General features: G+C 61.1%; 34 protein-coding genes. 21 read left to right on the top strand and 13 right to left on the bottom strand.

Annotated features, from left to right (window positions below):
- Positions 1–182: 182 nt before the first annotated feature.
- Positions 183–527 (top strand): cupin domain-containing protein, encoded by a 345-nt coding sequence (locus OXG98_07745; protein ID MCY3771895.1) that lies wholly within the window; start codon positions 183–185, stop codon positions 525–527.
- Between the two features lie 133 nt (positions 528–660).
- Here the strand turns inward: OXG98_07745 and OXG98_07740 are convergent, their stop codons facing one another.
- The 3 genes from OXG98_07740 to trpS form a co-directional block, all read right to left on the bottom strand.
- Positions 661–1,569, bottom strand: coding sequence for an ion transporter (locus tag OXG98_07740; protein MCY3771894.1), 909 nt, complete (start codon positions 1,567–1,569; stop codon positions 661–663).
- A 101-nt stretch (positions 1,570–1,670) separates the two neighbouring features.
- Entirely contained in the window at positions 1,671–2,810 is a 1,140-nt protein-coding gene (locus tag OXG98_07735) for a hypothetical protein (protein MCY3771893.1), read from the bottom strand.
- Positions 2,811–3,053: 243 nt separating this feature from the next.
- Entirely contained in the window at positions 3,054–4,202 is a 1,149-nt protein-coding gene (trpS, locus tag OXG98_07730; GenBank protein ID MCY3771892.1) for a tryptophan--tRNA ligase, read from the bottom strand.
- A 317-nt stretch (positions 4,203–4,519) separates the two neighbouring features.
- On the opposite strand from trpS, the gene larE reads away from it, so the two are divergent.
- Positions 4,520–5,368, top strand: coding sequence for an ATP-dependent sacrificial sulfur transferase LarE (larE, locus tag OXG98_07725; protein ID MCY3771891.1), 849 nt, complete (start codon positions 4,520–4,522; stop codon positions 5,366–5,368).
- Positions 5,369–5,501: 133 nt separating this feature from the next.
- Positions 5,502–6,077 carry a hypothetical protein gene (locus OXG98_07720; GenBank protein ID MCY3771890.1) on the top strand — a complete coding sequence of 192 codons (576 nt, stop codon included), beginning with the start codon at positions 5,502–5,504 and terminating at the stop codon, positions 6,075–6,077.
- A gap of 120 nt (positions 6,078–6,197) precedes the next feature.
- On the opposite strand, the gene OXG98_07715 is transcribed toward OXG98_07720, so the two are convergent.
- Positions 6,198–7,532, bottom strand: a complete 1,335-nt coding sequence (locus OXG98_07715; protein ID MCY3771889.1) for a replication-associated recombination protein A — start codon at positions 7,530–7,532, stop codon at positions 6,198–6,200.
- 296 nt (positions 7,533–7,828) lie between these two features.
- Here OXG98_07715 and OXG98_07710 point away from each other — a divergent pair, with 296 nt between their 5' ends.
- From OXG98_07710 to OXG98_07685, 6 genes are all read left to right on the top strand, one after another.
- Positions 7,829–10,273, top strand: a complete 2,445-nt coding sequence (locus OXG98_07710; GenBank protein MCY3771888.1) for an ABC transporter permease — start codon at positions 7,829–7,831, stop codon at positions 10,271–10,273.
- Positions 10,274–10,314: 41 nt separating this feature from the next.
- On the top strand, positions 10,315–12,762 hold the full coding sequence (locus tag OXG98_07705; protein MCY3771887.1) for an ABC transporter permease: 2,448 nt from the start codon (positions 10,315–10,317) through the stop codon (positions 12,760–12,762).
- Between the two features lie 143 nt (positions 12,763–12,905).
- Entirely contained in the window at positions 12,906–15,341 is a 2,436-nt protein-coding gene (locus tag OXG98_07700; GenBank protein ID MCY3771886.1) for an ABC transporter permease, read from the top strand.
- Positions 15,342–15,596: 255 nt separating this feature from the next.
- A complete protein-coding gene (locus OXG98_07695; protein MCY3771885.1) occupies positions 15,597–16,169 on the top strand; it encodes an outer membrane beta-barrel protein in 573 nt (190 codons plus the stop codon).
- Positions 16,170–16,428: 259 nt separating this feature from the next.
- Positions 16,429–16,944: a transcriptional regulator NrdR gene (gene nrdR, locus OXG98_07690; protein ID MCY3771884.1), complete on the top strand. Its 516-nt coding sequence runs from the start codon at positions 16,429–16,431 to the stop codon at positions 16,942–16,944.
- A gap of 136 nt (positions 16,945–17,080) precedes the next feature.
- Positions 17,081–19,897: a vitamin B12-dependent ribonucleotide reductase gene (locus OXG98_07685; GenBank protein MCY3771883.1), complete on the top strand. Its 2,817-nt coding sequence runs from the start codon at positions 17,081–17,083 to the stop codon at positions 19,895–19,897.
- A 194-nt stretch (positions 19,898–20,091) separates the two neighbouring features.
- Here OXG98_07685 and OXG98_07680 read toward each other — a convergent pair whose 3' ends face one another.
- A complete protein-coding gene (locus tag OXG98_07680) occupies positions 20,092–21,114 on the bottom strand; it encodes a lysylphosphatidylglycerol synthase transmembrane domain-containing protein (protein ID MCY3771882.1) in 1,023 nt (340 codons plus the stop codon).
- A gap of 372 nt (positions 21,115–21,486) precedes the next feature.
- Entirely contained in the window at positions 21,487–21,918 is a 432-nt protein-coding gene (locus OXG98_07675; protein MCY3771881.1) for an SRPBCC family protein, read from the bottom strand.
- Between the two features lie 357 nt (positions 21,919–22,275).
- On the opposite strand from OXG98_07675, the gene OXG98_07670 reads away from it, so the two are divergent.
- The 3 genes from OXG98_07670 (at position 22,276) to coaA (ending at position 25,697) form a co-directional block, all read left to right on the top strand.
- Entirely contained in the window at positions 22,276–23,487 is a 1,212-nt protein-coding gene (locus OXG98_07670; GenBank protein MCY3771880.1) for a Tm-1-like ATP-binding domain-containing protein, read from the top strand.
- A 7-nt stretch (positions 23,488–23,494) separates the two neighbouring features.
- Positions 23,495–24,613 (top strand): o-succinylbenzoate synthase, encoded by a 1,119-nt coding sequence (gene menC / locus OXG98_07665; protein MCY3771879.1) that lies wholly within the window; start codon positions 23,495–23,497, stop codon positions 24,611–24,613.
- Between the two features lie 133 nt (positions 24,614–24,746).
- Positions 24,747–25,697, top strand: coding sequence for a type I pantothenate kinase (coaA, locus tag OXG98_07660; GenBank protein ID MCY3771878.1), 951 nt, complete (start codon positions 24,747–24,749; stop codon positions 25,695–25,697).
- A 79-nt stretch (positions 25,698–25,776) separates the two neighbouring features.
- Here the strand turns inward: coaA and OXG98_07655 are convergent, their stop codons facing one another.
- The gene (locus OXG98_07655; protein MCY3771877.1) at positions 25,777–27,369 is read right to left on the bottom strand and encodes a carboxypeptidase regulatory-like domain-containing protein; all 1,593 of its coding nucleotides are present in this window, start codon (positions 27,367–27,369) and stop codon (positions 25,777–25,779) included.
- Positions 27,370–27,673: 304 nt separating this feature from the next.
- Between OXG98_07655 and OXG98_07650 the strand changes: the two genes are divergently transcribed.
- The 6 genes from OXG98_07650 to OXG98_07625 all read left to right on the top strand — a co-directional run bounded on the left by OXG98_07650 (position 27,674) and on the right by OXG98_07625 (position 36,100).
- Positions 27,674–30,382 (top strand): UxaA family hydrolase, encoded by a 2,709-nt coding sequence (locus OXG98_07650; protein MCY3771876.1) that lies wholly within the window; start codon positions 27,674–27,676, stop codon positions 30,380–30,382.
- A 90-nt stretch (positions 30,383–30,472) separates the two neighbouring features.
- Positions 30,473–31,507 (top strand): succinylglutamate desuccinylase/aspartoacylase family protein, encoded by a 1,035-nt coding sequence (locus tag OXG98_07645; GenBank protein MCY3771875.1) that lies wholly within the window; start codon positions 30,473–30,475, stop codon positions 31,505–31,507.
- 50 nt (positions 31,508–31,557) lie between these two features.
- Positions 31,558–32,190 carry a class I SAM-dependent methyltransferase gene (locus OXG98_07640; protein ID MCY3771874.1) on the top strand — a complete coding sequence of 211 codons (633 nt, stop codon included), beginning with the start codon at positions 31,558–31,560 and terminating at the stop codon, positions 32,188–32,190.
- A 20-nt stretch (positions 32,191–32,210) separates the two neighbouring features.
- Positions 32,211–33,113, top strand: coding sequence for a DUF1932 domain-containing protein (locus OXG98_07635; GenBank protein ID MCY3771873.1), 903 nt, complete (start codon positions 32,211–32,213; stop codon positions 33,111–33,113).
- On the top strand, positions 33,110–34,906 hold the full coding sequence (locus OXG98_07630; protein ID MCY3771872.1) for a hypothetical protein: 1,797 nt from the start codon (positions 33,110–33,112) through the stop codon (positions 34,904–34,906). The genes OXG98_07635 and OXG98_07630 overlap by 4 nt, the downstream gene beginning before the upstream one ends.
- A gap of 195 nt (positions 34,907–35,101) precedes the next feature.
- Entirely contained in the window at positions 35,102–36,100 is a 999-nt protein-coding gene (locus OXG98_07625) for a lytic murein transglycosylase (protein ID MCY3771871.1), read from the top strand.
- Between the two features lie 95 nt (positions 36,101–36,195).
- On the opposite strand, the gene OXG98_07620 is transcribed toward OXG98_07625, so the two are convergent.
- Positions 36,196–36,987, bottom strand: coding sequence for a sugar phosphate isomerase/epimerase (locus OXG98_07620; GenBank protein ID MCY3771870.1), 792 nt, complete (start codon positions 36,985–36,987; stop codon positions 36,196–36,198).
- 166 nt (positions 36,988–37,153) lie between these two features.
- Here OXG98_07620 and OXG98_07615 point away from each other — a divergent pair, with 166 nt between their 5' ends.
- Positions 37,154–37,375: a redoxin domain-containing protein gene (locus OXG98_07615; protein MCY3771869.1), complete on the top strand. Its 222-nt coding sequence runs from the start codon at positions 37,154–37,156 to the stop codon at positions 37,373–37,375.
- An 18-nt stretch (positions 37,376–37,393) separates the two neighbouring features.
- Entirely contained in the window at positions 37,394–37,729 is a 336-nt protein-coding gene (locus OXG98_07610) for a redoxin domain-containing protein (protein MCY3771868.1), read from the top strand.
- A 56-nt stretch (positions 37,730–37,785) separates the two neighbouring features.
- Here the strand turns inward: OXG98_07610 and OXG98_07605 are convergent, their stop codons facing one another.
- From OXG98_07605 to OXG98_07595, 3 genes are all read right to left on the bottom strand, one after another.
- Positions 37,786–38,064 carry a hypothetical protein gene (locus OXG98_07605; GenBank protein ID MCY3771867.1) on the bottom strand — a complete coding sequence of 93 codons (279 nt, stop codon included), beginning with the start codon at positions 38,062–38,064 and terminating at the stop codon, positions 37,786–37,788.
- 235 nt (positions 38,065–38,299) lie between these two features.
- Positions 38,300–39,226 (bottom strand): hypothetical protein, encoded by a 927-nt coding sequence (locus OXG98_07600; protein MCY3771866.1) that lies wholly within the window; start codon positions 39,224–39,226, stop codon positions 38,300–38,302.
- Between the two features lie 146 nt (positions 39,227–39,372).
- Positions 39,373–40,404 carry an aminoglycoside phosphotransferase family protein gene (locus tag OXG98_07595; GenBank protein ID MCY3771865.1) on the bottom strand — a complete coding sequence of 344 codons (1,032 nt, stop codon included), beginning with the start codon at positions 40,402–40,404 and terminating at the stop codon, positions 39,373–39,375.
- A gap of 228 nt (positions 40,405–40,632) precedes the next feature.
- Here OXG98_07595 and OXG98_07590 point away from each other — a divergent pair, with 228 nt between their 5' ends.
- Complete coding sequence (locus OXG98_07590; protein MCY3771864.1) at positions 40,633–41,793, top strand: PLP-dependent transferase; 1,161 nt, start codon at positions 40,633–40,635, stop codon at positions 41,791–41,793.
- A gap of 80 nt (positions 41,794–41,873) precedes the next feature.
- Here OXG98_07590 and OXG98_07585 read toward each other — a convergent pair whose 3' ends face one another.
- A complete protein-coding gene (locus tag OXG98_07585; protein ID MCY3771863.1) occupies positions 41,874–42,110 on the bottom strand; it encodes a hypothetical protein in 237 nt (78 codons plus the stop codon).
- Between the two features lie 71 nt (positions 42,111–42,181).
- A partial coding sequence (locus OXG98_07580; GenBank protein ID MCY3771862.1) for a Na+/H+ antiporter NhaA occupies positions 42,182–42,850 on the bottom strand: 669 nt, incomplete at its 5' end.

The raw sequence follows: 42,850 nt of genomic DNA, 5'->3' as shown, positions 1-42,850 counted from the left end.
GTGAGGGCTTCCGGAATGAGCTTGTGGATATCCAGAAGTATGTGCTCGGTCGGCAGGAGAGGCACGATCTTGAATACCTCGAGGACTTGCTCGAGAGAATCACGAACCTCGTCGTGAAGGAAGTAGCGTTGTAGGCTTTTGCCCGATCGATGCGGTATTTACGGACATGATTGGAAGGCTACATGATGAAAAGAACCGAATGCAGAAGAATCACCCCCGCGGAAATCGCCGCGAAGATCCCCGCGCCGAACGGAGACCGGTTCTTCGTTGCCCTGGAGCGCGGCGAGTTGCAGATCGAGCTGTACATCCCCCGGGGGGTGGACGACCAGACGCCTCACCGCCGCGACGAGTGCTACGTGATCGTTGAAGGGGAGGGAAAGTTCGAAATGAGGGGCGAGGTCGTGCCGTTTGAGGCCGGCGATTTCTTCTTCGTGCCCGCGGGGGTCGAGCACCGGTTCCTGGATTTCGGTGAGTCGATGAAGACGTGGGTCATCTTCTACGGACCGGACGGCGGCGAGCAGATCTGATTCCTGCGTGAATCGTCCCCTCTGCGCAATCACGTATCGGAAGCGGTTCAGTTGGTCTGTATCCACGCAGATTCCGCGTCGGCTGCGGTTCAGACGCTCCGTGTCCGCACGAATCAGGCGTCGCTGCGATTAATCAGGCATCGCCCCTATCTTCGTCCGCCCTTCCGCGCAGGGATTTCAGCCGCCTCGAGAGTTTCTGGATCTCTTCCTCTATCAACCCGATTTCATCCCCCACACTGATTCGGCCATCCCGTTCCAGGTGCCGGCGCCTTTCCTCCGACTCGCGGTCGGCCTGGGCCTCCGACATGGAGTTGATGATGACGCCGATGAAGAGGTTCAGCATGATCATGGTGCCCAGCATCACGAAGGTGACGAAGAAGGCGGCGCCAAGGACGGGCATGGCCCGCGAAGCTTCCCGCAAATGGGCCTGCGCGAAGTCCGCGTAGTTCGGGTAGGCGTCACTGCCGTACATCTGGATGTACATCACGTCGGTCCAGTCCTCCAGGGTCACCACCCGGAAGAGGGTCAGCAGGGCCGTCGACAGGTCCTGAAAGTGGACCGGGTCGTTGCCGCGAAAGAGGTAGACGCCCAGTACCGCGTAGACGTAGAACAGCACGCCCAGCAGCAGGCCGACATACCCCAGCGACGTGACCGACTTGAGCAGCGAATTGACCAGCAACTGCAGTTTCGGCACCGCGGTCACCAGCCGCAGCGCCCGGAGCACCCGGGCCAGGCGCAGCACCGCCGCGTATTGTCCTCCCGCGGGCAACAGGCAGGCCACCACGATGAGGAAATCGAACACGTTCCAGCGGTCGCCGAAATACCGGTACCACTGACGGCCGTGACGCGCCATCTTCAGCAGGGCTTCCACGACGAAGAACGACAGGACCACCTGGTCGAGCCGGTGCAGCCAGACGCCGTACCGGGCCACCAGATCCCGCGAGGTTTCCAGACCCACCAGTACGGCGGCCGCCGAGATCACCCCGAGTACGGTGTGCTGAAACCCCTTCGAGTCTACCAGCCGTCCGATTTGCGCTTTCAACGGTTACCTCGCACGATTTGCGCTTTCAACGGTTACCTCGTTTGCGCTCTCACAGGCCTACGCTCCGGAGAAGCGAGCACATTCGACAATCCCCACGCCCTTTACCTCGCACGGAGGATCTGGTAGTAGAAGGTGCCGGTGATTTCCAGATAGGGATGAAGGAAATCCGCGGGAAGCGGCGGGAAGGGGCTGGAGGATTCGATGGCGTTGCGGCTCGACGCGACGAGGGATTGGTAGGGGATATCATTGTCTCTGTAAGATAAGACCTCAAGGTCGCGCAGGGCGCCGTCGGGCATGATCTTGAAGCGTATGATGACCCGCCCGCTCACCAGGCCGAGATTGAATGCTTCCGGTGCGAACCAGCGCCGCCGGACCCGTTCGCGGAGGATGTACAGGTAGGGCGCGTAGTCCCAGGCATAGGTGCTGAGCGAGAAATCGCCGTAGTCCTTGACCGAGGTGTGGCGGTTGTTCGTCCGGGGTACCCTCGGCCCGGTGTTTCCGAAGCCGAATCCGAACCGCCTGTGTCGTTCGTACGCGGGTTCGCGGGCCATTTGCGCCAGTTCGTTCATGTCGTCCTGGGGGATGAAAACCGGGGCTTCCGGACCGGTAGGACGCGGCGCCGAGGCGACTTCGGATCCTTCCGTCCCACCTTCACCGCGGCCTTCCCGTCCGCCGCTGCCTCGGAACTCGGGCCGGATGATCAGGTCCGAGGTCCACAGCGGCGGGTCTTCCAACTCCTCGAAATTCTCGATGCCGCCCTCCCGGGGCGTGAGCGGGACGCCGCCGGCAAAGGGATCGTGCTGCTGTTCTTCCTCTTCGTCCGCATCCTCCATCGTCCTGATCTCCAGGTCGCCTTCGGAATAAGCCGGTCCTTCGGGCAACTCCGTGTCCTCCAGCAGGTCTCGCGCGATGGAATTCTTGTCCGCCACGTCGGCGTCTGGATCGTCCGGCGGCTCCTCCACGCGGGCTTCTTCCGGCACGTCGACCAGAGTCGGCGGATTCTGCATCTCCATGTAGGCCTGTTCGAGCTGTTCCAGGCGCTCGTAGGGCGCGAGGGTGAGCTCGATCATGTCCTTGTCTTCGAGCATGCCCGTGGACAGGAGGGCCAGCAGGGAGAGACCGTGGAGCAGTCCGGCGACTGCGAAGGCGATCAGCAGGTACTTGGCCGTGTTGCGGCGAAAGGATACGGTCCGTCCCAGGAGCCGGGAATGGTGGGTGTAGTCTTTCGAGTAAATATCCATGCATGATTCTTAGGATAGGATTACAAGCGGGCGTCCGATCCGCGTGCGGGTGCGCGGAACGAACCGGCGCGGAACGAACCGGCGCGGAACGAACCGGCGCGGGATTCCGTCAGAAGTACCGCGCTCCTGCGTGGTGTACCGGACGATTCCGTTGAGGAGATTGTAACACGTTGTTATAAACGCAGGGAATGCCCGGGGGTTCCATCCTGTGTAGAAACATGGTGTCTTCGCGTGTCTTCTCCGCTAACGCAAACCCAGGCTCTGACGGACCTCCGTCATGGTCTCCGACGTAAGCGTCCTTACCCTGTCGGCGCCCGCGGCAAGGGCGTCCCGCACATCGTCGGGCCGGCGGGTCAGATCTTCGTACTTGTCCTGGATCGGCGCCATCGCGGTCTCCATGTTGTCGCCCAGCTTCTTCTTGCAGTCGACGCAGCCGATGCCCGCGCTCCGGCATTCCGAATCGATGGCCGCCACCTCGTCGGGACTTGAGAAGGACTTGTGCAGCGTGAAGATGTTGCAGATATCCGGATTGCCGGGATCCGATCTTCGCAGCCGGTTCGGGTCGGTATAGGCGGTGCTGAGCTTCTTCCTGACCGTATCGCTGCGGTCCTTCATCGCGATGTAGTTTTCCTGGCTCTTGCTCATCTTGGACTGGCCGTCCAGGCCCATGATGCGCGGCGCGGGGCTGTACAGCGTCTTCGCCTCTGGGAACACGGGTCCGTAAAGATGGTTGAAGCGCCGGGCGATTTCGCGCGTCAACTCCAGGTGCTGGGACTGGTCGTCGCCCACGGGTACGCCGTCGGCCTTGACGCCCAGGATGTCCGCGGCCTGGAGCACGGGATAGGTGAACAGGCCCGCGTTGATGTTCTGCTTGTGCTGGGCGGCCTTGTCCTTGAACTGGGTCATCCGTTCCAGGGCCCCGATCGCGGTGCAGGTGCTGAAGATCCAGGCCAGTTCCAGGGTTTCGGTCACGTGGGACTGAACGAAGAGCGTACAACGGGCGGGGTCGAGGCCGCAGGCGATGCCCATCGTGGCGGTGTCCAGCACGGCTTCCCGCATGGTGTCCGGGTCGTACTCGATGGTGATGGCGTGGTAGTCCACGACGCAGTAGACGCAGTCGTACCGCGGAATCAGCTTGGCCCAGTTGGCCACGGCGCCCAGGTAGTTCCCGATGTGAATGTCGCCGGTGGGCTGGATGCCGCTGTACAGCCGGGTCGGTTCGCCCTCCGCACCCGCCTTGCTATCGCCCTCCGCACCCGCCTTGCTATCGCCGGCCGCACCCGCCTTACTGTCGCCGGCCGCGCTTCCTGTATCATCATCGCCTGCCGTGGGACCCGACCCCATCCCTTCTTCCGGCACGGGACTCGACACTTTCTGTTCGTCCACCTTCATGACGGATCTTGCTCCTTCGTGGACCTCGAGGGCCCATCAACGATCATGACGGATCTTGCTCCTTTACGAACTTTCAAGGACCTCCAGAACCCTTCATTCACGGCGATTCGCTGCAAAAAACCGTTGTCATGATACCGGGCGCAGCGTATCTTGTTTCAACCTGAAACAGACGTGTTAAAAAGCGGCGGAACGCCCGTTCTGTCAAGCGAAATCATGGCGGCGGGCCGCTTCCGAAGGTAAGCCGGAATGGCGAATCCGCCGATATCGACAGCGGTCTTTTGCCACCTGTGTAACGGGGTTCAATCAGGGAGCGGGACGTGAACAGGAACGAATCATCCACCCTGGACGAAAAGTACCAGTCGCTCCGAGAAGACCTGCGCGCCATGGGCAGCGTCCTGGTGGCCTTCTCCGCCGGTGTGGACAGCACGCTGCTGCTCAAGGTAGCCTCCGACGTGCTGGAAGACCGCGCACTGGGCGTAACCGGCGTGTCCGAATCGCTGCCGGAAGAGGAGAAGAACGAAGCCGCCGAACTGGCCGGGTGGATGGGCGCCCGCCACCGCTACGTGGACACGGAGGAAGTCCACAACGCGGAGTACATGCAGAACAACCCGCGCAGGTGCTATTTCTGTCGCGATGAACTCTACAGCCGCCTGAAGGAGATCGCCCGGGAAGAAGGCGCGGCCTTCATCTGCGAAGGCAGCATCGTGGACGACATCAGCGACTTCCGTCCGGGCATGCTGGCGATCCGGGAACACGGCGTGCGCAGTCCTTTGAAGGACGCCGGGTTCTCAAAGGCCGACGTGCGCGCATTGTCCGAGCGTCTTGGCCTGCCCACGGCGGACAAGCCGTCCCTGGCCTGCCTGTCGTCGCGTTTTCCCTACGGCGATCCCATTTCCATCGAAGCCCTCAAGCAGGTCGGCCGGGCCGAAGCGTTCATCCGCGGCCTGGGTCTCAGGCAGTTCCGGGTGCGCCACCACAAGAACATGGCCCGTATCGAGACGGAGCCCGCCGACCTGGGGAAGGCCATCGAACACCATGGCGAGATTGCGGCGTATCTCAAGGAAATCGGCTACGACTACGTCACGCTGGACCTGGAAGGTTACCGCACAGGCAGCATGAACGAGGTGCTGAAGAAGCGTAAAGCGGCAGCCACCGAGACGCCGTGAGGTAGTCCTGACTGCGCTGGAGCCGCTATGGCCGCGATGCTATAAGGTCTCCTGCGGCTAAGCCAGACGGCGTTACCCGGTTACACCCCGGCACTTCGACCAAGAGACAACCGGAATCACGAAAGGATCGACTATGTCTTCCTTCGACCCTGCCGCATACGGACCCGTGTTCGCGGAACTGCTCAAGACGCCCCGCATCATGCCGCTGGACCCGGGCGAGGAAAACAGTTCGGCGAAGGCCGGCCTGGAGGCCCTGGACCTGGACGAGGCCTTCGCGCCCAACAGCATCAGCGACCGGATGATGGCCGAGGGATGCCGGTCCGGCCTGTGGCTGTACCACGATTTCCTGGTCACCTCGCACACCCTCAGCCAGCAGATCACCACGCCCACGGGCAGCTTCTGGCACGGCATCATGCACCGCCGCGAACCGGATTATCCCAACGGGAAATACTGGTTCGGCCGCGTCGGCGACCACGACATCTATCCCGAACTGAGGGATGAGGCGGCGACCATCGCGTCAGGTACGGACAAGCTGCCGGAAGAGGCCGCGTACCTGATGTCTCAGTCCTCCTGGGATCCCTTCGCCTTCATCGACCTGTGCGAGGGCGCCAACGTGGGTGGCGTCCCGGCCGGCGATCTCTGCCGCGGCATCCAGCAGCGCGAGTGGGAACTGCTCTTCGACTTCTGCTACCGCAAGGCGACCGCGTGACAGAGGTAGTACCGGTCGCGCGAGGGCCTGGGCATCCCGACCAGTTCTCAAGGAGATCACGTAAAAGATGTTCTACCGGTCGCGCGGATTCCGGGTGTGGTCCCACTGCGCGCAATCCAATCAGCCCCGTTCCCTGATCTTCCGCATCTTCTCCATCCAGGTACGGATCTTCTCTTCCCGGCCCCGGTCTGTGGGTTCGTAGTAGCGCCGCCCCTTGAGGGAATCGGGCAGGTGCTCCTGGTCCACGGCCGCCCCGTCGTAGTCGTGGGCGTACCGGTATCCCTTGCCGTGGTCCATTTCCTTCATCAGGCGGGTCGGCGCGTTGCGCAGATGCATTGGCACCGGCTCGTCGCTCGTCTGCTCCGCGTCCTGCCGCGCCTTCGAGAAGGCCGCGTAGACCGCGTTGCTCTTGGGGGCGGTGGCGAGGTAAACCACCGCGTGGGCGAGCATCAGGTCGCCTTCGGGCTGACCCACGAAATGGACGGCCTGCTGGGCGGAGGTGGACAGGGTCAGGGCGAAGGGGTCGGCCAGTCCGATGTCCTCCACCGACATGCGAATGATACGGCGCGCGATGTAGAGGGGATCGTCGCCGGCGATGAGCATCCGGGCCAGCCAGTAGAGCGCGCCGTCCGGATCGGAGTCCCGCACACTCTTGTGCAGGGCGGAAATGGCGTCGAAGTGCCAGTCCCCGCCCTTGTCGTACTGCGGCGACCGGTGCTGCAGGGCTTCGTCGATCTCCTTCACGGTCAGCCGGATCCGGGTCCCGTCGTCGCGCGGCGTGGTCATGGCGGCCACTTCGAGCGTGTTCAGGGCTATTCGCGCGTCGCCCCCGGCCACGGAAGCCAGGTGTGCGACTGCCTCTTCGTCCATCTCGATGTTCCGCCCGCCCAGGCCGCGCTCGTCGTCCTCCAGCGCGTTACGAACGATCCTTTGCAGGTCCTCCTCAGGCAGCGGCTCCAGGCGCAGCACCCGGCAGCGGGAAAGCAGGGCGTTGTTGACCTCGAAAGAGGGGTTCTCCGTGGTGGCGCCGATAAGGGTCAGCGTGCCGTTCTCCACGGTCGGCAGGACGGCGTCCTGCTGCAGCTTGTTGAAGCGATGGATCTCGTCGATGAACAAGATAGTCCGCTTGCCGTGCATGCCCAGCCGGTCGCGGGCCTCGGAGGTGGCCCTGTGCAGGTCCCTCACGCCGGCGCTCACGGCGCTCAACGCGACGAAGTGGGAATCCGTCGATCGGGCGATGATGAAGGCGAGGGTGGTCTTGCCGGAACCCGGCGGCCCCCACAGGATCATCGAGAATGGGCTGTCCCGCTCGATGGACTCGTTCAACAGACGTCCCTGGCCGACCAGCCCCTGCTGTCCGAGGAAGCCCTCCAGCGAATCCGGCCGCATGCGGGCCGCGAGCGGCGCTTCCCGCTGAAGTTGCTTTTCGGCCTGGTCGGAGAAGAGATCGGTCATGGTTTCAGAAATTGTTTCGATAAAGTCACGTACGGGCTTCCCGATCCACGAAAATCAGCGCTTAACCGTGATACTTTCGTAAATGAGTACCCACAGGGTTTCTTTAAGTAAACTTACAGAATATACGGGTGAAATCCATGTTAATGGAGTATTATACAGAAGTATTGCCACGAATGATATTGAATCAAGGGCCGGTGCATCCCTGACGGTGGAATATGGGGCCGTCTTATGCGGTCTTCATAAGACTGGTAGACCAACCTGGCATCCCTGACAGGCATATCGACTTAGAGGGCGCTGTGTTTCGAAACTACATTACCGTGGCAATCCGCCACCTGAACCGCCAGAAGGGCTATTCGTTCATCAATGTCATGAGCCTGGCGCTCGGGATCGCGTGCTGCCTGCTCATCCTGCTCTACATCCGGGACGAGCTGAGTTATGACCGTTATTACGACCGCGCGGACCGAACATACCGCGTAACGGCCGAACAAAGGCAGGGAGGCGAGGTCGTTCGTACCGCCGATGTCCTGATACCCACGGTCTGGTACATGCGCCAGGATTTCCCGGAAATCGAGGATATGGTTCGCCTCGTCCCGCCCGGTAACGCCTGGATGGTCAAGTACGGAGACAAGGGGTTCTACGAACGGAATTTCTACCTGGCCGACACGACGGTTTTCGACGTGTTCCAGGTCCCCCTGCTGACGGGCAATCCCAGGACGGCGCTGACCGGAAACGACAAGATCGTGCTGTCCGAGTCCATTGCCAGAAAATACTTCGGCGATGAGAACCCCATGGGGAAGATCCTGGACTCCGAAGGGACTTTTCACCTCGAAGTGACCGGCATTATGCCGGACCTGCCCTCCAATACCCACCTCGGGTTCGACATACTCGCGTCCTTCAAGATCCAGGAAGCCTACTCCTACAACAAGGTCGACGAGTGGGGCTGGCGCACGGCCCACAGTTACATCGTGCTCCGGGAAGGAAGCGACCCGGCGGAGCTGGAAGCCAAGCTGCCCGCTTTCGTGGAAAAACACCTCGGAAACCGCTACGAAAGCGGCGAAGCCTCACTCACATACAGGCTGCAGCCTGTAACGGATATCCATCTTCATTCGCGCCTGGAACGGGAACTGACGCCCAACAGCGATATCAGATACATTTATCTTTTCACCGCTATCGCGGTATTCATCATCGTCATCGCCTGCATCAACTTCATGAACCTGGCGACCGCCCGATCCGCGGGCAGGGCCAGGGAAATCGGCCTCCGAAAGGTATTCGGCGCGGTCCGCATCCAGATGGCGCGGCAGTTCCTCGTCGAATCATTGCTGATGAGCGGAATGGCCGTGTGCCTCGCTTTGCTTCTGGCGTGGATCAGTCTGCCGTGGTTCAATCTGCTTACGGGCAAGACCATGTTCCTGGATTCGGGGACCGTCTTGTTCGCCCTGGGCGCCGCGGTGGCCATCGGTGTCGTAGTCGGGTGCGTGTCGGGCAGCTATCCCGCGTTTTACCTGGCTGGACTGGCGCCGATCGAGACGCTCAAGGGAACGCTCGCATCCGGTTCCGGCACGGCCGGTATGCGCCGGGTGCTGGTCGTAAGCCAGTTCGTCCCTTCGCCAGAACTGAACCTATGTACCGGTGTGGTTTACAGCCAGATGGATTTCATCCGCAAGAGAAACATGGGGTTGAACACGGACATGGTCGTGGCCGTCCCCCTGACTTTCGACCCGGTCCAGGAAACGGCGAGGATTTACAAGCAACGCGTGAAGGAAAGTCCGTACATTACTAACGCTACCTCCACGTACATCCTTCCCGGTCACAAGAACGCCGTGATACCCATCACGTTGCAGCGGACGGGCGAAAGCGAATTCGAGAAAATCGATATGAGCCAGGCCTGGACGGATGAAGACTTTGTGGAGACGTTGGGCATTGAGCTCGTCACGGGCAGGTACTTCGACCCCTCCTTCGTCAGCGACTGGGGATGGCAGACGGCGGGGGGCGCTGCGATATTGAACGAAGCGGCCGTAAGCAGGCTGGGATACGATTCACCGGATGAAGCCCTGGGCAAGGAAGTGAACTGGGTGCGGGAACTGCGGCAGGGGTGGGAAGAGGAAGAAAAGCAACTGCGCAGGATCGTCGGCGTTGTGAAGGACTTTCACTACACGTCTTTGCACCAACCTATAGGACCGTTGGTCATGTTCGCCGACTACCAGGGTGGTCACGTCGTCATCAAGATCAAGTCGGAATCCCTGTCTGAAGGCCTTGCAGTGATCGAAGACGTATGGCAGGAAGTAAACCCGGAGTTTGCCTTCGAGTATTTCTTCGTGGAAGACATCTTCGGGCGCTTGTATGAGGCCGAACAGCGCTTCGGCAGGATATTCGTAAGCTTTGCCGCCCTGGCCGTGCTCATCGCCTGCCTCGGTCTCGTCGGCCTCTCCTCCTTCACCGCGGAACGGCGCACGAAGGAAATCGGGGTCCGCAAGGTCCTGGGCGCCTCCATTCCGAACCTGTTTCGCCTGCTGTCCAACGAATACGTCCGTCTCGTGATCGTGGCCAACGTTTTCGCCTGGCCGGCCGCCTACCTGGTAATGAACAGATGGCTGGACAACTTCGCCTACCGCGTCGACCTGGGTTGGGCAACCTTCATTCTGGCTGGCATTCTCGCCATGGCGATCGCCCTCCTGACCGTTAGTTACCAGGCCGTCCGGGCCTCCACGGCCAATCCGGTGGAGTCTTTGCGGGCCGAGTAGATCGCATCTCTCGTCCGTTGTAGACACGGTATCATTTTTCCATGTTCAGAAACTACTTCACGGTTGCCGTCCGGCATCTGAGTCGCAGGAAGGGTTACTCGTTCATCAACGTGATGAGCCTGGCGCTCGGGATCGCGTGTTGCCTGCTCATCATGCTCTATATCCGGGACGAGTTGAGCTATGACCGGTTTCACGAAAATGCGAACCGCATCTACCGCGTGATCTCGGAGGAACGGCAGGGCGGCGGGGTTGTCCGTTCCATACGGTCCGCCGAAGTCATGACGCCTACGGCCAGGTTCATGCGCCAAGACTTCCCCGAGGTGGAAGACATGGTGCGCTTCAACCCTCCCGTGAACGCCTGGATGGTCAAGTACGGCGACAGGAGATTCAACGAACGGTCTTTTTACCTGGCCGACTCTTCGGTATTCAACGTCTTTGACGTCCCGCTTCTGGCAGGCAATCCCCGGACCGCGCTGAGCGGAAACGACAGGGTCGTGCTGTCCGAGTCCGTCGCCCGGAAATACTTCGGCGAGGAGAATCCCATGGGGAAGATCCTGGACGCCGAAGGGACCTTTCATCTTGAAGTGACCGGCGTCATGGCGGACCTGCCGTCCAATACGCACCTCGGATTCGACATACTCGCGTCATTCCGGATCCAGGAGGCGTTTACAGAGCAGTCGCTCGACGACTGGGGCTGGCGCAAGTCTCACAGCTACGTCCTGCTCAGGGAGGGAAGCGATCCGGCCGCACTGGAAGCCAGGTTGCCCGCTTTCGTGGAGAAGTACGTCGGTGATATCCACGACGGTGAAACGTCATCGCTGACCTACCGGCTGCAGCCCGTGACGGACATCCACCTTCATTCCCGACTCGAGCGGGAACTGACGCCGAACAGCGACATCCGGTACGTATACCTCTTCGCCGCCATCGCCGTTTTTATCATCCTCATCGCCTGCATCAACTTCATGAACCTGGCGACCGCCCGATCCGCGGGCCGGGCCCGGGAAATCGGTTTGCGCAGGGTCTTCGGCGCGGCCCGGGGCCAGGTGATGCGGCAGTTCCTGAGCGAATCCCTGATCATGAGTGGCCTGGCGGTATGCATCGCGGTGCTGTCGGTGGTGATCGGGTTGCCCTGGTTCAGCCTGGTATCAGGCAAAACCATTTCACTGGGCGCGGATACTGCGTGGTTCATCCTGGGCTCCGCGACGGTGACCGGCATCGTGGTCGGGCTGATATCGGGAAGCTATCCCGCGCTTTACCTGTCCGGACTCACTCCGATCGATACCCTGAAGGGCGCGTTGTCCGGAGACGCCGGAAACGTGGGCATGCGCAGAACGCTGGTCGCGGGCCAGTTCGTGATCTCGATCGCCCTGATCATCTGCACAGGCGTCGTGTACGACCAGCTCAACTACCTCCGAAACCGGAACCTGGGTATGGACACGGAACGGCTCGTCGCCGTGCCGCTGACGTTTACCCCGGTCATTGAAAAGGCGCGACTATATAGGCAGCGGGTGCGGGAAAGTCCGCACGTGGAGGATGCCACGGCTACCTTTATCCTGCCTTTTCACAAGAACGCCGTGATCACCGCCGTTGTGCGCAGATCGGGCGAAGGTGATGACGCCAAGATCGAGATGAACCAGGCCTGGACGGACGACATGTTTTTCGATACGTTCGGCATGGAACTGGCCGCCGGCAGGTTCTTCGATCGCGCGTACGTCGCCGACTGGTATGGAGCGGGCGGCGGGACGATATTAAACGAAGCCGCCGTTTCCCGGCTGGGTTACGGTTCCGCCGAGGAAGCCCTGGATGGTCGGTTTGACTGGGTTTTTGACGAGCGACACGGTTTCGATGAGGAAACCGCGGAACCGCGCAGTATCGTCGGCGTCGTGAAAGACTTCCACTACGCTTCGCTGCATGAACCGATAGAACCTCTGGTACTCTTTCCCGAGTCCGACGACAGCCACGTGGTCGTCAAGATCAGTGCCAATCAACTTCCGGAAGGCCTGTCGGCGATCGACGAAGCATGGAGAGACCTGAACCCGGACTTCGCCTTCGAATACTTTTTCGTGGAAGACACTTATGCGCGTCTCTACGAATCCGAGCAGCGCTTCGGCAGGATTTTCGTCAGTTTCGCCGCACTGGCCGTGTTTATCGCCTGCCTTGGTCTCGTGGGCCTCTCCTCCTTCACCGCGGAACGGCGCACGAAGGAAATCGGAGTGCGCAAGGTTCTTGGCGCGTCCACGCCGAACTTGATCGGGTTGATGTCGGGGGAATTCGTCCGGCTCGTGATCGTGGCCAACGTAATCGCCTGGCCAGCCGCCTATTTCGCGATGAATCGTTGGCTCGACGATTTCGCGTACCGTGTCGCCCTGGACGGGATGACCTTCGTTCTGGCCGCCGCGCTTGCCCTCGCGCTCGCCCTCCTGACGGTGAGTTACCAGGCCGTGCGGGCGGCCACCGCCAATCCCGTCGAGTCTCTACGGACCGAATAGGGCGCGGAAAATACCGACGCAGGACGCGGTCCATTCCGACGCAGGATGCGTAGATCCCGACGCGTGACGCGGTCCATTCCGACGCAGGACGCGGCAGAACGCGTGTTTTCGTTTTTTCGCCCATCAGATAAAGCGAGTGCGCCATGTTCCGTAACTACCTGACGGTGGCCGTGCGCCATCTGAATCGCCAGAAGGGCTATGCGTCCATCAACGTGATGAGCCTGGCGCTCGGGATCGCGTGCGCGCTCCTCATCCTTCTGTACATCCGCGACGAGCTTAGTTACGACCGGTATCATGAGAAGGCGGACCGCATCTACCGCGTGATCTCGGAAGAGCGGGACCGCGACCAGGTGATCCGGACCGCCGAAGTGATGATGCCCACGGTCAAGTTCATGCGCGAGGATTTCCCCGAAGTGGAAGACATGGTGCGTTTCGTACCGCCCGGCAACGCCTGGATGATCAAGTACGGGGACCGGGGTTTCTACGAACGGAACTTCTACCTGGCCGACTCGTCGGTCTTCAACGTGTTCGACGTGCCGCTGATAACCGGCGATCCCCGGACGGCCCTGGCCGGTATCGACAAAGTCGTACTGTCGGAGTCCATCGCCCGGAAATACTTCGGCGACGAGAATCCCATGGGCAAGATCCTGGACGCCGAAGGATCCTTCCACTTCGAGGTGACCGGCGTCATGCGGGACCTGCCCGCCAACACGCACTTCGGATTCGACATACTCGCGGCGTTCCGGATCCAGGAGCACTACTCGCCCAATCCGGCCGACGTGTGGGACTGGCGCAAGTCGTACAGCTACGTCCTGCTTCGCGAGGGCAGCGATCCGGGTGAACTGGAAGCCAAACTGCCCGACTTCGTGGAGAAGTACGTGGGCGACCGATATGACGGTGAATCTTCGACATTGACCTTGAGGCTGCAGCCGGTCACGGATATACACCTCCACTCTCATCTCGAGCGGGAGCTGGCCCCGAACAGCGATGTCCGGTACGTCTACCTCTTCGGCGCCATCGCCGTATTCATCATCCTCATCGCGTGTATCAACTTTATGAACCTGGCCACCGCACGGTCCGCGGGAAGGGCGGCGGAAATCGGCCTGAGAAAGACCTTCGGCGCGGCCAGGGGCCAGGTGATCCGGCAGTTCATCAGCGAGTCCATGATCATGACCGGGCTTGCGGTCTGCGTTGCCCTTCTGCTTGCCTTGCTGAGCCTGCCGTGGTTCAACCTGCTCACGGGCAAATCCCTGTCCCTGGATGCCGATACCACCTGGTTCGCCCTGGGTGCCGTCGTGGCGATCGGCGCCGTGGTGGGATTCGTCTCGGGAAGCTATCCGGCCCTTTACCTGTCCGGACTCGCACCGGTCCGGGCGCTGAGCGGCCTGCGCTCCCCGGGCGCCGGAAACGTGACGATCCGCCGGGTCCTGGTCGTGGGCCAGTTCGTGATTTCGATCGCCCTGATCATCTGCACCGGCGTGGTCTACAGCCAGCTCGATTTCATACGCGCACGGAACATGGGGCTCAATTCCGACCAGGTCGTCGCGGTGCCTCAGACCTTCGCGCCGGTGGTCGTAAAATCCAGCGTTTACAAAGCGCGGCTGAAGGAGATACCTGCGGTGACGAACGTCTCTATGAATTTCCTTCTTCCCGGGCACAAGAACGCCGCGGCGCCGATCAAGGCGCGCAGACGGGGCCAGGACGAATCATCGACGATTGATATGTACCAGGCCTGGGTAGACGATGATTTCATCGAGATTTTCGGCATCGAACTGGTGGCGGGTCGGAACTTCGATTCCGCGTTCACCGGCGATTGGACGGCGACGGGTGCGGTCGTAGTCAACGAAGCGGCCGTTGACCGGCTTGGCTATGCATCCGCCGGCGAGGCGTTGGGCAAGGAGATCGAAGGGTTGCAGGAACTGATCACGGATTCCGATGAGCGCGGTGAATTGCGGCCGTCGATCGTAGGCGTGGTCAGGGATTTCCACTACGCCGCCTTATACGAACCCATCGAACCGCTGGTGCTGTTTCCGAACTATCCGGGCGGTTACGCCATGATCAAAATCGATGCCGGTCGCATGTCGGAAGGGCTTTCGGCGATCGAGGAAGCATGGCATGAAGTAAATCCCGATTGGGCTTTCGAATACTTCTTCGTGGAGGACACCTTTGCGCGCCTGCATGAAGCCGAGGAGCGTTTTGCCAGGATCTTCGTAAGCTTCGCCGTACTGGCCGTTATCATCGCCTGCCTCGGGCTCGTCGGGCTGTCCTCCTTCACCGCGGAACGGCGCACGAAGGAAATCGGGGTCCGCAAGGTCCTTGGCGCATCTCCCTCCAGTCTTATCGCGCTGTTGTCCAGCGAATTCGTCCGGCTCGTGATCCTGGCCAACGCGCTGGCCTGGCCGGTCGCCTATCTTGCGATGAGCACCTGGCTGGACAACTTCGCCTATCGCGTAGACCTGGGTTGGACCACCTTCATCCTGGCCGGAACCATCGCCATGGCCATTGCGCTCCTGACGGTGAGCTTCCAGGCTTTGCGGGCCGCCACCGCGAATCCGGTCGAATCCCTGCGGATGGAGTAGCTTCGAGATTTTCGAGATTATAGTAAACACTGGATATCGCACGACAGAACCGACTTGCAGTTCTTTTGCTGGACCGTTGATCTTGGCCTGTAGAGTCAACTCGCATGAGCTGTTTTTCCAAAGACTTACGAGCGTTTATAGCTGCTTGATTTCCCCGGAAACATATTGACATGCCGAGATGAATCACGTATACTTGTCATACACTCATTCATCACTCCTCATTTCTGTATCCCTTTTCATCTAAAGAGCAGTCTTATGAGAAAGGCAGCGATTGCCTTCCTGGCCGCGACTGTCCTCGTGCCGTTATCTACGCATAAAACCGTACATGCCCAGGAGATTTCGCCGTCGTTTATCGTAGGAGGCGGTCTGGGTATCCCCATAGACGCCGAGGGAATAAACAATGGACCGGCGATACGAGCTGGAGCATCTGTGCCGGTTTTTCAGAACTTGCATGCGGTATTGGAAGGTCACTACAGCAAATATAGTCCGGAAGAAGACTTAGGCCCCGGTGTGAGCGAAGATGTAAAACTCACCGGTGCGAACCTCGGAGTTATGCTCCGCTCCTCTACTTCCCCTATAAGTGTGTATGGGCAAGGAGGCATAGGGTTGACGCGAGGCGAATGGAAGGTTACTGGCTCCCTTCTTGGCGAATCGATCAGTATCAGTAATACGGAGACTGTTTTTAGCTTTACGATAGGGGGAGGTGTTCATATTCCCATCAATCCTTCGATCGGCGTGGCCATCGATGCGCGGTACAGTCACGCGGCGACGGAAGGCGAGGCCACAAAATGGATACCGATCACCGTATCTCTTGTGTTCAGTCCCTAGTGCCGTGATCTGAAGTTACGGCCTCAGACATCAGAAAACCGTTTGCAAACGCCCCCCGGCAGATGATACCGGGGGGCGTTTTTATTTGTTTACGGGTCACGAAAACGACTTACACGACAAAAAGAAAAATAGTTGCAAAAGATACTTGCAACCCCCGATGCAATACTATATCTTGGTTGTTACGTCGTTTTATACCACAACACCTTGTGATTCTTAATTCATAAATTATCAATCAATTACAACCGGAGATCCGCCGCAGATGCGATGTCCTGCGTGTGGCACGTTGAACAGCCATGTAGTCGACTCCCGCACCATCCAGAGCGGAAGAACCATCCGCAGACGACGCGAGTGTCTGTCCTGCGCCAAGCGTTTTACGACCTACGAGGCCATCGAGGAAGAAGAATTGATGGTGGTGAAATCCGACGGCCGCCGGGAGGTCTTCGACCGCGGAAAGATCATGCACGGACTGAAGCTGGCCTGCACGAAACGCATGATTTCCGCTGATCAACTGCACGAACTCGTGGACCGGGTGGTATACTACGTCAGCAACCTGAACGACCGCGAGGTCCCTTCCGACAAGATCGGCGAATTCATCATCCGGGAACTGCGCAAGATCGATGAAGTGGCCTACGTGCGTTTCGCCTCGGTCTACCGGGATTTCAAGGACCGGAGCGAATTCGCGGAAGAGCTCGAGCAACTGGAGAAGCAGGAGCTGGCTTCGGTCGTCAAGGACCAGCCCGAGTCGGTCGTCAAAGACCAACCCGATCCGAATTAAGCAAAGGATTCAGGTACCTGGTCTACACGCATGGATCAGGTATTACTTTTTAATACACAATCAGCGCAATCAACCAACGCAATCTACACATTGGTCAATCATTACAGATCGAAGAAGGTGATTCGAGGGGGCACGCATGGCTACAGAAAGACTGGGTTTAAAACTAAAAGATGATCCCGATCTCATGATCGAAGATACGGAGGAATCTGCCGCCGGCGTGTCTGTTGAAGACGCGTCCGCCGTCGACGCGCCGGTCGCTGAAGTGCCGGTCGCTGAAGTGCCGCTCAAGGATGGCGGCCTGGCCGTCGAGCGCCTGTACAGCAATCCGGGCGTCGATCCCTATGAAGGGGTGGAATGGGAGAAGCGGACGGCCACCATCGCGGGAGACGGCGGCGATGTCGTCTTCGAGCAGAAGGACGTGGAGATCCCTGCCGACTGGTCGCAACTGGCCACCAACGTCGTCGTGTCCAAGTATTTCCGCGGCCCCCTCGGCACGCCGAAGCGCGAAAACAGCGTCAAGCACATGATCGACCGCGTGGCGGACACGATCGCGGGCTGGGGACGCGCCCAGGGTTACTTCGCATCGGAGGAAGACGCCGACACCTTCCACAACGAACTGAAACAGATCATCCTCCATCAGCGCGCCACCTTCAACAGTCCGGTGTGGTTCAACGTGGGCGTCGAGGACACGCCCCAGTGCTCGGCGTGCTTCATCCTTTCGGTCGACGACTCCATGGAATCCATCCTCGAGTGGTGCAAGGTCGAAGGCATGATCTTCAAGGGCGGTTCGGGGGCCGGGGTGAACCTGTCCCGGATCCGCTCGTCCAAAGAGATCCTCTCTTCGGGCGGCCAGGCCTCCGGGCCGGTCTCCTTCATGCGGGCGGCCGATTCGGTGGCCGGATCCATCAAGTCGGGGGGCAAGACCCGGCGGGCGGCCAAGATGGTCGTCCTGGACATCGATCATCCCGACGTGGTGGAGTTCATCTGGTGCAAGGCGAACGAGGAGCGCAAGGCCTACGCCCTCGGCGACGCCGGCTGGGACATGACCCTGAACGGCGACGCCTGGAGCTCCATCCAATTCCAGAACGCCAACAACTCCGTGCGGGTGACGGACGACTTCCTGGACGCAGTGGAAAAGGACGAGGACTGGACGCTCCAGTCGATCACCAAGAAGAAGCCGATCGAGAGCCTGAAGGCGACGGACGTCATGTCCTGGATAGCGGAAGCGGCGTGGCAGTGCGGCGACCCCGGCATGCAGTACGATACGACCATCAACGACTGGCACACCTGCGCCAACACGGACCGCATCAACGCCAGCAATCCCTGTTCCGAGTACATGCACCTGGACAACAGCGCGTGCAACCTGGCCTCCATCAACCTGCTCAAGTACCTGACCGACGAAGGCACCTTCGACGTGGTGGGGTTCATCCACACGGTCAACATCATGATCATGGCGCAGGACATCATCGTCGACAACGCGAGCTATCCCACGGAAAAGATCGGCGTGAACGCCCGCGCCTTCCGGCAGCTGGGACTGGGCTACGCCAATCTCGGCGCGCTGCTCATGGCCATGGGCCTGCCCTACGACAGCGACGGGGGACGCGCCTTCGCGGGCGCCATCACGGCGCTGATGACCGGGCAGGGATACTACCGGTCCTCGGAGCTCGCCGAAAACCTGGGTACTTTCGAAGGCTATGAGGTCAACAACGAGCCCATGCTGCGGGTCATGCAGAAGCACCGGGACGCGGTGGACGACATCCAGGCGGAGATGGTGGACAAGAACCTGCTGGACGCCGCGCGCACCGCGTGGGACAATGCGCTCGCCCATGGCAAGAAGCACGGGTACAAGAACAGCCAGGCCACGGTGCTCGCGCCCACGGGAACCATCGCCTTCATGATGGACTGCGACACGACGGGAATCGAGCCCGACATCGCCCTGGTCAAGTACAAGCGCCTGGTGGGCGGCGGCACGATGAAGATCGTGAACCGCACCGTGTATTCCGCCCTGGAGAAACTGGGTTACTCCAAGCCGCAGATCGAGCGAATCGTCCATTACATCGATGAGCACGGGACCATCGAGGGCGCGCCCCACCTGCTCCAGGAACACCTGCCGGTCTTCGACTGCGCGTTCCGGACCGAGAACGGAAGCCGTTCCATCCACCACATGGGACACGTGAAGATGATGGCGGCGGCGCAGCCCTTCATTTCGGGCGCCATTTCCAAGACGGTCAACCTCCCCAACGAGGCCACGGTCGAAGACGTCATGAACGTGTGCCTGCAGGGCGGCAAGATGGGGCTCAAGGCCCTGGCCATCTACCGCGACGGTTCCAAGCGCACCCAGCCGCTCAGCACCAAGGCTTCGGAGAACGAAGAAGAGGGCGCCGAGGTCCAGCCCGTTCGCCGGCGGTTGCCGGACGAGCGCGAGGCGATCACGCACAAGTTCAGCATAGCCGGCCACGAGGGCTACCTGACCGTCGGCCTCTTCGAAGACGGCCAGCCCGGCGAGATCTTTCTCAGGATGTCCAAGGAAGGCAGCACGGTATCCGGCATGATGGACGCCTTCGCCACGGCCATATCCGTGTCGCTGCAGTACGGCGTGCCGCTGGAAAGCCTGATCCGAAAGTTCAGCCACATGCGGTTCGAACCGGCCGGATTCACGGGTAGTAAAGAAGTGCCCATGGCCAAGTCCATCACCGATTACATCTTCCGGTGGCTCGCGGTGAAGTTCCTGCCCGAGGACAGCCATTCGGAGATCGTGGCGGACAAGGACATGGACAACACCATGCATTCGAACGCCATGGATCAGACGATGACCGCGCAGGAGAACCAGGAACACGAGGTCTATGTAGCCCAGGCCGACGCGCCGTCCTGCTCGGACTGCGGCAGCCTGATGACCCGCAACGGTTCGTGCTACGTGTGCCGTGAGTGCGGATCGACGAGCGGTTGTTCGTGAGGTAACGGAAACGACCACTGCTCCTCGCCCGGGGAGCGGCGGCATTTCGGGGCATTGGGCGACCGGGGCAGCCGGTGTAGTGATCCAGCTTTTCTGAGCCGCCGGACACCGGGGAATTAAGTACCCGGGGTTCGGCCCTGACCGGGTGCGGGGATACGTCGGGGAGACCCGGCACTTTCTCCGTGCCCGTACGGTCAGGAATCCTCCAGCCCCAGCCTTTCCTTCCAGTTTCTATCCGTAACCATGTAGTACAGGGCGCCCACGGCGGCGACGCTGACCCGAACGATACGGTACGTCAGGGCGGCGGCCAGTCCCGTGGCCTGGGCGACCGTGCCCGGGACCGATCCATCGGCGGTCGTGCTGACGAGGTGGTAGATGTAGATGACCGCGCCTTCCAGCGCGCCGACGCCCCCCGGCACCGGCGCGAAGGTGCCAATGATCTCTGCTGCGGGGATCAGCATCAGGTGGGCCCAGTAATCCGGTGCGGCCGGTCCGGGCAGGAGCGCCATTGCGCAAAAGAAGAAAGCCGACAGCATGAAGACCTGGCCGATCAGGCCGATCAGCAGGGCCTCGGTCAGCGCGCTGCGCCGTGTCTGGTAGAGTGCCAGGCTGCCGGCCAGTTCGGCGAAGAACGGTCCGACGAACCGGAGACGGGTGAGCCGTTGGAATAGGGTCCAGTTCAGTAGCCGGAACCGCAGGGAAACTGCCAGGCACACCAGGCCGGTCAAGGCACCGCCCCAGAAGACCAGTACGGCGATCATGATCTCGCGGTGATGCCAGAGGTCCTGGTTCAGCAGCGCGGCCACCGAGCCGACGATCAGCAGTGCGAGCATGCCGATCAACCGGTCGAGCAGCACCGTGGCCGCGGCGACGGTCCGCCTGGACTTCTGACGCCGTGCAATGCCCACGGCCCGGACGATGTCGCCGCCCGCGGTCCCGGGCGCCAGGTAGTTGAACAAGTTGCTGACGAAGCCCAGGCGGACGGCCTCGCGGAATCCCAGCACCAGCTTCTGGCCCCGGGCGAGGAGGAACCACCGGAAGAAGGCCAGTACGGTCGCTGTCGTGGCCAGTACGACACCGATGCCCAGGAAGGTGAAGTCGATTTCGCGGCGGATGAAATCGACGTAATGGTCGCGGTAGAGGTAGATCAGGTAGGCGAGGGCGCCCAGTGCGACCAGCCACCGGAGCCATCCCCAGATCTTCTTGAGCAGGTTCATTTTGAACGCAGGAAACGATAAGGCCCGGTTCCGGTTCCCGCTATGATTCCTCCTCGGCCTGTCTGATCTGGGCCGGCGACTGAAGCCGGACGCAATGCGTACCCGTGTACGGAGCGTGTTTTCGGAACAAACCGTAGTCTTCCCGACAGGACTCGCAGCAGTACCTTGCGCCCCGGACGTGACGCAGCCGTCCTCCGCAGGATGGGCATGGAGGGACCTTTCTCTGCATCCGGTGGAGTATAGGAGATCCGGCGACCGCCGTCAAGGTATCAGGCTTTGCGGCAGGACATCGAACCAGACCGAAGCGCTCGTCCGCGCGGGAAGCGTCTCACCAGATCAACAGCAGCGCATCTAGCCGGTGAAGCAGCAAGGCTAGTGAGAAACGTGGTGCCCCGGATCGCGGTCCGCCACCAGGTCCAAAGCGATGCCATGCTCCAGCCACGCCTTGAGCGCGGCGAGTACGAGGGAGAAACCGCCCATGGAGTCGAGTGCCATGCCGACGACCTCTTCTTCTGTCCCCTGGAACCCGGCGTTGGAGATCTGAACGAGGGTCGCTTCCGTTCCGTGGGATGTGAAACGCCACTCGACGGTCGTCGCGGGCTCGTCCCATTCGATGAGGATTCTGGAGGGCGGTTCGATCGCCTTGACGCGGACCTCCGCAGAGACTCCGTACATCTCCCACGCCCACGTGACCGTCGCGCCCGGTTCCAGCTTGCCGCTGCTTCCGGTAAACCAGAAGCGCGTGGTGACGGCGGGATCTACGAACGCGTTGAACACTTCTTCGATCGGCCGCCGGACGAGCATCTGTGTGTGTACTGTTGGATTGATCACCTGAGCCTCCAATCTACAACATCCTTAGTCTACAACAGATCAACAACTTCATTGTTACGTAATGTTCTTGGTCATCCTTGACAAGGAACAAAGTCCAAAAACTGCCCGCGACCGGTTTACGTCCTCCGACGTCATAGTATCTCGGCTCGCCGATGCCGGACGCCGAGGCGCCAGGTGTCGGGGTGTCTCCCGGAGCGAAGTGATAGCGGTGTCCTGGCCTGGGACTCACGGCATAAAGATATGTACAATAGATTCGTACGCCTGTAACTTGATTAGTCGGCGCAAGAAGGATTGTACCAGCAATCGATGACAGACTTAAGAGGAACACTTATGCCCAAAACCATAGCCATCGTAGGCGCCCTGGATACCAAGGGAGAGGAATTCGCCTTCGTCAAAGGCGAGATCGAACGGCGGGGCCATAGCACGCTTATTATCGACACGGGCGTCATCGGAGATCCCGCCTTCGAGGCGGACGTGTCCCGGGAACAGGTGGCCGAAGCCGGCGGCACGACGATCGACACGTTGAAGAAGCGCGGCGACCGTGGAGAGGCCATTGACGCCATGGCGGCCGGCGTCGCGGAGATCGCGCGCGGACTGTATGATGCCGGTGTGTTCGATGGGATCATCAGCATGGGCGGTTCGGCCGGCACGGCGGTGGGTACGAGCGCCATGCGGGCGTTGCCCGTGGGGGTCCCCAAGGTGATGGTGTCCACCGTCGCCGCCGGGGACACGACCAATTACGTGGGGATTAAGGACGTTTCGATGATCCCTTCCGTCGTAGACGTTGCCGGTATCAACCGGATCAGCCGCAGGATCTTCGCAAACGCCGCGGGCGCCATCGTGGGCATGGTGGAAGCCGAGGTGAAGGAAGCGGAGGAGGACAAGCCGCTGATTACCGCCAGCATGTTCGGAAATACCACCGAGGCCGTGGACCAGGCCCGGGCCATCATGGAGGAGGCGGGCTACGAGGTCCTGGTCTTCCACTGCACGGGCGCGGGCGGACGGACTATGGAGGGACTAATCGACGAGGGCCTGATCGAGGGCGTGCTCGATATCACTACCACGGAGTGGGCCGACGAACTGGCCGGAGGCGTCCTGGCCGCCGGTCCCGAACGAATGGACGCAGCCGGAAGGGCCGGCATACCCCAGGTTATCGTGCCGGGCTGCCTGGACATGGTGAACTTCTGGGCGCCGGACACGGTGCCGGAGAAGTACCGCGACCGCAAGCTGCACAAGTGGAATCCGAACATCACGCTGATGCGGACCAACGTGGAGGAAAACGCCCGACTCGGCGAGATCATCGCGGAGAAGGCCAATGCTTCGAGCGGGCCGGTATCGATCTTTCTGCCTTTGAAGGGCGTGTCCATTCTCGACAGTCCCGGGAACGAGTTCTGGTGGCCGGAAGCCGACCAGGCGTTGTACGACGCCATAAAAACCAACGTGTCCGCCGACGTATCGGTGACGGAGATGGACTGCAATATAAACGACGCGGCCTTCGCGGAAGCGGTCACCGGCCGGCTGCTGTCCGATTTGAGAGGGTAAGGCCGCAATGCCCGTTATCGACGCTGTCGAGCTCTACCATGTCGCCATGCCCCTGATCTATCCGTGGCGCACGGCCTACGGCAGCGACGAAGTTATCGAGAGCGTCCTCGTCAAGATGCACGCGGGCGATGACGTGGGGTGGGGGGAAACGACCCCGCTTGCACGCCCGACGTACAGTCCCGAATACACGGCAGGTGTCTTCGCCGTAACGCGGGACGTACTCGCTCCGTTGCTGGTCGGCAGGCGGATCGACAGCGGCCGGGACCTGCACGAGGCATGCGCCTGGGTCGCCGGGAATTTCTTCGCCAAGGGCGGCCTGGACGCGGCGTGGTGGGATCTTCACGCCCGGCTGGAGCGCAAGCCGCTCTGGCGACTCATCGGTGGCAGCGGGCCGGTCATCGACGTAGGCGCGGATTTTGGGGTGCAGGACAGCATAGACATGCTGCTGGGCAATATCGAGCGGGCCGTGGAGGCGGGATTCAAGCGGATCAAGCTGAAGTTCAGCCGGGGATGGGACCTCGATATGATCGCCGCGGTACGTTCGGCCTATCCCGACCCGGTTTTCCATATCGATTGCAACAGCGGTTACACGCTGGACGACCTCCCCATGTTCAAGAAACTGGACCGGTACAATCTGGCCATGATCGAGCAGCCCCTGATGCGGGACGACCTGGTCGACCACGCGACACTGCAGCGTCAGATCGAGACCCCGGTCTGCCTGGACGAGAGCATCACCTCGCCCGGCAAGGCCCGCAAGGCGATCGGCATAGGCGCTGCCCGCTGGATCAACATCAAGCCCGCACGGGTCGGCGGCGTGACGCTGGCGCTTGAGGTGAACCGGATCTGCGAGGAGGAAGGTATCCCCTGCTGGACGGGCGGCATGCTGGAATCGGCCCTCGGCGCATCGTTCTGCATGGCCCTGGCGACGCTGCCCAACATGAAATACCCGTCGGATGTCTTCCCCAGCACGCGGTTTTACGAACAGGACCTGAGCGCGCCCGCGCTGGAACTATCAGGACCGTCGCAGATGGTCCTTTCCGACAGTCCCGGGGCCGGGGCGGAACCCGTACCGGAACTGCTGGAACAGCAAACGCTCGATCGGGCCGTGATTAAGGCCGCGCCGTGATTGATGGATCGGGCCACGGGCCATGACTGACTGTCCGGCCCGAAGACCAGGAACGTCGTACTGATCAAGGCGGATCGTGACTGTCCGGCCCGAAGACCATAGAAAACCGGGCCTCACCAGGCGGAACGAAACCATGTCCCCATCGTCATCCCTCTCCCCCTTCAACTACCTGTCCCGCGAAGCGTGGTCGGAACTGCGCGCGGCGACGCCGCTGACACTGTCCGAGGAAGACCTGCAGGAACTGCACGGCATCAACGAAATGGTCTCCCTCGACGAGGTCGCCGAGGTCTACCTGCCCATGTCGCGGTTCATCAATCTGCACGTTGGTGCGGCCCAGCACCTTTACCGGGTCATGGACACTTTTCTCGGCAAGCCGGCCGCCAAGGTGCCTTACGTAATCGGCATCGGCGGCAGCGTGGCGGTAGGTAAAAGCACCACAGCCCGTATCCTGCAGGCCCTGCTCAGCCGGTGGCCGAATCACCCCCGGGTGGATCTGGTCACGACAGACGGGTTCCTGTTTCCCAACCGCGTGCTTGAGGAAAGAGGGCTTATGCACCGGAAGGGATTCCCGGAAAGCTACGATCTGAGGCGGCTGGTGCAGATGATGGCGGACGTGAAGTCGGGCCTCGAATCGGTCGCTGTCCCGGTCTACAGACACCTGATCTACGATATCGTGCCGGGCGTCGAAAAGACGATCACGCAGCCGGATATCATCGTCCTCGAAGGGCTGAACATCCTTCAGACCGGCCATCACCTGACCGGCGACGCGTCGCCCCGCGTCTTCGTCTCCGATTTCATCGATTTCTCGATCTACGTGGAAGCCGAGGAACACGACCTGGAGCAGTGGTACGTCGATCGCTTCCTGAGGCTGCGGGACACCGCGTTCCGGAATCCGGAATCCTACTTTCACCACTACGCGGGGTTCAGCACGGAAGAGGCCGTGGAGACGGCTAAAGGTATCTGGCAGGACATCAACCTGGTGAACCTGCGCGAGAACATCATACCGACGCGCGAACGGGCGGACCTGATCCTGGAAAAAGGCACGAACCACCGGGTGACGGGCGTATACCAGCGGAAGTTGTAGAGGTGAGTCGGTCCCCAGGCGGGCGCATCTGAGCAGTGGATCCGCTGTGCGACCGGTACTCCGCAGCCGCCTGTCGTGATCATTCCTCCAGAAACCGTTTCAACACGTTGGACGTGACCCTTGATACCACGTCGTCCACGAGGATCGACGAAGGATAGGTGATCGATCCCACGGAAAACACCATCCCGCCGCTGTCCGTCTCGTGGACGACCATCTCGGCCCCGCCGTCGTCCACGTTGGTTCCCTTGGCGAGCAGATGGGTGTTCGGCGGTGAGTTGGACGTGATCTTGTCGGTCTCGTGACCCGACGCTCCGCCGGGCACCCGTTCGTGCAGGCTCGCCTCCCCGAAGATGTCTCCCTCCGCAACGCCGGTACCTTCGAAGACCCAGTGGTCCGCGTCGATCACGCGATAAGGCGCGCTGGTCATGATCCCCGTCCGCGTAAAGGCCACGCCGAGGAGGTTGGCCTCGGACTCGTTGTAGATGTTGAACCGGCTTTCGATGCCCTCCCCGGGGCGGTCGAGCGAATCGATATTGCCGTTCTTCACCTTCATCGTGTATTCGTCGACGAACTCGACCTCGCAGTTTAGTCCGTTGCCCCCCAGGTACATGAGCCGTCCGCCGGAATCGAACACCCACTCCTTCAGCCGGTAGTACATGTCCCGCGACCAGTATTCCGGATGGGTCGTGGTGATCAGCACCCGGTACCCTTCCAGGGGAAGCGTGCCGTCGTGGAACTGCGTCTCCGCGTAGAGGTCGTATTCGAAGCCCTCCCGCTCCATCCACGCCAGGAACCGCCACTCCGCCGGCGCCACGTGGCAGGCCGCCCGTCCCCGGATCATGTCGGTGGCCTCCGTGTCCGCGGGGATATGATTGATGGGTTCCGGCCGGTCGAAGGAAAGCGGCGCGTAGTCGTCGGCGCTGTACATCCGGTGCGCTGAATCGGTATATCGCTTCAGGTCGTACCGGGCGTTGACCGTGGGTTTCGGGGGAAAGGCGTCGGCGTGGATGTAGTTGCTGCGCCCCCCGAAGTTGTTGTAGGCGTTCCAGTTCATGTTGGCGGCCAGCACGGCGACGTCCGTCGTCGGCGCGGCAGGCGCGACGATCCAGGGGAAGGAAAAGAACCCTCCGGACTCCGTGGAGGCGTGGAGGTAGTGGAGCCCGGACCGGTCCGGGGCCTCGACGTACTGCTTGTGGGCGGGATTGGTATAGCCCTGGGTATTCCAGCGAACGCCGGTACGGGTGTAGTCGCCGTCGGGCGTGATCTGCATGGTGGCGCGGGGACCGTGTTCATCGTACCAGCCGATGTTCCGGACGAATTCCTTCTTCCATCCGTAGCGGTACAGTTCGAGCTGGTAGGCCTCCACGGCGTGCACGCGGAATTCCGATTTCTCCCCGGACCGGATCCACTTGGGCCACATGTAGCCCAGCAGGTCGTCCCGCAGCAGTCTGAAGTGATAGGGCCGGCCGTCCTGCGGCGTCATGAGCACGCTCTTGAATCCGTAGTCCCGGCAAGCCAGCGTGACCTTGTACTCCCGGCCTGGCGCGACGTCCGTGTAGACCGCTCCCGTGGCCCGCGAAAGCGCCTCGATGGACTCGCCATCGGATTCGAATTCCAGGAGCACATTCGGCAGGGCGACGTATCGTTCGTCGCTGACGTAACCTACAAGCATCTCGGACCTCCGGCTGGCGGATGGCAGATGGCGCATTCGAAAACGGGAAAAGAAGCGGACTGTGAGATAATACCGCGGACGGTCTGGAACAAACCCGGCCCCGGTACACAATGTACACCGTGCTTCTCCGCCGTCAACCATGCCGCCCGCTGGTTTCGGCAGACCGGTCGGCAGGCGGGCCGGCAGGTGGACCGGCGCCTACCGATTTACCTTTGACATGGAATCGTGACGGACGTTACCTTGGCAGTCCATGTAGTGAGACAAGTCCCACATACGATCTTTATTCGATAAGGACCCTGGCATCGTGCCTGCCTGCCGGTTGAAAGATATTGCGCGCCTGGCCGACCCCGGCGACAACGTGGCCATCGTCTCCCGGCGATTGGAAGCCGGCACGGACGTGATAGGCGACTCCGGCGCGACCTTTTCCCTCGCCCATACCTTGCTGGAAGGGCACCGCTTCGCCATCCGGCCCATACCGGCCGGGGAGTCCGTCCTCTCCTGGGGACTGCCCTTTGGCCGGGCGACCCGGGACATCGCGCCGGGCGATTACATCCGCAACGCCGACATACTCGATGCGCTCCGTGTCCGGAAAGTGAAATTCACCCTCCCGGATCAGCCCAATTTCGAAGACCGCGTGGTGCCCTACGAACTGGACGAATCCGTCTTCACGCCCGGTGAACAGGTTCCGCTCGTCGACAGCCCGCCGACATTCGAGGGATACGACCGCGGCGCTACGCGGGGAGTCGGGACCCGCAACTATATCGTCCTGCTGGGCATTACGTCTCAGACGGCCGGTTTCGTACGGCGGCTGGAATCGATGCTGAAGGACCAGGCGGACCGGTACCCGAACGTAGACGGCGTGGTGGCGGTGGCCCACACCGAGGGCGGCGCGGGGGTGGACCCCAACAACCGGGAACTCGTGCTGCGGACGCTGGCGGGATTCATGGTCCATTCCAACGTGGGTGCCGTGCTCGCGGTGGACCGCGGGACCGAAGTCGTGACGGACCGGATGCTTGAGAATTACATGCGGCTCAACCGCTATCCGTTGAACGACGTGCCGCACCGATTCGAAACGCTCGAAGGTGGATTTGAAGAGGACCTGGCGCGCTGCGCGGGGATCGTCACCGGATGGTTCGAGACGGTCAACCGCGTCGCCCGGAAGCCGGCGTCGGCGGCTCATCTGAACATCGTGCTCCAATGCGGCGGTTCGGATTCGTTTTCTGGCATTTCGGGCAATCCCCTCGCAGCGCTCGTGGCCCGGGAGATCATTCGCTTCGGGGGAAAAGCCAATCTCGCGGAGACGGACGAACTCATCGGCGGCGAGCCCTACGTGCTGGACAATGTCCGTGACATCGAGACGGCCCGCACCTTCCTCCACATGATCGAACGGTTTCAGGAACGCACGGCGTGGCACGGCCAGTCGGTCGACGCCAACCCGTCCGGAGGAAACAAACTCAGGGGGATCTACAACATCGTGCTCAAGTCCATCGGCGCGGCACGGAAGCGCCACCCGGACGTACGCCTCGACTACGCCATCGACTACGCGGTACCGATGAAGGATCCGGGGTACTACTTCATGGACAGTCCGGGCAATGACCTGGAAGCCATCGCGGGACAGGTGGCGTCCGGCGGCAATCTCATCTTCTTTATAACCGGGAACGGATCGATCACCAACTTCCCCTTCGTTCCGACGATAAAGTTCGTGACGACTACCAGGCGGTACCAGATGCTGTCGGGAGAAATGGACGTGAACGCCGGCGCTTACCTGGACGGGGAGTCCATGGAGGACCTGGGCCGGCAGACCATCGGACTGACTTTGCGGGCAGCCTCCGGAGCGCTTACCTGCGGCGAAAAGGCGGGTCACAGCCAGACCCAGATCTGGCGCGACTGGCGGCAGACGGACGGTAGCCGGCTCCAGCTCCTCCGCGACCGTCCCGCGCCGACAGGCAGACCGCTGGAGGTCCGGCTGGAAGGGAATTCGCCGCCATCGTCATCTCGTTTTACGATGCCCGTGTTCGAATCAAGCGGATCCCGTGCGACCGACCGCATCGGCCTCATACTGCCCACCAGCTTGTGCTCCGGCCAGATCGCCCGCATGGCAGCGGAACGGCTGAGCGAAAAAGGCGTGGGGCGCGGCGCCGGAATTTCCCGCTTCGTCGCCCTGGTGCACACCGAGGGGTGCGGCGTATCGGGCGGCGTATCGGAGGAGATGTACATCCGTACCATGACCAGCTACCTGACCCATCCGATGACGGCGGCCGCCTTGCTCCTGGAACACGGTTGCGAGCGCACGCACAACGACTTTTACCGGGATCAATTGGTCGACCGCGGTATCGATCCCGCGGGATTCGGCTGGGCCAGCGTGCAGCTCGATGGCGGTATCGAGAATGTCATCGAGCGTGTCGAGGCCTGGTTCGCCGAAACCTTGCGTCATTGTGAGGCGCCTGTAGCGGGAGAGGCCGGGGTTTCCGGTCTAAGACTTGGCGTGGCAACGTCCGGTCCGGTTTCCGATGTCGTTTCCGAAGCGTTATCGCGTTTGACCCTCGACGTCGTCAACGAGGGCGGAACGGTCGTCGTGCCGGACAACGCCGCGCTGCTGCTGCATCCGGCTTTCCTTTCGCGCCTGGTGGACGGAGCCGCTTCCCCGACGTTGACCTACGGCGAGTCCGCGTCGGTACCCGGGCTGCACGTCATGGAGACGCAGACGACCCACTGGGTGGAGACCCTGACCGGACTGGGCGCGGCCGGTGTGGAGCTGGTCGTTGCCGGCGTCGGCACCCACCCGCTCCCCGGCCATCCCATGATACCGGTCTTGCAAGTAGGCGCAGATGACCTGCCCGGGCCTTTTCACGAAGACGTGGATCTCGTCCTGACCGGTGGACCGGCGAAGTGGCGCGAAGGCGTGCTGGACCTGATCCGGAACACGGCCGCCGGGAATCACCCGCCAAGGGCGGCGGTACTCGGCAACACCGACTTCCAGGTTACCCGCGGACTCCTCGGCGTCTCGGTGTGAAGCGCGCTGGATGCGGACCGCCCGGTGTCATGACTGGCAGCCCCGACGGACACGCATCGCACGATCAACCTGAAGATTACGGAGACCTGAATGCCTCGTGAAATAGTCCGACCCGACCGGCTGGATCTCGACTCGCCGGGGCGCAGAGACTACTGGGTCGCCCTCGAACACGATTCGCTCTGGGCGGACCATCTCATCCCCTTGACGGTCATGGTCGGGCCCGATGTCCGCGAAGGCCGGGGACTCCTGGCCAGCGGGTCCAATCACGGCAACGAATACGAAGGGCCGGTGGCGATCAAGCGCCTGATGACGGAGATCCAACTGGAAGAGGTGGTCGGGCGGCTGATCTTCATCCCCGTGCTCAACCCCTCGGCCTTCCATGCGGGCCGCCGGGCGAGCGACACCGATGACGGGGTCAACCTGAACCGGGCATTCGTGGATGGCGCGGGCACCTCGCCGGCCCTTGCGGGCATCACCCACCGTATCGCCCAGTTCGTGCGAGAATATCTCTGGCCCCGCGTGCACGTCGTGACGGACATCCATTCCGGCGGCGCCGAACTCGACTTCGCCCAGTGTTCCAGTTTTCACGAGGTGGATGACCCGGACCAGGCGGCCGTCATCGAAGACACGGCGCGCTGGTTCGGCACGCCCTTCGTGATGGCGTACCAGAACGAGACGCCCGGACTCATGGTCAGCGAAGCGGAGCGGCTGGGAAAGATCACCATCGGAACCGAGTTGGGCTGGGGAGAATCGGTCAACCCGGACGGCGTCCGCTATGCGCGACAAGGGATACTTGCCGCGGCCGTCCACCACGGCCAGCTCACCGGTGACATCCAGCCCATCGCCCATCACGCCGACGGCACCCAGAAGCTGACGGCCATCATCGACCGGGCATGCTACGTGCCGGCGCCTTTCCCGGGGCATTACGAACCGCTCATGGCCTGCGGAACGCGCGTGGAGGCTGGGCAGGTCGTGGGTAACCTGCACGATTTCTACCGCGTGGACGATCCGCCCTGGCCGGTGCGCGCGGGCGTGGACGGCTACGTACTGTCGCAGGCGTTCCGTCAGCCGGTCAGGCAGGGCAGCCACATCCTCGTCGTGGCCCAGGAATTTCGGTCGCGGTAGAATCCTGAGTAGTCGATCCCCACCAGTCGGCAGACGGAAGCGTATTCGCATTGAAAAACACGGATTCCCGCTCGCAACGCCTCGAAGACCATCCCGACCGGCTGAAGTGGAACGCGCGGTACCTGTCGCCGAAGCGCTTGGCGCCCAGGGGTTTCTGCCCGCTGTACGAAAGCGCCGCCGGGCTGGGGTATCCTGAAGGACCGGTACTGGAACTCGCCTGCGGCCTGTCGGCCCAGGCCCTCGCCCTGGCCGGAGACGGACGCGAGGTGCTTGCCGTCGACATATCGGACGTGGCCCTGGACCGTCTTCGCGCGGAGGCCCTGGAACAGGGACTCGAATCCCGGCTTACCTGCGTGGAAGCGGACCTGAATGCCTGGCGTCCGCCCGCGGGCCGGCGGTTCGCGCTCGTAATCTGCGTGATGTACTGGGAGGAGGCGGTCTTCGATTATGCCTGGCCCGTGGTCGCCGATGGCGGACTTTTGGCCTGGCAGGGCTTTACCCTGGACCACCTGCGATACCGGTCCGCGCAGAACCCGGACTGGTGCCTCAAGGCGGGAGAACCGGCGAGCCGTCTGCCCACTGACGAGTTTACCGTGCTGCACGAAGAGGATGTGGACGAAGGCCACCGGGTGATCCGGCGCATGGTGGCCAGGAGAAACCCAACCAGAAGGAACCCGAACTGATACCCGGCAGGGAGACGAGTATGCAAGGACGACGAATCGCCATATTGAGCCCGGGAGAGATGGGCCATTCCGTGGGACGATGCCTCCTCGAGGGTGGCTTCGACGTGGCAACCTGTCTAACCGGCCGAAGCGAAAGGACCCGCACGTTGACGGTGGCCGCGGGTATACGTGACGAGCCGGACCTGGACGCGTTGGTGCGGGACTCCGACCTGATCCTGGCCATCCTGGTGCCCGATCAGGCCCTGGCGCTCGCCGGCCAGGTGGCGGAGGCAATGAAGCGGAGCGGATCCTCGCCGGCCTATGCAGACTGCAACGCCGTCTCCCCGGATACGGCAAGAGCGATCGGCCGGGTCATCACCGGCGCCGGAGGCCGCTTCATCGACGCCGGCATCATCGGCGGACCTCCCGGCGCAGACGAAAAGACCCGCTTCTATGCTTCGGGTCCCCACGAGGCCATACTCGCGCAACTGGATGGCCACGGGATCCTTGTCCGGCCGCTGGGCGGTGAGGTGGGCAGGGCGTCGGGTATCAAGATGTGCTATGCCTCGGTAACCAAGGGGACCTCCGCCCTCCATGCCGCGGCGCTTACCGCCGCCGAGGTCATGGGCCTGGGCGAGGAACTGCTGGCGGAATTCGCCGAAAGCCAGGCACCGCGCCTCAAGGCGATGGGCGGCGTCAACAGCCTGTCGGCCAAGGCTTTCCGCTGGATCGGCGAAATGCGTGAAATCGCGGCGACGTACGAACAGGCCGGGGTATCGTCCGGCTTTCACGAGGGCGCCGAACACATCTTCCGCCTCATCGCCGAAAGCCCAATCGGGCACGAACGGCCCGAGACCGTGGATCGCGGCCGCACCCTGGAACAAACGGTGGCCATCTTCGCCGAAGAGGTGCGCAGACGTTCACGCGATGCCGGGAAAGGATGAGCGCCATCCCCTCGATCCAGACCATCGGCATACCGGTCCGCAGCGTCAACTGGGTCCGGGTCTTCCCCACCCTGGACGCGGCCGGCCGGGACTGCCTGGTGGCCGTGATGGGCCAGCAGGCGGCCGGGTTCACCGTCGTGAAGATAGATCCGGCCACCGGCACTACGTCCCAGGCGACGTCGCCCGATCCCACCGCCAACTTCCCCACGGGCGCGCTTCGCACCCGCGACGGCCGGGTCTACATCGGCGCGGCCTACGCCGGCCACCTCTACCGGTACGATCCCGCGACGGAACGACTGGACGAACTGGGCGCCATCAACCTGCCCGACGATACTTTTCCGTGCAACATGGATGAAGACGCGGACGGCGTGATCTGGATCGGATGCTACGGGTCTGCCGGCCTGACGAACTACGATCCGGCGACCGGTGCGTTCACCCGCCACGGGCGGATGGACGATACCGACATGTATTGCTATCCCTACGTCGGCGCCGGGGGAACGATCGCCTGCAACATCAAGATGACCCGCCCGCACGTGGTCGTCTACGATCCGTCATCGGGCGAGCGCAGGACCGTGGGGCCTGCGGTGGTGACAGAGGACGGGGGTTCGCTGAACCTGTACCGGGCGGCCGACGGGCAACTCTACATCCGGTCCTCCGCGGGCTATTTCCGCGTCGATGGATTTGAAGCCGTACCCGTGGAAGACCTTCCGGACCCGGCGCCGCCCCCGACCCTCTCCGATGGATCTACGGCGGATTTCGCGGACCGCGAAACCCAGATGTTCCACGAGATGGCCATTACCCGTCCGGGGACCGGCGAGACGCGGACTTTACCCGTAGCCTACGAGTCCGCGGGCAGCGAGATCTTCCTGGTCCATCGCGGCCCCGACGACAACATCTACGGGTCGAGCATCCTGCCGCTGCACCTGTTCCGTTTCGATCCCCGGTCTCATGCCATGGACGATCTCGGCATTTGCACCACGGCGACCGGGGAAGCCTATTCCATGGCCAACATGGACGGCAAGCTCTACATCTGTTCCTACCCGGGCGCCATGCTGTCGGTGTACGATCCCGCCCTGCCCTATCAATTTGGTAAAGATCCCGGCAGTAACCCGCGTGACCTGGACCGCATGGACGAGATATCCTATCGCCCGAGATCCATGGTCGCCGGACCCCAAGGCCGGGTGTGGACGGCCTCGGTACCGAACTACGGCATGTGGGGCGGACCGCTGTCCTGGTACGATCCGTCCACAGACCAGTTCGGGACCTACCGCGACATCGCCGGGGAAGCCAGTTGCTGGTCGCTGGCCTGGCTTAGAGCCCATGATTTACTCGCCGTCGGGACGACGATCGATGGTGGTACAGGCACACAGCCGCGTGTGGAGGAAGCGTCGCTGTTCCTGTGGGACTACGAGGCGGAGGAGAAGGTGTGGGAAGACCGGCTTCCGGTTGTGGCTACGGCCGTCAACGCGCTGGCCGTCCTTGACGGCGACCTGCTATGCGGGACGGCCCATGCAGGTTCCGAATCCCATTTCTTCGTTTTCCGTCCCGGCGACCGTCGGTTTACGCAAACGGTTCCCCTGCCCGGCGGCCGCGCCCTGGACGGTGGAGTCCAGATCGGTCCGGACGGTGGCGTGTTCGGATTCACGACCGACTGTTTCTACCGTTTCGATCCGGCGGACGGGACTGTAACCGCAGTTCACGAAGAGCGCGGCGCCTTCCAGAATCCCGGTCCGATGACCAGGGACGGGGTCTACTTCACAAAGAAGCACGAGCTGAAGAAACTGGTCTTCTGAAGTGCACAGTCCAACCAGGTCCAGACTGGGTATTTGTAGTATAAATAATTGTAATAAATAGATATAATACCTATTTTCATTAACCGGTCACATTGTAGCCACGAACCGGGTACATAGTGCTTGACAACCCTTCCCGCCGTCCGTAATTATCAGGCAGCAACTGTAGCCGAATCGTCAGTTTAGAAGAGGAATCACATGTCGAAGTTTCGTTACAGGACCCTTAGTCGATACGTGTTATACGGCACGCTGGCAGCCGCGTTTATTGCCCAGCCGGATGCGGCCCGGGCGCAAAACAGCGCTACATCCTGGGAAATTAATAAATCTGCAATTATCGACCTCCCGCGGACCCACCCCGCGGCACCCTACCTGCCAGACCTCGTCAAGCGTCTCGCGGCCAGCCAGGGCGGCGGCCAGCCGGTATCCGAGGCGGAGTTCCTCGCACTGTTCGACCGGCCCGAAAGCCGCGAAGTCTATGCGTCCCAGTTGATCAAGGTAGCCACCCCTCGCAGCGTCGCGATTCAGAACAAGGCTCACAAGGATTACTCCCGCGTGTTTCTGTCGGAAAAACGAGTGAAGCGCGGTGTCGATTTTCTCGAGGAAAAGAAAAACCTGCTGGACGCGGCGGAACAGAAGTATGGCGTGGCCCGGAAGGATATCGTGTCTATCCTGATGTGGGAATCGGGCCTGGGCGAGTTTACAGGCAACTACCGCGTGTTCAACGTCCTGGTCGCCCAGTTGCTGTACATGGAAGAAGCGCAGCAGGCAGCGGTCCGGAGGATCAAGTCAAGGGGCGAAGCCGATCCGCTGGCCTCCGCCGAGGTGGCCAAAAAACAGGAAGAACGCTTTGCCAAGATACGGCGTCGATGCGTCGGCAACCTGGTGGCCCTGCTCCGCCAGAGCAAGGCAACCGGCGTCGATCCGCTTTCCCTCCACGGTTCCTGGGCGGGAGCTATCGGATACCCCCAGTTCATGCCCGCCAGCATGCCCCACGCCGCGGACGGCGATGGGGACGGCAGAATCGACCTGCACTCCTGGCCCGACGCCGTCATGAGCGTGGCCCGCTACCTCAAGGAACGGGGAAAGTACGGTCCTACCGACGCCGCGCGACGAAAGGCCATCTTCAGTTACAACCCCCTCGACTCGTACGTCAACGGCGTGATCAAGTATGCGGAGGCCGTCTGGGCGAGGCGCTAAGGCCCGCTCAACGGATATATATCAGGCCTTGTTGCGCGGCAGAGTCCTACTGCAGATCAAGTACTTCTTAGGGTAGATTCTACTGGAATCAAATCCTACAGGGCGATGATCCGCCGGATGCGCTCGGCGGTTTCCCGCATGGCGCCGTCGTCGCCACCGACCTCGCTGACCAGGGCCCCGTCGAAATCGATGCCGCGCAATTCGGCCATGACCGCCGGCCAGTCCGTGTCGCCGTCCATCAGCTGGACCCAGGCGCCTTCACCGCGCCGGAAGTCCTTCACGTGCACCTTGAAGATCCGGCTTCCCAGTTCCCGGATCCACATGTCCGGGTAACCGTAGAGGATCATGTTGGCGGTATCCAGGTAGATCCCGACGGCGGGCGACCCGACCTCATCCACGAGTTGCCGGGCTTCCCGGGGACTCAGCATGAACTGGTTCCACACGTTCTCGATGCCGATCCGTGTCCCGCGCCGTTCCGCCTCGGGCGCCAGGGCGCGCAGGGCGTCGCGGAAGTTGTCCCAGGTCGTCCCGTAGGAACTCGCCGGATCGAGCGCTCCGGGATGCAGGAGGAGGGCGTCCACACCCAGGATCTCGGCTATTTCAAAACCCCGCTTAAGGATAGCAACCCGCTTCGTCCGTTCGTCCGCGGACGGCGATAACAGGGAACCGGCATCCCGGCGTATGGCGATCATGGAGCACAGTTCGAGTCCGTGATCTCTGCAGGCGTCCCCGACGGCTGCGATCTCCAACGTGGAAGCGTCTATATTCGGAGATCCCTCATCGGAGAATACCAGTTCGATGGCCTCGTAGCCCAGGCCGCGGGCCCTGGAAAGGTCCTCCTCCAGATCCTGGCGGCGGAGACAGAGTTGGGTAATGCCCGGTTTCATGGGAAAGCGGCTCCTTGGAAGCGGTTCCTCCATATCCATCATATCGATGTGGAACATTAAAATTGAAGTTCACAGACGTACCAGGGTAGGTTATATTAAAAGGAACAAAACGCAAGCGAATTGCGCTGAAACGAGAAGGATGACTTCTGAAACGAGGAGGCATGCCATGATACGTGTACTGGCGCGGTGGTGCTTCGCCCTGGCGCTGGTCGGCCTGGTGGCGGAATCCGCCGACGCCCAGCCCAGGAACCTGGCTCCGAGGCTGGGCCAGCCCGCACCGGAGTTCAGCCTGCAGGACGTCAACGGCGAGACGGTCAACTTCGCCGATTTCAAGGGCAGCAGAAACCTGCTGGTGGTCGTCGACCGCGGCTGGATCGGCTACTGGTGACCCCTTTGCTTACGGCAACTGGGGCAGTTGCAATCCGATTACGAACGTATAGCGGCACTCGACACGGAACTACTCTTCATCAATCCTGAAGATCTCGACCAGACCAGAGACTTCGTCGCCAAGTCGAAAGTCACGCGGGAAGCGCTCTCCTTCCCCGTACTCGCCGACCCGGATCGGGCCATACCCACCAAGTTCAAGATCCAGAAAACGACCGACAAGGGTGAGGAAGTCATACCCACCGCCTTCATCATCGACAAGGAAGGCGTCCTTCGGTTCAAGTACGTGGGCTCGGATCCCTTCGACCGGCCTTCGACCGACAGCCTGGTAGAAATCCTGGGTATGATCGAGGGTTGATCAGGTTTGAGGCAGGGATCAGGCCTCGAGGTTGTAGTCAGGGATTGAGGTTCAAGTCAGGTTTTGAGGTCCCTGATCTCGTCAGAAACGAATTCGACCAGGACCTGGGATTCGATCCAGATCTCATAGAGCGGTCCGCCCAGCCTCGGCCGAAAGCGGTGGTGGAGTTCATGTTTTTCTGCCACCGCTTTCAAATGGTCGAGGCTTTGCTCTGTTTCAAGCATGCAATGGGTTGAGTTGAAGTTTTGTTTCTCTTCGGCCAACAGGTATTCTGCTGCGTACTGGCCGGGGCAGAGCAGGTAGCGGTTCGGAATAAACTCAACCAGTTCGCCCATCTGTTTATCCCAGGCACATACCCACGCGCCTTCCATGGTCCTGGAAGGGAAGGGGTACGTGAATCCAACCGTCAACTCCGCCAGTATCCCTGCCGCCCGTTTCGGATTTTCCGCCGTGATGGATAGGTGCTTGATCTGCATTAGAAGTGTTGAATCCCTCCAGAAGTTCGTATCCTCAGTCGAAGAACAAGGTAAAATACCGACCGGTCGTATCAACCCTCAAGGCCGCAGTCGATTACATGCATTCGGCGATTCGATCTTCGATCTCCGCCAATTCTTCGAACAACTCCTCCGTACGTTTCCAATCTTCCTGCGTGGCATAATACTGCGCCAGGCCGTATGACTCGGCTTTCTTCACCATCCACTCCGCGGTTTCCGTTTGGCCCGTCGACTTCATGAAGTCGGCCGCATCCAGGCAGCGACGGGTGCCTATCGGAAGGACGAAATGGACCAGCATCCCCGCAAAGGCTTGCGACGGACGATCACGGATCACCTCGGCGGCCAGGCGGAAGGCCTTCGACCCCCCAAAAAAGAGCGGGCCGGAAGGAGCCGCATGAATCAGTTCCCGTGCGTTTTTAAGGGTATCCTCCAGCATGTCATCGGTCGACACTTGGCGCTCCTCCAGAAAATCACCGCGCAGCGTGTATGCGCAAGTCGCGTAACCGAGTTCAGTGGCATTCCACGCCCGCATGAGATCATCGACCGGCAGTACCGCAAAGGGATAGAACTGCGGATCATGCACTTGCACCCGGTCGCCTTCGAGTTTCAAGGCAACAATGAAATGGTCTCCTCCGCGCTTCAGCTTGTGATTCGGATCGTAGGGAAGGAAGCCCAGGTCCAGGGGGCCAAGCAGTACAGGACCCTTCTTTAGGGATTCCTTCAGTGCATCTAGAGCTTCTTCGGCATCGTCGCCCTCCCATAAGGTACAGTTCCAGCCCAGGATGTTCAGAGCACGGGACAGCCCGGTGTGCGGATTGAGGTCGGCGTGACTCGGGAAGAACAGGGGCGTTTCAAACCGCATGAAAAGGGTACCGAACGGCATACCCGTCATGCACTCCAGCAGGCCGGCATCCGGTAGATTGACCATGCCGGCCTGTTTCAAACACATGTGAAGACTGTTGCTGTAGCAATAGTGGCTGTTCCCCGTGTATGCGGTGTACACTTGATTCTCCTCTCGCAGCGGTGGTGCTGAACGTCGGCGGGACGGGATATGGACTCCGTATCGGAATCCATTCTACAGAACATATACTATACAATTGTTTAGTATACGTCAAGGGATACGAGAGGAAAAACGGTTCAGGGAAGTCACTATGTCCTTTCAAGCCCGATTCCAATACTCTCCACCGATTCGTCGATTTGCTCCAGGTACCGCATTGCCGCCTCATAGGTGGGCATCAGTACACGCTCCTCGTCCACCTCCCCGTCCAGGTACTGATTCGCCAGCCACAGGTAAATCGCCATTTCGTATATACTTCGATTTGGTTCTCGAGGGAAGGCGCCGTATCCCTCGTAGAAGGCGTCGGGCGTCGGACCGATCTGTTTCAACCGGAACAGGTCCAACCGGACAAGGTCCCAGGTCGGGTCTCCTGACCAGGCGTATTCCCAGTCGAGCCATGCTGAACAGGTCCAGTGGCCGGCTACCTCGTGAACAAGCACATTCCAGGGATGGGGGTCGTTGTGCAACAGGACCATTGGTCTTTCGTTCAGCAGGGGAACCGCCTGTTCCAGCACGTTCTTCATCGACGACAGGTCGAAACGCAATCCCAAGTCCCGCCTCAGCAGACGATTCGCGTGCTGTACAGCCTGGTGGAATTGGAAGTCGCCCCAGGACCCTTCCTCAAACGGCTGGACGCGTTCCCCTACGATCACGCCCGAGCAGCGATCCGGCAACTGGATCGAATGCACTTTTCGTAAAGCTGTTCCGGCAGACTGCCAGGCTTGAGTGCGCTGCACTTCGGTCAAGGTATCTACGACGTTGCCCAGGAGGTGTCCCGGCCTGTATTCCATCAGCACGGCACGTGTGCTTTCATCTTCGTGCTCTGCGAAGATGGCCGGCACGGGTACACCGTACTCGAGAAGCAGGTCGTGTAAATAGCGCTCTTTTTCTAGCCTGTGGAGGTTATCGCTTGAATCGTAGGGCCAATCGTATTCACGAAGGATATAACGCGTGTCGTCATTCAGGGTGACCAACGATGTCCGGTTGGTTACGCCATAACCGATTGGTTCTACGCCGTGTACCGTTTGCTCGATTCCGGCACTATCCAAAAGGGACACGATGATCGACTTGGATTCAGTATACTGCACCGGATGCGCTCCAGCATGTATCTTAATGATAACCATAGTTCAACTTTGGTCGAACTACCTGTCTTAAACTAACTATCGAGTGGATGTATGGACAGGTATAATGAAAGTCCCGATCTCCGTTGAACACGAACTGAAAGACCTTGATCCGAATGACCTGGTCTCTACCTTCATCTAGTCCGAATGAGTGATACTCCGTTGTAACGAAATACAAAATCATCCTTGCATACAGCCCGTTTCCGAAGCCACTCCGAAAAGGAACCCACCATGCCCAACGACCATGACCTGCGGTACGCCGCCGACGACTACCAGTCACCCAACAACCGGAATTTCACCACGGACGCCATCCACGGTGGGTACCACGGCACGTCATCCGCGGTGCCGATCTACCAGGGGAATACAAATTACCGCGATGGTTATGAAGGGACGAACTCCTACGGCCGCGGACTGGACAAGGCGGGCGGACCCACCAGCGGTGCGCTCGAAGAACAGGTGAAGGTCCTGGAAGGCGCGGAGTGGGCGCAGGCGACCTCGTGTGGCATGTCGGCGGTCAGCCAGACGTTGTTCGGCCTGCTTCGGAGCGGCGACCGGGTGGTCTGTCACGAGACCGTTTACGCCGGGACAAGCATGTTGTTCCGGGACGTGCTGCCGGTGAAATGGGGCGTGGATGTCCACATGGTCGACATGTGCGACCTGGACGCCCTGAAGAAAGCGCTGGAGAAACCCGCCCGGATGGTCTATTTCGAGCCGTACGCCCACTCCATGGAATTCATCGACCTGGCCCGCGCCGTCGACCTGGCACACGATGCAGGCGCCCTGGTCGTGGTCGACAACACCTTTCTATCGCCCTACCTTCTGCGGCCCCTGCACTACGGCGCCGACGTGGTCCTCCACGCCATGACCAAGTACATGGCCGGGCATGGCGACGCCCTTGCCGGAATCGTCTCCGGTCGTGACGAAGAGGTCCGAAAGCAGATTCATTACATGCGGATCCTGATGGGCGGCGTGCTGGCGCCCATGAACGCCTTCCTCGTACATCGGGGCCTCAAGACCCTGGCATTCCGGATGGAACGGCACTGTGCCAGTGCCCAGAAGGTGGCGGAGTACCTGGGACAGCACGAAAAGGTAGCCCGGGTCGACTACCTGGGCCTGCCTTCCCATCCGAATCACGGGGCCGCGACCGGGTACCTTCACGGTTTCGGCGGAATGATGCGTTTCTATGCCCGTTCCGGCGTGTCGCTCGACACTTTCATCGGCCGTCTAAAAATGTGCGAGCCGTGGTACAGCCTGGGCGACGTGGAGACGTTGATTCTGCCCTCGGGCGAAAGCGAAGGCGAGAAGGGCGGTTTTGGAGCGCGTGTTTCTGTGGGACTCGAAGACCCGGACGACATCATCACCGACCTGGACCAGGCGCTGGATGCGGCGTAGGGTTATCAGTGCATTTCTGTGATGGAAAGATGGTATGGGGACCGCGCGGCCTCTCATACCTAATCGGTCAATCCCCAGCATTAATCAAGAGCGAGCGACTTCTCAACCTCAGCCGGTACGGATATAGTGACGAACCTTGCCGCAGGATAGAGATAGTCCTCTCCACTCTCGTCAATTACCCGGAGGTCACCATCATCCCTTGCCGCTTCGTCACCGACAACGCGGTAGATTTTGTGTTTTTCCAATGATGCCGTGTAGTCCGTGTTGTCAATGCAGACAACGTAATTACCAGGGTTTCTGTTACTTCCTTTATTCATAGGAAACAGAAGGCTCACGTAGCTGATCAGCTTAACTATTCAGACGCACCCTGTAGAAACATCTGCCAACCTCAAACCACCTTCTCAACCTCCACCTCAACCGGCGCGTCCGGCTTGACGACAGGCGGCAGACTGTATCGCAGGACAAAGAAACCCAACACACCCGACAGCAGCGAACCCACGATGATTCCCAGCCGCTCGTCGAACATGTCGTGGAATTCGGTTTCGCCGAAGGCCAGGGAACCGATGAACAGGCTCATGGTGAATCCGATTCCGCACAGGACGCTCGCCCCGTAGAGACCGGACCAGGTCATCCCCGAGGGCAGGGTCGCCACTTTGAGCTTGATGAACAGCCAGCACAGCGCGAAGATCCCGATCTGCTTGCCCAGGAACAGGCCGAGTGCGACCCCGACGGGTACACCGTGGAATGCCTGCTCGTACGTAATGCCGCTTAAAACGACGCCGGAGTTGGCGAAGGCGAAAACAGGAAGGATGACGAAGGCCACGGCCGTATGCAGATCGTGCTCCAGGACCTTGAGCGGCGATACGTCGGGATCGGTCCTGGACCGCATGGGTATGAATGCGGCCAGGATTACGCCCGCCAGTGTCGCGTGCACACCGGACTTGAGCAGCGCGATCCACAGGATTACGCCGACCATCATGTAGGAACTGTGGGAGACCCAGTTCCGGTTGTTCAGGAAGCACAGCACCAGTACGCAGCCCGGGGCCACCAGCAGGGC

This window comes from Gemmatimonadota bacterium, from assembly GCA_026706345.1.
Lineage (GTDB): Bacteria > JAAXHH01 > JAAXHH01 > JAAXHH01 > JAAXHH01 > JAAXHH01.
Note: the sequence above shows the minus strand (reverse complement) of the source record. Positions and strands in the feature narration are given on the sequence as shown.

Bases quoted from the DNA above. Each gene is read 5' to 3' on its own strand.
- OXG98_07745 (MCY3771895.1), top strand. From the start codon at position 183: ATGATGAAAAGAACCGAATGCAGAAGAATCACCCCCGCGGAAATCGCC.
- OXG98_07735 (MCY3771893.1), bottom strand. From the start codon at position 2,810: ATGGATATTTACTCGAAAGACTACACCCACCATTCCCGGCTCCTGGGA.
- trpS (MCY3771892.1), bottom strand. From the start codon at position 4,202: ATGAAGGTGGACGAACAGAAAGTGTCGAGTCCCGTGCCGGAAGAAGGG.
- OXG98_07720 (MCY3771890.1), top strand. From the start codon at position 5,502: ATGTCTTCCTTCGACCCTGCCGCATACGGACCCGTGTTCGCGGAACTG.
- OXG98_07715 (MCY3771889.1), bottom strand. From the start codon at position 7,532: ATGACCGATCTCTTCTCCGACCAGGCCGAAAAGCAACTTCAGCGGGAA.
- OXG98_07705 (MCY3771887.1), top strand. From the start codon at position 10,315: ATGTTCAGAAACTACTTCACGGTTGCCGTCCGGCATCTGAGTCGCAGG.
- OXG98_07700 (MCY3771886.1), top strand. From the start codon at position 12,906: ATGTTCCGTAACTACCTGACGGTGGCCGTGCGCCATCTGAATCGCCAG.
- OXG98_07695 (MCY3771885.1), top strand. From the start codon at position 15,597: ATGAGAAAGGCAGCGATTGCCTTCCTGGCCGCGACTGTCCTCGTGCCG.
- nrdR (MCY3771884.1), top strand. From the start codon at position 16,429: ATGCGATGTCCTGCGTGTGGCACGTTGAACAGCCATGTAGTCGACTCC.
- OXG98_07685 (MCY3771883.1), top strand. From the start codon at position 17,081: ATGGCTACAGAAAGACTGGGTTTAAAACTAAAAGATGATCCCGATCTC.
- OXG98_07680 (MCY3771882.1), bottom strand. From the start codon at position 21,114: ATGAACCTGCTCAAGAAGATCTGGGGATGGCTCCGGTGGCTGGTCGCA.
- OXG98_07675 (MCY3771881.1), bottom strand. From the start codon at position 21,918: ATGCTCGTCCGGCGGCCGATCGAAGAAGTGTTCAACGCGTTCGTAGAT.
- OXG98_07670 (MCY3771880.1), top strand. From the start codon at position 22,276: ATGCCCAAAACCATAGCCATCGTAGGCGCCCTGGATACCAAGGGAGAG.
- menC (MCY3771879.1), top strand. From the start codon at position 23,495: ATGCCCGTTATCGACGCTGTCGAGCTCTACCATGTCGCCATGCCCCTG.
- coaA (MCY3771878.1), top strand. From the start codon at position 24,747: ATGTCCCCATCGTCATCCCTCTCCCCCTTCAACTACCTGTCCCGCGAA.
- OXG98_07655 (MCY3771877.1), bottom strand. From the start codon at position 27,369: ATGCTTGTAGGTTACGTCAGCGACGAACGATACGTCGCCCTGCCGAAT.
- OXG98_07645 (MCY3771875.1), top strand. From the start codon at position 30,473: ATGCCTCGTGAAATAGTCCGACCCGACCGGCTGGATCTCGACTCGCCG.
- OXG98_07635 (MCY3771873.1), top strand. From the start codon at position 32,211: ATGCAAGGACGACGAATCGCCATATTGAGCCCGGGAGAGATGGGCCAT.
- OXG98_07630 (MCY3771872.1), top strand. From the start codon at position 33,110: ATGAGCGCCATCCCCTCGATCCAGACCATCGGCATACCGGTCCGCAGC.
- OXG98_07625 (MCY3771871.1), top strand. From the start codon at position 35,102: ATGTCGAAGTTTCGTTACAGGACCCTTAGTCGATACGTGTTATACGGC.
- OXG98_07620 (MCY3771870.1), bottom strand. From the start codon at position 36,987: ATGAAACCGGGCATTACCCAACTCTGTCTCCGCCGCCAGGATCTGGAG.
- OXG98_07615 (MCY3771869.1), top strand. From the start codon at position 37,154: ATGATACGTGTACTGGCGCGGTGGTGCTTCGCCCTGGCGCTGGTCGGC.
- OXG98_07605 (MCY3771867.1), bottom strand. From the start codon at position 38,064: ATGGGCGAACTGGTTGAGTTTATTCCGAACCGCTACCTGCTCTGCCCC.
- OXG98_07595 (MCY3771865.1), bottom strand. From the start codon at position 40,404: ATGGTTATCATTAAGATACATGCTGGAGCGCATCCGGTGCAGTATACT.
- OXG98_07590 (MCY3771864.1), top strand. From the start codon at position 40,633: ATGCCCAACGACCATGACCTGCGGTACGCCGCCGACGACTACCAGTCA.
- OXG98_07585 (MCY3771863.1), bottom strand. From the start codon at position 42,110: ATGAATAAAGGAAGTAACAGAAACCCTGGTAATTACGTTGTCTGCATT.